At 65.8% G+C, this 46,244-nt stretch carries 40 protein-coding genes and 2 pseudogenes; 23 read left to right on the top strand and 19 right to left on the bottom strand.

Translation table 11 applies throughout. The features are described 5' to 3' along the window. The 11 genes from ABG80_RS23550 to ABG80_RS13935 all read left to right on the top strand — a co-directional run. Nucleotides 1-199, top strand: a 199-nt coding sequence (locus ABG80_RS23550) for a hypothetical protein (protein WP_235513863.1), incomplete at its 5' end; no start/stop codon positions are given. A 176-nt stretch (nt 200-375) separates the two neighbouring features. Further along, nucleotides 376-1,419, top strand: coding sequence for an SDR family oxidoreductase (locus ABG80_RS13980; protein WP_058088261.1), 1,044 nt, complete (start codon nt 376-378; stop codon nt 1,417-1,419). A 98-nt stretch (nt 1,420-1,517) separates the two neighbouring features. Next, a complete protein-coding gene (locus tag ABG80_RS13975; protein ID WP_152987634.1) occupies nt 1,518-3,038 on the top strand; it encodes a class I adenylate-forming enzyme family protein in 1,521 nt (506 codons plus the stop codon). Nucleotides 3,039-3,061: 23 nt separating this feature from the next. Next, nucleotides 3,062-3,667 (top strand): HAD family hydrolase, encoded by a 606-nt coding sequence (locus tag ABG80_RS13970; RefSeq protein ID WP_200964319.1) that lies wholly within the window; start codon nt 3,062-3,064, stop codon nt 3,665-3,667. 3 nt (nt 3,668-3,670) lie between these two features. Then, complete coding sequence (locus ABG80_RS13965) at nt 3,671-5,410, top strand: FAD-dependent monooxygenase (RefSeq protein WP_058088258.1); 1,740 nt, start codon at nt 3,671-3,673, stop codon at nt 5,408-5,410. Then, nucleotides 5,407-9,387 (top strand): SDR family NAD(P)-dependent oxidoreductase, encoded by a 3,981-nt coding sequence (locus ABG80_RS13960; RefSeq protein WP_058088257.1) that lies wholly within the window; start codon nt 5,407-5,409, stop codon nt 9,385-9,387. Before ABG80_RS13965 ends, ABG80_RS13960 begins: the two co-directional genes overlap by 4 nt. 15 nt (nt 9,388-9,402) lie before the next feature. Continuing rightward, nucleotides 9,403-12,873 carry a beta-ketoacyl synthase N-terminal-like domain-containing protein gene (locus ABG80_RS13955; protein ID WP_058088256.1) on the top strand — a complete coding sequence of 1,157 codons (3,471 nt, stop codon included), beginning with the start codon at nt 9,403-9,405 and terminating at the stop codon, nt 12,871-12,873. After that, nucleotides 12,870-13,697 carry a thioesterase II family protein gene (locus ABG80_RS13950; protein WP_083506109.1) on the top strand — a complete coding sequence of 276 codons (828 nt, stop codon included), beginning with the start codon at nt 12,870-12,872 and terminating at the stop codon, nt 13,695-13,697. The genes ABG80_RS13955 and ABG80_RS13950 overlap by 4 nt, the downstream gene beginning before the upstream one ends. Continuing rightward, entirely contained in the window at nt 13,681-14,064 is a 384-nt protein-coding gene (locus tag ABG80_RS13945; RefSeq protein ID WP_058088254.1) for an SRPBCC family protein, read from the top strand. Before ABG80_RS13950 ends, ABG80_RS13945 begins: the two co-directional genes overlap by 17 nt. Before the next feature lie 36 nt (nt 14,065-14,100). Next, on the top strand, nt 14,101-14,790 hold the full coding sequence (locus ABG80_RS13940; protein ID WP_058088253.1) for an outer membrane protein: 690 nt from the start codon (nt 14,101-14,103) through the stop codon (nt 14,788-14,790). A 41-nt stretch (nt 14,791-14,831) separates the two neighbouring features. Next, a complete protein-coding gene (locus ABG80_RS13935; RefSeq protein WP_058088252.1) occupies nt 14,832-15,851 on the top strand; it encodes an NAD-dependent epimerase/dehydratase family protein in 1,020 nt (339 codons plus the stop codon). Here ABG80_RS13935 and ABG80_RS13930 read toward each other — a convergent pair. Then, entirely contained in the window at nt 15,818-16,408 is a 591-nt protein-coding gene (locus ABG80_RS13930; RefSeq protein WP_058088251.1) for a TetR/AcrR family transcriptional regulator, read from the bottom strand. The genes ABG80_RS13935 and ABG80_RS13930 overlap by 34 nt on opposite strands. Further along, nucleotides 16,405-17,304, bottom strand: coding sequence for an alpha/beta hydrolase (locus tag ABG80_RS13925; protein WP_058088250.1), 900 nt, complete (start codon nt 17,302-17,304; stop codon nt 16,405-16,407). Before ABG80_RS13925 ends, ABG80_RS13930 begins: the two co-directional genes overlap by 4 nt. A gap of 155 nt (nt 17,305-17,459) precedes the next feature. Here ABG80_RS13925 and ABG80_RS13920 point away from each other — a divergent pair, with 155 nt between their 5' ends. Continuing rightward, on the top strand, nt 17,460-18,368 hold the full coding sequence (locus ABG80_RS13920; RefSeq protein WP_058088249.1) for an SMP-30/gluconolactonase/LRE family protein: 909 nt from the start codon (nt 17,460-17,462) through the stop codon (nt 18,366-18,368). A 9-nt stretch (nt 18,369-18,377) separates the two neighbouring features. On the opposite strand, the gene ABG80_RS13915 is transcribed toward ABG80_RS13920, so the two are convergent. The 3 genes from ABG80_RS13915 to ABG80_RS13905 all read right to left on the bottom strand — a co-directional run bounded on the left by ABG80_RS13915 (nt 18,378) and on the right by ABG80_RS13905 (nt 20,654). Continuing rightward, complete coding sequence (locus ABG80_RS13915; protein WP_235513862.1) at nt 18,378-18,788, bottom strand: hypothetical protein; 411 nt, start codon at nt 18,786-18,788, stop codon at nt 18,378-18,380. 71 nt (nt 18,789-18,859) lie between these two features. Further along, nucleotides 18,860-19,615: a LuxR family transcriptional regulator gene (locus ABG80_RS13910; protein WP_058088248.1), complete on the bottom strand. Its 756-nt coding sequence runs from the start codon at nt 19,613-19,615 to the stop codon at nt 18,860-18,862. Further along, complete coding sequence (locus tag ABG80_RS13905; RefSeq protein WP_152987633.1) at nt 19,584-20,654, bottom strand: PEP-CTERM sorting domain-containing protein; 1,071 nt, start codon at nt 20,652-20,654, stop codon at nt 19,584-19,586. The genes ABG80_RS13910 and ABG80_RS13905 overlap by 32 nt, the downstream gene beginning before the upstream one ends. Nucleotides 20,655-21,016: 362 nt before the next feature. Here ABG80_RS13905 and ABG80_RS13900 point away from each other — a divergent pair, with 362 nt between their 5' ends. The 3 genes and pseudogenes from ABG80_RS13900 to ABG80_RS13895 form a co-directional block, all read left to right on the top strand. Continuing rightward, nucleotides 21,017-21,808 (top strand): hypothetical protein, encoded by a 792-nt coding sequence (locus ABG80_RS13900; RefSeq protein ID WP_058088246.1) that lies wholly within the window; start codon nt 21,017-21,019, stop codon nt 21,806-21,808. 306 nt (nt 21,809-22,114) lie between these two features. Continuing rightward, a complete protein-coding gene (locus ABG80_RS22015; protein WP_160322543.1) occupies nt 22,115-22,510 on the top strand; it encodes a hypothetical protein in 396 nt (131 codons plus the stop codon). Nucleotides 22,511-22,548: 38 nt separating this feature from the next. Then, nucleotides 22,549-22,761: pseudogene (locus tag ABG80_RS13895) on the top strand (CNNM domain-containing protein); the annotation flags it as partial. A gap of 88 nt (nt 22,762-22,849) precedes the next feature. On the opposite strand, the gene ABG80_RS13890 reads toward ABG80_RS13895, so the two are convergent. The 3 genes from ABG80_RS13890 to cueR all read right to left on the bottom strand — a co-directional run bounded on the left by ABG80_RS13890 (nt 22,850) and on the right by cueR (nt 24,331). Next, entirely contained in the window at nt 22,850-23,317 is a 468-nt protein-coding gene (locus ABG80_RS13890; protein ID WP_058088244.1) for a DUF411 domain-containing protein, read from the bottom strand. Next, complete coding sequence (locus tag ABG80_RS13885) at nt 23,314-23,811, bottom strand: cupredoxin domain-containing protein (RefSeq protein ID WP_058088243.1); 498 nt, start codon at nt 23,809-23,811, stop codon at nt 23,314-23,316. Before ABG80_RS13885 ends, ABG80_RS13890 begins: the two co-directional genes overlap by 4 nt. A gap of 79 nt (nt 23,812-23,890) precedes the next feature. Next, nucleotides 23,891-24,331 carry a Cu(I)-responsive transcriptional regulator gene (gene cueR, locus ABG80_RS13880; protein ID WP_235513861.1) on the bottom strand — a complete coding sequence of 147 codons (441 nt, stop codon included), beginning with the start codon at nt 24,329-24,331 and terminating at the stop codon, nt 23,891-23,893. A 149-nt stretch (nt 24,332-24,480) separates the two neighbouring features. Between cueR and ABG80_RS23185 the strand changes: the two are divergent. The 5 genes and pseudogenes from ABG80_RS23185 to ABG80_RS13855 all read left to right on the top strand — a co-directional run. Further along, a pseudogene (locus ABG80_RS23185) lies at nt 24,481-24,663 on the top strand (heavy-metal-associated domain-containing protein); the annotation flags it as partial. Nucleotides 24,664-24,799: 136 nt separating this feature from the next. Then, a complete protein-coding gene (locus tag ABG80_RS22010) occupies nt 24,800-25,345 on the top strand; it encodes a hypothetical protein (RefSeq protein WP_058088240.1) in 546 nt (181 codons plus the stop codon). An 18-nt stretch (nt 25,346-25,363) separates the two neighbouring features. Continuing rightward, nucleotides 25,364-26,041, top strand: coding sequence for a methyltransferase family protein (locus ABG80_RS13865; RefSeq protein ID WP_058088239.1), 678 nt, complete (start codon nt 25,364-25,366; stop codon nt 26,039-26,041). 19 nt (nt 26,042-26,060) lie between these two features. Beyond that, nucleotides 26,061-26,312: a DUF2933 domain-containing protein gene (locus tag ABG80_RS13860; RefSeq protein WP_058088238.1), complete on the top strand. Its 252-nt coding sequence runs from the start codon at nt 26,061-26,063 to the stop codon at nt 26,310-26,312. Between the two features lie 51 nt (nt 26,313-26,363). Next, a complete protein-coding gene (locus tag ABG80_RS13855; RefSeq protein ID WP_152987631.1) occupies nt 26,364-28,580 on the top strand; it encodes a copper-transporting P-type ATPase in 2,217 nt (738 codons plus the stop codon). A gap of 23 nt (nt 28,581-28,603) precedes the next feature. Here the strand turns inward: ABG80_RS13855 and ABG80_RS13850 are convergent, their stop codons facing one another. The 9 genes from ABG80_RS13850 to ABG80_RS13810 form a co-directional block, all read right to left on the bottom strand. Continuing rightward, a complete protein-coding gene (locus ABG80_RS13850; protein WP_058088236.1) occupies nt 28,604-28,984 on the bottom strand; it encodes a hypothetical protein in 381 nt (126 codons plus the stop codon). A gap of 73 nt (nt 28,985-29,057) precedes the next feature. Further along, a complete protein-coding gene (locus tag ABG80_RS13845; protein WP_058088235.1) occupies nt 29,058-32,213 on the bottom strand; it encodes an efflux RND transporter permease subunit in 3,156 nt (1,051 codons plus the stop codon). A gap of 10 nt (nt 32,214-32,223) precedes the next feature. Beyond that, nucleotides 32,224-33,357, bottom strand: a complete 1,134-nt coding sequence (locus tag ABG80_RS13840; protein ID WP_058088234.1) for an efflux RND transporter periplasmic adaptor subunit — start codon at nt 33,355-33,357, stop codon at nt 32,224-32,226. Next, entirely contained in the window at nt 33,354-33,968 is a 615-nt protein-coding gene (locus ABG80_RS13835; protein ID WP_058088233.1) for a hypothetical protein, read from the bottom strand. The genes ABG80_RS13840 and ABG80_RS13835 overlap by 4 nt, the downstream gene beginning before the upstream one ends. Continuing rightward, entirely contained in the window at nt 33,965-35,242 is a 1,278-nt protein-coding gene (locus ABG80_RS13830) for a TolC family protein (protein ID WP_160322542.1), read from the bottom strand. Before ABG80_RS13830 ends, ABG80_RS13835 begins: the two co-directional genes overlap by 4 nt. 110 nt (nt 35,243-35,352) lie before the next feature. Then, nucleotides 35,353-35,706, bottom strand: coding sequence for a hypothetical protein (locus ABG80_RS13825; RefSeq protein WP_058088231.1), 354 nt, complete (start codon nt 35,704-35,706; stop codon nt 35,353-35,355). Between the two features lie 221 nt (nt 35,707-35,927). After that, entirely contained in the window at nt 35,928-36,059 is a 132-nt protein-coding gene (locus ABG80_RS23825; RefSeq protein ID WP_268760979.1) for a hypothetical protein, read from the bottom strand. Nucleotides 36,060-36,468: 409 nt separating this feature from the next. Next, nucleotides 36,469-37,701, bottom strand: a complete 1,233-nt coding sequence (locus ABG80_RS13815; RefSeq protein WP_200964318.1) for a PepSY-associated TM helix domain-containing protein — start codon at nt 37,699-37,701, stop codon at nt 36,469-36,471. An 86-nt stretch (nt 37,702-37,787) separates the two neighbouring features. After that, nucleotides 37,788-39,473, bottom strand: a complete 1,686-nt coding sequence (locus tag ABG80_RS13810) for a cyclic peptide export ABC transporter (protein ID WP_058088228.1) — start codon at nt 39,471-39,473, stop codon at nt 37,788-37,790. Between ABG80_RS13810 and fhuF the strand changes: the two genes are divergently transcribed. Beyond that, nucleotides 39,462-40,523, top strand: a complete 1,062-nt coding sequence (fhuF, locus tag ABG80_RS24080; RefSeq protein WP_083506110.1) for a siderophore-iron reductase FhuF — start codon at nt 39,462-39,464, stop codon at nt 40,521-40,523. The two genes, ABG80_RS13810 and fhuF, sit on opposite strands and share 12 nt — an antisense overlap. On the opposite strand, the gene ABG80_RS13805 is transcribed toward fhuF, so the two are convergent. Continuing rightward, nucleotides 40,411-41,292: a N(5)-hydroxyornithine transformylase PvdF gene (locus ABG80_RS13805; RefSeq protein WP_058088227.1), complete on the bottom strand. Its 882-nt coding sequence runs from the start codon at nt 41,290-41,292 to the stop codon at nt 40,411-40,413. The genes fhuF and ABG80_RS13805 overlap by 113 nt on opposite strands. A gap of 209 nt (nt 41,293-41,501) precedes the next feature. Between ABG80_RS13805 and ABG80_RS13795 the strand changes: the two genes are divergently transcribed. Together ABG80_RS13795 and ABG80_RS13790 are read left to right on the top strand one after the other, a co-directional pair. Next, nucleotides 41,502-42,803: a lysine N(6)-hydroxylase/L-ornithine N(5)-oxygenase family protein gene (locus ABG80_RS13795; RefSeq protein ID WP_058088225.1), complete on the top strand. Its 1,302-nt coding sequence runs from the start codon at nt 41,502-41,504 to the stop codon at nt 42,801-42,803. Nucleotides 42,804-42,848: 45 nt separating this feature from the next. Beyond that, complete coding sequence (locus ABG80_RS13790; RefSeq protein ID WP_058088224.1) at nt 42,849-45,068, top strand: TonB-dependent siderophore receptor; 2,220 nt, start codon at nt 42,849-42,851, stop codon at nt 45,066-45,068. 64 nt (nt 45,069-45,132) lie between these two features. Here the strand turns inward: ABG80_RS13790 and ABG80_RS13785 are convergent. Beyond that, nucleotides 45,133-46,244, bottom strand: a 1,112-nt coding sequence (locus ABG80_RS13785; RefSeq protein ID WP_235513860.1) for a thioesterase domain-containing protein, incomplete at its 5' end; no start/stop codon positions are given.

Genomic DNA, 46,244 nt, shown 5'->3' with positions numbered 1-46,244 from the left:
CCAATTGCGCCACTACAAAGCATTCATGCAGTTGCCACTACAAAACTTCCGCAAAAATGTGCATAAGTCGTTGATTCACATGGAAGCGGCTTCACCAAAAATGCGAAATCGGCATTTTGGTGTCGAACTCGGGGGGCACATGCCGCGCCTCCAAAGCCGCGCAACAGTTTCTGCCAGCGACCTCCGCTCTTGGGCGTGAAGCCCTTGCGCCCGCCACCTCGGCATCACAGGGTTCCCCCTAGGGTGTGGGATACGCTGACACCAGGATACACAAGACACACGAAGTCACTTGTATCCACCCGAACCCGCCCCCTACAGTCAGATACCGAACGATCTTCAAAGATCAATCGGTATCAACAAAGAGGGAGGACCCTGATGAAATCGGCATTCGTGACAGGCTCCACGGGACTGCTGGGCAACAACCTGGTGCGCGAGCTGCTGCGACAAGGCGTGCGCGTCAAAGGCCTGGCTCGCTCCAAAGACAAGGCCAGGCAACAGTTCGCTGATCTTCCAGTGGACATCGTCGAAGGAGACATGACCGACGTCGGGGGCTTTGCGGAGGCCCTCAAGGGCTGCGACGCCCTGTTCCACACAGCGGCGCATTTCCGGGACTGCTACAAGGGTGGTCAACACACCGAGAAGCTGCAAGCCACCAACGTGGAAGGCACCGCAGCTTTGCTCGACGCCGCACGCAAAAGCGGCATCCACGAGGTGGTTCACACCTCGTCGATCGCGGTGTTGGACGGCCCACCTGGTCAGCCCATCGACGAGACCATGGCGCGCGATCTGGCTCATGCCGATGACTACTACCGCAGCAAGATCCTGTCCGATCAAGCCGTGATGGCGTTCTGCCGGCGACACCCGGACACCCGCGTCGTGATGGTGCTTCCAGGCTGGATGTTCGGCCCCGGGGACATGGGCCCGACCAGCGCAGGCCAGTTGGTGCTGGACTTCGCTGCGCGCAAGCTGCCGGGTCGCATCCCAGGCACGTTCTCGGTCGTGGATGCGCGAGACGTCGCACAGATCCAGGTCAGCGCCCTGCGCAAAGGCCAAAGCGGCCATCGTTACCTGGCGGCAGGCAGGAACATGACCATGGACCAGCTCTTTCCCCTGCTGGCACAAGTCACGGGGGTGCCTGCGCCCACCCGCGCCATCCCCATCAGCCTGCTCAAGGTCATTGCCTGGGTCAACGAGACCCAATCCCGCCTGACCGGCGCACCCGCCCTGGTCAGTCGCGCGGCCGTCAGGCTGCTGGAGCGCGAGGCCGGGCGCACCCAGTTCAACCAGGAAAAGACCTTCTCGGTGCTGCAAGGCACCTTCCGCCCGCCCTTGGACACGCTCACGGACACCGTCAACTGGTACCGGCAGCAGGGCTGGCTCACATCAGGGGCCTCGCCCCGAATGGCCCTCAGCGGCTGACCCGCCTCCCACCTGCCCCGCCCCCCCGAAAACACCACCGTCATGCACGGTGGCGGGGACCACTTTTGCCCGCCATCCCCACGCAACAGGAGCCCAACATGCCAGCTCAACATCAGACAGACGGATTCATTCACCGGTTCATCGGCTTCGCCGAGAGCCACCCGCAGGCCACGGCCATCGACGCGCTGGACGAAGGTCGCTCGTGCACCTACGCCGAGTTGCACGAGATGGCAACCCGGCGCTGCGGAACCTTGCATGCCCTGAGCCAATCCTGCGGCACGCGCGTTCTGCTGTGCATGCCTTCGGGGATCGAGCTGGTCGCCAACTACCTGGCGATTGTCGGCGCAGGCCTGGTGCCCGTGCTGATCAACGACAAGCTCACCGCAGCGGAGTTGCGGGAACTGGCGCTGGCCAGCACGCCGTCGATGGTGGTCACCACGACGGCCCTGGCGGTGCGCCATCAGGGCACCTGGTCCATGTTGAACGAACTCTCTGCGCTCATCACGGTGGACGAAGGCCCTTGTGTGCCGCTGCCGCCCAACGTCAGGCACATTGCGCTGCCCACGCAACCCCTTGAGGCCCGGCCATTGCGCTTGCCACAGGCCGACGACGTGGTGACCATCCAGTTCACCTACAAGGGCCTGGGCGAGCCGCTGGGTGTGGCGCACCGCTACGGCGCGCTGAGCCTGTCGGCAGCAGGCTTGCTGAAGTCGATGCGCCCGATGGGCGTGGGAACGGTTCACCTGGTCGGCCTGCCGCTGTACGCGGTCTACGGCCTGGTGGTGCTGATGGTGATGCCGTTGAGCATCGGCTCCACGATGCTGATCACCTCGACGCTGTCCAGGCGAGACATCGCCGAGGTGCTGTCACAACACCAAGTTGCCTTTGCCTGCCTCGTGCCTGAGCTGGTTCGCATGCTCAACCACCAGCTCTCGGAAAGGGCGGCCCGGGGAGACGCAACACCACCTCTGCACCCAGACCTGATGCTGTACTCGGGCGGCAGCCGCCTGGCGCCCGACGCGGCACGAGAACTGTCGCAACGCTTGCCCGCCCACCAGGTGCTTCAGGGCTACGGCATGACCGAGTGCCTGCCTGTGATCGTGCAGAGCTATGTCGGCCCCTGCAAGCCAGACACCCTGGGTCGGGCCATCCCTGGCGTGCAACTGCGCGTGGTCGATGGCGAAGGGCAGGACGTGCCCGACGGCACGCTGGGAGAGCTCTGGATCGGCGGCCCAACCGTCTGCTCGGGCTACTTGAACAACGCCGAAGCAGACAGGCAGTTCTTCTGCGAAGGGTGGCTCAAGTCTGGCGACCTGGTTGTGCGAGACGAGGCTGGCCACGTGCACTTCATTGGCATGCGTTTGCGCATCACCAAAGTGCGCAGCCAGATGGTCGACCTCGCAGAGGTCGAACAAGCCGCACGCGAATGGCCCAACGTGCGCGCTGCACGGGCGCACGCGGAACGCGACGCACTGGGTCAGACCAGCCTGTCGCTGAGCGTGGTGTGCGATGCCATCGACCAGGAAGCGCTCCTCAAGCACCTCGGAGAGCGCCTGTCGGCGCACAAGCTGCCACGCAACATCGTCGTGGTCACCGAGGCCCTGGCCACCGCAGCATGAGCAAGCCAATGCCCCCATCTGCCATGAACGACCGCCCGGGCCTGGCCGTGTTCGATTTCGACGGGACGCTCTCCGATCGGCACACCTTCTGGCGTTACCTGAGGTTCATCGCCACGCCGCCGGTGTTCTGGACCAAGGTGCTGTGCTTCCTTTTGCCCGAGATCCTGGGCGTGTTGCTGGGGCGGCGCAAGCTCATGGATGCGCGCGCGGGGTTCATCGGCTTGTTCCTGTCAGGCATGTCGAACGACGTTGAAGCAGGCCATGCGCAGCGCTTCATACAAGGCCCGCTTCGCAACTGGATCCGGCCTCAGGCCCTGCGACGCCTGGCCTGGCATCAAGCCCAAGGCCACCTCACGGTGCTGGTGAGCAACGCGCCCGAGAACTACCTGGTGGACTGGGGCAAGTCCGTCGGCTTCGACCACGTTTGCGGCACCCGCTTGCGCACGGAGAAAGGCCACCTCACAGGCGAAGTGGACGGCGACAACTGCGTCAACGCCGAAAAGGTGCGCCGACTCACCCAGACCGTCGGTCGACTCGACCAGTGGTTCATCTATGCCTACGGCGACAGCGACGGCGACACCGAGCTGCTGGCTGCTGCCGACCGCCCCTTTTATCGCAACTGGTACTGACCCATGCAAGCGCATCGTTCACCCCAACCCAACGGCGTTGTGCTCATCGCCGGAGCCGGCCCGATCGGCATGACGCTGGCATTGCAGCTGCAACGCTTTGGCATCCCCTACCGGATCATCGAACGCAACGCCGGGCCATCGACCGAGACCAAGGCGCTGGCCCTGCACTCGCGCACGCTGGACATCTTCTGCGACCTCGGCATCGCGAAGGACGCGGTCGAGACGGGTCACGCGATCAAGTACTTCCGTGTGCAGTCACGCGGCAAAACCATCTTGCGCTACGACTTCACACTGCTCGATGCGGCGCACCCGCTGTTGCTGAGCCTGCCCCAACCCCAGACCGAGCGCTTGCTGATGAATCGATTGAGCGAGCTGGGCGGGCGCATCGAATGGCAGACAGAGCTGCTGGACATGCGCGACGAGGGCACGCACGTCATGGCGACACTGAAGAAGCCCTCGGGAGAGCGCGAGTCGATCAGGGTGTCATGGCTGATCGGCTCCGATGGCGCGCGCAGCACGGTCCGCAAGCAACTTGGCCTGAGCTTCGATGGCGAGCACTACATGCGGCACTTCATGCTGGCCGACATGGACATCCGCTGGAACGGCTGGCACGACGAAGGGGTGTTTTTCCTGGGGGAGCGCGAAGGCTACGTCGCCGTGGCGCCACTGGACGACCAGGGTCGCTACCGGCTGTTCGTCGAGATCCCACGCGAGCTGCCGCCTGAAGGCCAGCGCATGCCCTTGACCGTGGAGAGCTTTCAACAGCTGTGCGACGGCCGAGGTCAGCTGATGAAACTGTCTAACCCGTCGTCGGAAACCATGGCGGCATTCCAGCATCGGCGCACGAACACCCAGCGGGTCGGCCGCGTGTTCCTGGTGGGGGACGCCACCCACATCGGCAGCCCGATCGGCGGACAGTGGATGAACCTGGGCATCTCCGAGGCCTACAACCTGGCCTGGAAAATCGCCCACGTTCACGCGGGCAGCCTGCCCGAGCGGGTGCTCGACACCTATGACAGCGAGCGGCACCCGATTGCGCTCGAGGCCGAGAAGACCGCTCACACGCTCACCCGGCTGTTGACCCTGAGGTCGCGGTGGCTGGTCGGCCTGCGTGACACCTTGCTGCCGCTGATCAGCTCCTTGCCATCGGTGCAGGCCCGCCTGCCATGGATGATTTCAGGGCACCGCTATCACATCCGCAAAGCAGGCAGCGTCCAGCACATGCTGAGCCGACGCGACCGGCGCCCCAGCACCCGACGCCCCCGAGTGAAGTCGGCGTTCCCGCCGCCCAGAGCAGGTGAGCTGCTACCGGATGTGCCGCTTTGGACACCGCAGGGCGAGCGCCCCCGGCGGCTGCTGGAGCTGGTGCGCAGCGAGTTCATGGTGCTGCTGTTCACAGGCGCCGACGATCAAGGCGAGCAGACGGTGCAACAGGCCCAGCTGGCGCAAGACCTGCGAAACACCTACCCCGCCTTGAACACCTGGCTGGTCCTTGACGCGCTCGTTCCGCTGAACGGCCCTGTGGCCTCCATCCCCGACCCGACCTGGCAACTGCACGACCGGCTGGCGATGCCCGCAGGCGGCATCGTCCTGGTCAGGCCAGACGGCTACATCGCCTTCATGGGCAAGCGCCCGCAAGACCTGATGCATTTCGTCGAAATGAACCTGGGTTTGATGCCTGGCCACGTGGGCGTGAGTCCCCAAGACCTGCCATCCCAGGTCCTGGCGGCGGAGGTCGCATGACGCCGCCTCGTCACACCTTCTGCTGGCACCTGGATGCCGCCACCAGCCATCAGGGGCTGATTGATCAATTGTCCAACCCGCTGCCGGGCTCAGCCCCCTGCACGCGCCAGCCCGTTCCCGAAGCGCGGCATCGGCTGGCGGTGGTCGGCGCTGACACCGAAGCCTTGAACGCATCGCGAGCGCTGGCCCACCAGCAATTGCTCGCACGCGGTCGGATCGACGCCCACGAGGACATCTTTCACACCGATGCCCCGCTCGGCACGGCTGGTGTGGCACTGATGTTCCCAGGGCAAGGCTCTCAGCACGTCGGGATGCTGGCCGAGTGGTTGCCCGTGCCCGAGTTTTCAGCGAGCCTGCTCGAGCTCGATGAGGTCGCCCGTCAGGTTCACGGCCGCTCGCTGAAAACCTGGTTCTTCGACGCTCCAGATCGACCGGAGCACGCCATGGCAGGCACCCACGCCGTGCAGACCGGCCTGGGCTACGCGTGTTCGGCGCTGGCGCGCACGCTCACGCGCCTGGGGGTGCAGGCCGACTGGGCCGTTGGCCACAGCTATGGTGAGCTGGTCGCGCTGTGGCACGCAGGCGCCTACGACGATGCCACGCTGGCAAGGCTCACGCACGAGCGCGGTCAGGCCATGGCGCAAGCGGCCACCCAACTGCCAGGCGCGCTGGCCGCCGTCGGAGCGGATGGCGCCGCTGTGGCGGAATGCCTGAAAACCTGGCCTGAGCTGGAGATCGCCAACCTCAACGCCCCCGCACAAACCGTGGTGGGAGGCCCCAGTCAGGTGCTCAAGGACTTTGCACAGGCGTGCCAGCACAGAGGCTGGCGATGTGCGCTCATCCAAGGCGCCTCTGCAGCCTTTCACACCTCGCGGATGCAACCGGCGCTGACGGCTTGGCACGAGCACCTGCGGGGGTGCGCCCGTCGCCACGAGTTCCACGCCACGTCCCGGGCTCGGGTGATCGCCAACCTCACCGCCAGCCCCTACCCGATCGAAGAGGAAGGGGCCGCTGACCTCATCGCCAACAGCCTGCACCGCCAGGTCACCAGCCAGGTCCGGTGGGTCGAAACCTGCCAGGCCTTGTACACCGCCGGCGTGCGCCTGTTCATCGAGGTGGGCCCGGGGCAGGTTCTGAGCAAACTCGTCAAGCAGAACCTGGGCGACGCACCGCACCGCGTCATCACCTGCTCGCCCAAGGGCGACACCCCGATCTGGCAAAGGCTGGCACGCATCCAGGCAGAGCTCGCCCTCCACGGTGCGCTGTCGATGCCACACATCCAAGCCACGCAGCACCCCGCCCCGCCGCAAGACAACCCGCCCAAAGGTCTGGTCATGAAACGAGACACCCCGCTGATCGAAGCCTTCCTGCAAGAGAACACCCGGATCGTGGAACGCTACTTCGCGCTCATGGATCGCGTGCTGGACACCACTGCGCAACAGCCGGTGGCCGACTCGGTGCTCCAGCAGATGCTCAGCGACAGCACCCGGCTTGCACACGCCCACCTGCAGGTCCACGAGAGCCTGTTGGCCGGCTCGGCCATGGGCGCTGGTGCACCCGCCATGCCCTCGCCTCAATCGGCATCACCAGCGCTGTCACACCCGATCGCACACAGCCCTTCAGCGGTGGCGACCGCAGACCAGGACCTGCTCACCTGGCTGCAGCAGGAGGTGTCTCAACTGACTGGCTACGCCGCATCCAGCATCGACCCTCAAGCGCGCTTTGACGACCTGGGCGTGGACTCGCTGGCCTTCATGGACATCTACACCCGACTCAACCAGCGCACGGCGGTGTCGGAAGCCGCAGCCGAGCAGGTGCTGGGCGCCCGCTGCATCGCGGATGTCATCAAGGCGCTGAGCACCTCGCTGCCCGCACAGCCCACGCAGTCTGAACATGCCACGCCCGACATCTGCGAGTGGCTCAAAGGCCGCGTCGCCGAGGCAACCGGGTTCGCCAGCGCAGACATCGATGAATGCGCAGCCCTCGAAGACCTGGGCATCGACTCGCTGGCCCGCACCGACTTGTTCGAAGCCCTGGGACAAGCCTGGCCCCAAGCCCGCCAACATGCCAGCGCCCTGTTCGAGGCGCGCAGCATCCAGGACATCGTGCGGCTGCTCAGCCCGGTATCCACCGTCGCCAAGGCCAGTGTCAGCGCACCGGCTCACGTGACGCCAGCGCCCCCACAGGCGCAAGATCGCGAATGGCCGCCGCTGCTGCAAGACCTCAAGGCACAACTGCTGTCCAACCTCGGCCCCAACGCCAGGCAGGCGGGGGTGGCGCTGGACGAGTCGACCCCGTTCCAGGCCCTGTCGCTCAACAGCTTCGAACGCGCTCGGCTTTGGGGGCAAACCGCGCTGTGGCAGGCCCCGTTCAAGCTCGCAGGAGAAGCGCTGATCTCGGTGTCTTCGGTCAAGGAGGGGCTGGAGTTGCTGGCCCACCTCCCCTTGGCAGATGCCCCGAAAAAGCGAGAAGCTGCATCCAGGCCGGGAGACCGCCTTCAGCGCTACCGGCACATCGACGTGCCACGCCAGGTTCCCGACAGCCCTCGCATCGAACGCCTCTGGTTGGTCGGCGCAGACACCCCCGCAACGAACCGCCTGATCGCTTCACTGCGCGAAGCAGGCACCGTCGTGCAGCACCTTGTGTTCAGCGAGCACGGCTGGCAACGGCCCGGGGCAGACGCGATCGCTTTGGGCGATGTGGATGGCCTCACCAAGGCCATCGAGCCCTTGCTGACAGGGCTGGGTCCTTGCACCGCAGCCTTCGTGACACAAGCCAAAGGCAGCGACAACAACCGCCTGGGCGCCGATGCCTTGGATGCTCCGGCCCTCGCGCTGTTCACGCTGGCCAAGGCCCTGGGCAAGGCCTCCGGCCCGACCATCACCCGACTCGGCGTGCTGCTGGCCGGCCACCCGCTTTGCGATGCGGGGGCAAGAGGGGTGGCGCGCGCCCTCAGCCATGAGTGGCGCAATGCCGGCATCACCGTGAGCTCGGTGAGCCTTGACGATGCATCCGATCTGAACGCCGCGCTGGCCCTCGCTTGCGCGCACCCTGGCAAACACGACCTTCGGCTTCAAGGGGGCAAGGCCACAGAGCGCATCGCCGACCCACACCCCGAGATCGAACCCCCGGCGAACGCCAAACTCGACCTCGATCAAAACAGCGTGGTGCTGCTGTTCGGCGGAGGCGTCGGGATCGCTGCCGAGGTGGGCATCGACCTGGCTCACAGGTATGGCTCGCGCATCGTCGCGATCGGCCGCACTCCATGGGACGAAGCCGCCTCACGCGCCGAACCCAGTGACGACGGTCGCGCACAGCAGGCCCCAGGCACCCCTGTGCAGCTCGACGCAGACCCGCGTCAGCGAGCCCTGGCCCGCACGGCGCAGCGCGTGCGCGAAGCTGGCGGCCAGTTCCACTACCTGTCGGCAGACCTGACACAGCCCGATGCCGTCGAGGCGGTCATCGAGCAGGCATCGAGCCAGCTGGGGCGCATCGACATGGTGATTCACGCCGCTGGCGTGGTTGAAGACCGAGGGCTGGGCGCCAAGCCGGTCGACAGCTTCCTGCGTGTGTTCCGAACCAAGGCCCACAGCGCCCTGCACCTGCGCTCGGCACTGGCCCGGCAGGCGCCCAAGTACATCGTTTTCTTCAGCTCGCTGGTCTCGCACACCGGCAATGCCGGGCAGACGGACTACTGCGCCGGCAACGAGGTGCTCAACGCCATGGCAGGAGAGCTGGCCAGCGCATGCCCAGACAGCCGGGTGGTCTCGCTCCTGTGGTCGGTGTGGCACGAGACGGGCCTGGCCAACCGCGCCGTGCAGCAACGCATGGCGCAACTGGGCATGTCAGGCATCGGCAACGCAGACGGCACGCGCCGCTTTCACGCCGAACTCTCTCGCCCGACCGTGCCCGACTGGCTGCTCATCAGCTGTCCTCGCATGCTCGAAGTGATGCAGGGCAACGCCTCGGCCACCTGACCCCAGGAGAACACCATGTCGATCGATCTGGACCTGCTCTGCATCTCCGCGATGTCCGGCCAATTCGCCGGCCACGGCCTGCTCGAACACCTCTGGGCTGCCATCGTGCAGGCAATCCCCGCACCGCTGACCTCACTGCCCTCGCGTTGGGGCATCCCGGCCGACCGCTTCGTGAGCGCCACCCCGGGCACACGCAACCGCAGCTACCTGGACCGGGCGTTCTGCCTTGATCTGCCCAGTTCAGGGCACGGTGACTTCGCCTGGCGCCAGCAGCGCGACCTCACCGTGCGGGTGTGCGAATCGCTGTGGCAGGGCGCGGCCTTGCAGGGGGCATCGCCAGCTCCCCGGCAAGGCACGGCGCTGGTCATGGGCACATCCTGGTCGGACGACAGCCACTGCCGCGCAGACAGCCACCTGGCGATGCACCGCGGCTTCACCGCAGACTGGCTGGATCCGGGTGATCAGTTGGCGGACATCGCCGAGTCCCTGGCGATCGACGGCCCGAGGCTGAGCGTCGACACGGCCTGCAGCTCCTTCCCTTATGCACTGGCCACGGCACAAGCGCTGATCCACACCGGTCAGGCTCGCCGCGCCATCGTGGCTGGCGTCAACGTGTTCCTGCCGCCGCAACTCTTCCTGGGCTTTTCGCAACTCAAGGCCTTGTCGGCTGACGCCTGCCTGAAGGCCTTCGCACAAGATGCGAACGGCATCGTGCCGGGCGAAGGCGTGGCCGCGTTCATGGTCGAGCCCCTGGGCGAAGCCTTGCACGCGGGGCGCAGGCCTCTGGGCCTGGTGCGCAGCCTGGGCATTTCCTCCGATGGCGCAGAAGGCTCCGTCTTCGCACCAGGCCACCAGGCTCAGGTCTGCGCCTACCAACGCGCCTACCGCGACGTTGACCCCGCCAGCATCCAGTACGTGGAGGCGCACGGCACGGGCACACCCGTTGGCGATCACACGGAGATCGCCTCACTCAACAGTTTCTTCCAGCCCCACGTGCGCTCTGGACGCAAGATCCCGCTGGGCTCGATCAAACCGCTGGTGGGGCACACGCTCGCTGCGGCGGGCTCGGCCTCGCTCGCCAAGGCTTTGCTGATGCTCAAGCACCGCGTGGTGCCCCCGCACATCGACGTGCGCCCCCACGACGACCTTGCCAACAGCTGCTTCGAATTGCCCCGCCAGGCCGCCCCCTTGGAGGCGCAAGGCTCTCCCCTGCGGGTCGCCATCTCCAGCTTCGGCTTCGGTGGAGCCAACGCCCATGCCGTCATCGAGGAAGCCCCACCGGCCTTGGGCCGCACCGTCATCGCCATGCAGGCAGCAGGCACGCCCAGCCGCCCCAACCCGGTCAGGCTGCTGAACCTGGACGTCGTCGGACAGGATGCGAGCCTGGGCATCGGCCAGCACGCCGTGAACTGGCAACCAGCGCTCACGCAGGCGCATGAGTCCACGCCACGCCCCTTCCCGGCATCCAGGGCCAATGCCGCCGATGTCAAGGGCCTGAAGGGGCACTTCCTGCAAGGCGAGTGCACGCTCGACGTGTCGGGCTGGCGCATGGGACCGCGCCCGCTCTCCCATGTGGACGCTTTCAAACTGCTGGTCACGCACCGCACGCGCCGGCTGGTGGACCGACTGCCCGGATGGCGTGGCTCGGCCGACACCGCCATGGTCGTGTGCGCCAACCTGGGAGGCGAGCGCTTCCACAAGGGCTACCGCGACTGCGCAGCCCACTTCGAAGATGGCCAGCCCGCCGCACCAGACCTCGTGGTCGACGACGTGGCCACGATGCTGCCCACGATGCTGTCGGGCTACCCCGCACAGATCCTGGACCTGCGGGCCTTTCACCAGACCTTGTCCGGCCCGTCAGACAGCTTCTGGCACTCGCTGCTGGCCGCCCGCGACTGGCTGAGCGAGCGCTGCGAGCACCTGCTCCTGGGGGCCGGTCATTACATCAATTGCCCGGTCGAAGCCCAACGCGCCGGATCACAACCCTGGACATGGGGCGAGGGCTACGGCGTGCTGGCCCTGCAGCACGCCCCAGCAGACTCGAATCCACCCCCGCAGGCCATCGCGCGGCTGCACGCGGTCGTGCAAGCTGGTGACGATGTGCGGGACGCCCGCAGGGCTCGGGCCCTGCTGGGTTGCGCCGCCGACACCGGCCACACCGACTTCGTCGAGTTGTGCCCGGAGAAACAATCCGACCTGGGAGCCGCGCAGCAACGCGCAGGCTTCATGGGCGAAGCCTGCGGGATGGAGACCCTCCTGGCGGCCCTGAACTCGGGGCAAGACCATGCCTGGATCGAGTGGCGAAAGCGGGGCACGCCCGTGGCCTGGTTGTTCATCGATCGCATCCAGGTCCGCCCGCCCGTCGGCGAGCCCGCCGCACAACTGCCCTTGCGCGTGCGCTTCAGCGAGCCTGATGTCACCCACGTGCCAGAAACCGGTACAGCGACGCCCCCAGCGCAACCGGAACCCGCCATGCACCCAGCGGGCATGTCGAGCCAAGCCACCCCTCCATGGCCCCAGGCCCTGGCCGACAGCCTCCTGCATGCGCTGCGTCTGCGCACCCGCATCGTGGAGCGGCTCCAGCACACGCCGCCGGCTGCCCCCTGCCCGCATCCCGGTGCAGCGCTGATGGTCAACCGGCGCGACCCACGCAATGTGTTGCTCAAACAGATCGATCGCCAGCAGGGGTCCTGGCTCGCCACGGCCATCGTCGACGAGGGCCACCCCTACTACTTCGATCACCCGCTCGACCACGTGCCGGGCATCCTCCTGCTGGAGGCGGCCCTCCAACTCACCGAACTTGCCCTGGTCGACCTGGGCCAGGCATCGCAGCAGCCAAGCAGCCTGGGCGTTCGGTTCCGGCGCTACACCGAAAAACAGGCCCCGATTCGCCTGACGTGTCAGGCAGACGGCACCCAGCGCTTCGTCGTTCGCATCGAACAAGCGGGCCAGTGTGTCTGCGAGGTCGAAGTGGGCACCACCGAAGCCCCGCCCCGCGCCCCGGCCCCGGTCCCTCCAGCCACCACCGCCTTGCCCGAAGCGAAGTGGCTGCACAAAGCCCGCACCGAAAACCGACTGGTCCATGACCTGGAGATGCGCGAGGGCGCGCTGGGGGTGGTGACCGCCGAACTGCCCGAAGGGCACGCCTTGTCCGACGGCCCTCCAGGCAGCCTGTCGATGCTGTACTTCCTGGAGGTCGCGCGCCAGTGTTTCATGCTGGTGGCCCACGGCAAGTTGGCCGTGCCGCTGGGCACGCCCATGAACCTCGTGGACCTGCGCTTTTCTCTGAGTGCACCGATCGGGCGCCATGGCCGACTGTGGCTGAGCCCCAACTTCTCCCCGGTCGCGTGGACGGGCACGACGCGCACCAGCAAGGTCACCATGCAGCTGTGCGACAACCAGGGCGCGTTCGGCCAAGCCACCATCGTCTCGCAGGCCATCGCACCCGAGGTTTACGCGGCACAGCGCCAGGCGGAGCCCGCATGAACGCAGCCGGGGCCGCCCCCATGCACCTGGTCTGGTTTCACCATGCCGGAGGGCATGGCCAGAGCTACCGGGCGATGGCAGCGAGCCTGCCCGCGAGCTGGCGCGTCAGCCTGATCGAGTACCCAGGCAGGGGCGCGTTGGCCCACCTGCCGGCACTCGACAACCTGTGCGAACTGGCCGCGAGCGTGTTGCCTCAGGTAGAGCCGCTGGCGCAAGGGCCGCTCGCCTTCTTCGGTCACAGCATGGGTGCCATGGTGGCCCACGAGGTTGCGCGCCAGATGCTTGCTCGGCGATGCCCTGCCCCCTTGTGGCTGGGCGCATCCGGGCACCGAGCGCCGCAACACCCCAGGCCAGCAGGCGAGCGCCTGCACCAACTTCCCGACGCGCTCCTGGTCGAACGCCTGCAGCGCGTGGGAGCCCTGCCAGCCCAAGCGATCACGGCCAACTACCTCAACCTCATGCGCACGGACTTGCGTGCGTGCGAGACGCACCACGGCGCAGGTTCAGGGGCCATCGAAGCCTTGCCTTGCGCCTTGTCCACCTTTGCAGGCGACGCCGACCCCTTGGCCAGCCCACACGACATGCTCCCCTGGTCTCGGCAGGTCAGCGGCACCGTGCGCCACCACGTCCTGCCCGGTGGGCACTTCTTCCTGGCTGGCGTTCGACGCCGCCAGGTGATCGACCTGATCGTGCAGGACATCGAGCACGCGCGGCTCATCCATTCAGACACCCACTCCCCGCTCACTCACCATGCCACACGTACAAGTTCAAGCCACCACGCGCGCTTCAGCCACCGACATCTGGAAGATGTGGATCGACGTTGAGGGCTCGCCCGCCTGGGACACCGATGTCGAGTGGAGCCGCCTGGACGGTGCGTTCCGCCCCGGCGCCATCGGCGCTTTCAAGCTCAAAGGCGGCCCCGAGTTGCGCTTCGAACTCGAGCGCGTGGAGCTGCTTCGCTCCTACAGCAACACCGTTCGGCTGCCCGGTCTTCGGGTTCGCTTCACGCACGAGGTCGAGTCGATCGACAGCAGGCTGAACGTCGTGCGGCATGGCGCCGTGCTCAGTGGACCGCTCTCGTGGGTCCTGGCCCCCTTACTGGTGCGCAAGCTGCGCGCCGCTTTGCAGCTCGCCTTGCGAAACATGCTGACCCAAGCCGAACTCAAGGCCCATGTCGCAGCCGCTGCCTGACCTGCCCATTCACCTCAACCTCAAAACGGAACCACCATGTCTCGGAAGTTTCAAACCCTCGCCGCCCTGTCCCTGCTTTCGCTGGCCTGCACCCAACACGCCAACGCCCACTGGCTGGACGGGCACAACTACGCCGCCATCGAACTGGGATCGAACCGGGCCTCGCAGCAAAACCTCTATCAACAGGGCTTCAACTTCGTCAACATCGGGTTTGACAACGACTTCAAGTTCGCCAGTGCGCGCGCCATCTCGGTGGGCCGCGCGCTGGACATCGGTCCACGCATCGAGCTGAGCTACAGCCAGCGCAGCAACGACATCCAGAGCTTCGGCAACCGGCTCTATGACGGCGGCGGCGTGCTGGCCGGCGATGGCAAGGAGCAGCTCAAGAGCTGGGTGGTCAACCTCTGGTACGACTTCGACCTCAAACCCCTTGGCCTGCCCTTCAAGCCATACATCGGCGCCGGCCTGGGGCGAGGCAGCCTGGACGTCAAGGGTCTCGCTGCAGGTGGCGTGAGCTTTGGCGACGCTTCCGCCGACGTCGATGTGCGCCAGTGGGGTTTTGGCGTGAGCTGGGACGTCAGCGAGGCCATGACGCTCGATCTGGGCCACCGCCGCGTGCGCACCTCCACGGGCGGCTTCGGCAACATCCCCAACATCCCCCCAGGCAACGTCGAGGCCCGTTACCGCGCCTTCACGACGCAGCTCGGGCTGCGCCTGAAGTTCTGAGCGCCTTCCCACAAACCAACACACACGAGGAACACCACACCATGGGAAAGACCGCGTTCGTCACGGGAGGCGCAGGCTTCCTGGGCCGGCACCTTGTTCAGGAGCTGCTCAGCACCGGCTGGCACGTCACCGCCCTGGTCCGATCCGAGGTGCCCGCCTGGATGCATTCGCCGCACCTGAGCATCCGCAATGGTTCACTGGACGATGAGCGGCAGCTGCTCGCGGCCATGCCGGACAGGCCCGATGCGGTGTTCCACGTGGCCGGCGCGATCTCGATGTGGCACGGTGACATGGACGTCCTGATGCGAGACAACGTCACGGCCACCCGCAACCTGATCCTGACCGCGCTCAAACGCAGGGCCTCTCGCGTCGTGCTCACCTCGACCCTGGGCGTTTTTCAGGACGAAGGCGAGCCCATCTCGGAGCACAACAGCCTGCGATCGATGAGCAGCGAACGCAACCCTTACCTGCTGACCAAGTTGATGGCCGATGAGGAGCTGCAGAACGCCCACCGCGCAGGCATGTCCACCGTGAGCATGCACCCCTCGCACCTGCTGGGGCCACATGACCAGGCCGGCTGGATCAAGATGTTCGATGACGCCGTTGCCGGCAAACTCAAGGCCGCCCCCAAAGGGCGCGCCAACTTCTGCGCGGTCGAGGCGGTGGCGCGGGCCCATGTGGCGGCCGCGCTGCGCCCGGACGCCGCCCCTCGCTACGTGCTGGGTGGGCCCACCGTGTCTTACCTGGACATGTTCAACGCGATCGCCAGCCGCACGGGCGTCAAACCCGTGACCTCGACCGTTCCAGCGCCGGTGCTGAAAACCGTGGCCAGGCTGTCGGACTGGTGGTCTCGCGTCGATGGCAAGCGGCCCGAGCTGACACCAGGTCTGGCCGAGATCCTGTGCGGTGACATGCTGGCGAACGACCAGCTCGCCACCCGGGACCTGGGTTACCGCAGCGAATCACTCGCCAGCCTGCTGGACCGCGTTCACCACCACTGGAGCGAGCGCCTGGGCTCGCCAGCACGTCAAGCCCCCGCGGGCCTGAGCGCCCGGATGTGATCCGCCAGGGCCTGCAGGGTTTCGCTGCCGCTCACACCCAGGTCGGACAAGTCGCCACGCGCCAGCATCTCGCTCAAGGACTCGATCTGCAGCAGCGTGTGGGCCAGCGACTCGGGCGCGAGGTGGGCACACCAGGGGCCCAGGCGTGACATCAACGCGGCGCGCCCCTGCCCGCGCACGGCCCTGACCGCCGCGTCCTGCAGGGTCACCGAGCGCAGGTGCTGGCGGAACGTCAGGAAAGGCCGCATGTTCTCCACGCAGGCCTCGGCCAGCTGCAGCGGTGTCAGCTCATGCGGGCCCAGCAGGGACATGAACAGCGCGAACTCGGCCTCCTCCCACACGTGCAGCACCTCGGCGAACACCGCCGCCTTGTCCGAGAACCATCGGTAGAAAGTTTGCGGCGCAAAGCCCGCTCGCCGCGCGATGCGATTGGTGTCGGTGCCAGCGAAGCCGTGCTCGATGAACTCCCCCATCGCGGCCTCGATCAACCGCGTGCGGGTGGCCCCGACGACCTTGCCTGGATCGGCCCGGCCAGGCGCTTTGTCGCCACGGGTCATGGGAGTTCGCCTGGCTGGTCGGACACCGCCCACGGCTGCAGCCAGGACACGATCGCAGCGATGAGCTGCTCAGCACAGGGCTCGTGAAGCAGGTCGTGGGCCATGTCGGCAAAGGCCATCTCGTGCACCAGGTGGGCAGGCGCTTCGCGCACAAAGCGCCGGGCGGCCGAAGGCGCCACCAGCCGATCGGCACCCGCGTGGCAGATCAAAGCCGGGGTGCGCCAGTTCGGCAACTGCTCGAACACGCGCTGTGCCGAAGACAGCATGTGCTGCACCACGCGTGGGGTCATCGTGGTGTGGATGAGCGGGTCTCGCTTTTTGGCGGCCACCACCTCGGGCACGGACGAGCCCCAGCCCAGCATGTAAGACAGCGACACCGGCAGGTCCGGCACCATGCGGGACAGCACGGCGAGTGTGGCGCTTTGTGGTGGCGACAAGGCCGGGGCCAGCGCAGGGGCGATGAGCACCACCGCCTCCAACGGACGCACCCAAGGCTCCAGCTCGGCCTGACCTGACTGCGCCGCCGCGAACCTGGCCGCCAACAAACCGCCCAGGCTCGTGCCGATCATCACGCGAGGCAGGCGCCCATAGGCCAGGCTCAGCACATCGTGCAATTGCGCCTGATCGCGCAGCAAGTCGTCGCCATCGCGGACGACACCGCGCTCCCCCCCCGAGCGACCGTTGTGCCGGTGGTCGATGCCCGCCACGGCCCAGCCTGCGCGATTGAGCGCCTGCGCCAGGGGCTCGATGCGCCCTTGGTGCTCGCCAAAGCCATGCAGGGTCTGCACCACACCCCGCGGCCGCGTCACCGGCCAGTGACTCAGGTGCAAACGGGTGCCGTCAGGAGCAAGCAGGTGGTCCGGCAGGGTCGGCGAATCGGGCGGGAAAGATGGCATCGGCGCGAGTGTAGGTCACAGCTCAAGGCGCCCCGGCGATGGCTTTGACCGCGCGCGGCCACCCCGTGAAAGCCCCCAGGCGAACGCAGGAACACTTGGATACGATCGATGTGATATTTCTATCACACAAGATGCGACAATCACAGGAGAAACACATGAACAAACCCACAGGGAGGACCCCGATCCTCACCGCCGTGCTCTCGGTGGCGCTGTGCGCGCTGGCTCACAAACCGGTCAGCGCAGCGCCGCCAGACTGCCCTGGCGCGGGCCCGGCGCGCCAGCTCACCAGCGGCCGCGGCCCGCTCGAGTCCCTGGCTTTCGATCGCCAGGGGCGCTTGCTGTTCACCAGCATCACCAAAGGTGCCTTGTTCCGCCTGGAGGCCCCACAAGGCCAGGTCACCACCGTGACCACGGCCCTGAAGTCGCCAGGCGGCATCGCCGTGACCGGCGAACACGAGGCACACGTGGGCACGGGCAACAGCCTCAATGGGCTGCTGCCCTGGCTGGGCTCGGCCGGCATCTCCAAGGTGGACCTGGCCACCGGCGCCACCACGCCTGTGGTCAAGGGCCTGGCCATGGCCAATGGCCTGGTGCGCGCCGACGACGGCACCTTCTACGCCTCGGACGACCTGGCCAGGAGCCTCGATCGAGTCCTGCCCAACGGCACCGTGCAGCGCGGCTGGCTGGCGCTCAACAGCAACGGCCTGGCACTCAGCCAGGACCAGCGCACGCTCTACGTCAACCAGATGATCCCGCCCAAGGTCATGGCGGTGGACCGCGAATCGGGTCAGGTTCGGCTGGTGGCGCCAGCCCCCGAGGGGCGCGGCTGGACCTGGCTGGACGGCCTGGGCATCGACCGCCAGGGCCTGCTGTACGTGGCCTCGTACTGGAGCGGCGAGGTCTGGCGGCTGACGCCAGAGGGCAATTGGTGCACCCTGGCGCGAGGCTTGATGCTGCCCAGCGCGGTGACGCCGGGCTCCGACGGCGCCGGGTTTTCAACCACCAGCGTTTACGTGACGACGCACGGTGGCGGGTTGTTCGAGGTGCCTGGGGCAGTGCCATGAGGGCCGCGCTCAGCAACGACCTGCGGCCTTGAGCAGGGCATTGCAAGCGGGCGAGGCTTCCTTCTGCGTGGCCTTGCCGGGCTTGGCGCCACTTTTCTGGGTGCAGATGGCATCTGACGTGGTGGGCGCCATGCCAAAAGAGGTGATCTTGGCCAGCGGGGGCGCTTCGTAGATGTAGCACTGGTAGAGCGCGCCATCCTGGGTGGTGACGGTGTAGTTCATGCGACCACCTCCACCGCTTTCCATCGCCTGGTTCGAGATGGTGAAGGCCCCTGCATCCCGTCCGATGGCCATGCCCGTGCGTTGCTCGAGCTTGTCTTGTGGCACCTGTGTGGCGGCGCACCCGGCCAGCAAGGCCATGGCGCCAAGGAGCAAGCCGCGGGAAAGGCGGATGGGTGTCAAGCCTGTGATCGTCATCATGTCTGGTTTCCTGGTTGAGAGAAGAACGGCCGCCTGTCGCAGGCCGACGGCCCACCACCTCACAGGCTGACTCAGAATGGTTTGGGCTGGATCAGCCCGGTGGCAGCGGCTTTGACCACGGCGTGCTGCCGGTTGGCCACGTCGAGCTTGTGCACCGCGTTTTGCAAGTGGAAGTTCACGGTTCGCTCGGACATGCCCAGCAGCTGAGCAATTTCCGAGGAGGTCTTGCCATCGGCGGCCCAGCGCAGGCATTCCAGCTCCCTGGGGCTGAGGTCCGGTGTCGGCTGCTGCAGCAAGCCGCTGACGCGCCGCACCGCCTCGTGCAGGTGCCCCGCCAGCATGGCCACCCAGGGCAAGGCGGACACGGCCACCCGACGTGCCTCTTCCGGCGATGCATCGGAAGCCAGACTGAACACACCCAGCTCACCCTGCGGACTGTGCACCGGCGCCGTGACGCCATCAACCAGCCCGTGCGCCGCCGCATCGGCCATCATGTGGCGAGAAGGCCCTGACAGGGACTGCGTCAGGTCGCTCCAGCAAATGGGCACCACCTGGTTCGAGCAATACGCCATGACCGGATCGTGGTCGTGGTACGCGCAAGCGAAGTAGCGCTGCACCCACTCGGGCGGGTAGCCGTCAAGGATGATCAAGCGCGCATTGGCAAAGTTCGTGGGCACACGCAGGGCGTACACGAAGTGCCGAAAGCCCAGGTCGAGGCTGAGCTGACGGCAGACATCGGTCAGGGCGCCGATGCTGGGCGCCGTGGCAAACGCCTGTTGCGCCAACAGCAGGCGATCAAACAACTCGGCGGATGACTTGTCGGACACCGCGACGCCCCCCCAACGCGCACAAGCCCAGGGCCGCCATCCAGAGCGCATCGGGCTCGGGCACCGGCGCCGACTGCTGTAAGAAGGCGTAGCCGCTGGCCGACGTCACCTGCCCCACGCTGGGCTGCAAGGCGAGGTTGAACGAGTGCATGGCATCGACCTGCGCGCTGCACCCACGCGTGTCGGCGCAAGCCGAATGCACCGATGTCAACCACTCGAATTGAAGGTCGGTGTCACCGGGCACCCACACGTCAAAGGCGTGCGAGCCCTGCCAACGCGCATCGGGCAAAGACCCCGCAGGCGGCTCATCGAAGTAGATGGATCGCTCGGTGGTGCCCAGGTCTCCATGCACATCGACCTCGGTGAGTGCGGTGCTGTACCACTGGGTGCGGCCATCCCAGAAGGTCCACATGCGCCCCGTCAGGATGCGTTGTTCGGTGACCGTGGGCGACTCTTCGCCCGAAGAGCCAGGTGCACCATGCTGAGGGTTGGGGACCTCCCAGCTGACGCGGACCTTGAAGTCCGTGGTCGACTCTTTGCGGATCAGGTAGGACGCGACGTCGGCCGAGGCCACGGGACTCAGGTCGTGGGTGGCGTCGTATCCCACTTGCAGCCGCAAGCGCGACTGCTGCCCACCGGCCCCGGCAACGCGCAAAGTGTCGGACAAGCTGGCCGACGCGAACGACTCACCGCGCAAACGCTCGCCAGAAGGGATGACCGATTGCACTTGCGTCAGCAGCTTCATGCCGCCTTGCTGCACATCGATGTCGGCAATCGCCTGCCCCTGGATGCGACCGGCGTCGCTCGTTCCCTCGGGTGCGGCCACGGCGTGGTCGATCGACGCATCGAGGCGTTGACGCCCTTGCACATCGGTCAAAGTGCGCGCATCGCGAAGGATGTCCTGTCCTCCAGCGGACACGACCGCGGTGTTCGCCGTCAACTGGCTCGCGGCATGCGCCCCATGCGCCCCCCACCAACCCAGAACACAAATGAGCAAGGCCTGGACGAGGTTGGCTCGCCAGCGTGAAGAGTGGGTCATGCATGCCTCCTGTTGCACGTCGATCAATGCGGGGCCAACGACTCACTCGGGTCGTGGCCCCAACCTGGGCACGATTGGGCGCCTCTGGCGGCGCCTGTTCAACTGTCAGATCTGACATACCCCCCTAGGATCAGCACCCCCAGAAGAGCGCCCTGTCGCAGCCAGGCACCAAAACACCGAACACACATGCAACGGCCAGCGTTGCAGGCTCGCTCGCCCGGCCATGGACACAGTTCCACAGAACAAATGGCATCGAATTGAGCGAGCCACTCACCCTTGATCCAGGCTTGCCCGCATCGGCTGATCCGGGACACTCGGCCCGAGGCACGTGTGGACGTGCTGGACCGAACAGGAGGAGCGCGATGACCGTGTCGTTGTCGTCGGCAGCCTTGGCCCAGGCCAACGCCGCCCCAACCACCGCCACCGCCCAAGCAGCCGCCCAGGAGAACCCGACCACTGCGGCGCTCAACAAGATCTCGCCCGCGCTGGGCAAGGCGCACGAGCGGGTGCGCAACCAGCTGCAAAGCGACTCGACGTCGCTGTCGAAACTGGGCAAGTACAAGGCCACGGTGTCCGAACTGCAGGGTGCCGCTCAAGCCATGAGCCAGCTCGGCGCCACCACCAGCGTGGCCGACGCCGCTCAGACCGTCGAACGCTTCGTGGCCGCCTACAACCAGGCCATCCAGGCTTCCCGGCCCGATGAGTCAAGCTCGGCGAGCGGCACGCTGGCCGCCTCAAGGCGCACCCTCACGAACACCGACACCAGCCGATCTCAATTGGCCAAGCTGGGCCTCACACGGCAACCCGACGGCACGCTCAAGCTGGACACCGCGGAGCTGAAAAAAGCCCTGTCAGCGGCGTCCGGCAACGGAGCGCCCTCGGATGCCACGACCAGCGCTGGCACGGGCCTGTCCACGCTGTCGCAACTGGGCAAGGCCATCGGCAAGCGCGCCGACAGCGAGCTGTCGGACTCCAGCCGCCTGGCCTTCGCCACCAACCTGTTCTCGGGCAAGGCCACGCTGCTGAAAAAGCAGCAAACCAGCTTGCTCGAAGCCGCGACCCAAATGGCCTCTCAGGCCAACACCGGTGGCGGCATGGGGGTCAACACAGGCAACTGGTCGTCGCGGCAAGCGCTGCGTCAGTACACGGCTTGATGCGCGAGCCTGGGCCAGAGCCCACACGCAGGTCTCGACACCTCCGCTCAGACCACTGTGAAAGTCTCGCTCAGTGGGAGAAAAATCGGGCTGGTTGGGTTGATTTGTCTCGGAGTGGGAGAAAACAGTCTCGCACTGGAAGAAAAAGTGCCCGCGCATCAGTCGATCGCGCACAGTTCGGCGGGAGGGAATGTTCACTCGCTCAAACACGCAGTTTTACGCCGTGCCGTGCCGTGCGGGGCGATGGCCCCAATCTGTCGGGCAGCCGCCACCCTTTCAATTTTGCTGTTGCTCTTTGCATAGTTGATGAGCGTTGGCAAGGTGAGCGCACATGATCTGAAGGAGCCTCCTGTGCGCGTCGTCAACATCGGCGGTGGCGTTTCGCGGGAAGAACGCATCCTCGATGATCCGTGCCCAGAGATCTCCATGGATCCGCACTGCGTGTCCCTACTGGATCTCGGGATGAAACTCAGCTGGGCGTTCGCAACCCTGGTGCCAAGCACCCCTCCTCTCCTTGGCAGCTCGCTGCCTGTCGAGCACCAGGATCCTCGCCTGGAAGGCCTGCTACAACACAGCTACCTGCTCTGCGCCGCTGGCAACCTGATCTCGCGATCACGGAGGGCTGCTGCCTCGATCCCGTGGACATCTCTCGACCAAGCAGAGAAGACGCGCAATCAATCTCCTATGCATCCAACCTCATGAGACGAACTTGCGCCTCATGAAGTGGTTGAACATCCATCATGGAAATCGTTCTCCTGTTCATCCTCATCCTGATCATCGGACTGGTAGCCGCGCGACGGGCTCGTCTTCAAAAGTACATCGACGAGAGAAACAGCGCAGCCCTCGCCGCCATGAAACTCGGGGAAGACCCAACCCGCTTTCTATCCACCATCCAGATCGGCATCACTTCCATTGGCGTTCTCAACGGTATCGCTGGCGCGGCTGCGTTGGCCGGCCTCCACTGGATATGAAGTACGTTCGGTCGCAGAATGGACTTTGCCAGGCTGCAAAAAAGGCAGTCGACGATTTCACAAGCTGTTGTCAGGTTTGAGGGTGAGAAGCAAACACCTTCGCGCGTCCTCCAAGGTCCACGAGTAACACGTCGTAAGGATCCTTGCGTGCGCCGACCTCCATGCCGGGCGAGCCTGCCGGCATGCCCGGCACCGCCAGGCCGATCGCGGCGGGCTTGGCCTGCAGCAGGCGCTTGACGTCTTCGGCAGGCACATGCCCCTCCAGGGCATAACCGCCGACGAAAGCCGTGTGGCAGCTGGCCAAGCTGTCAGGCATCCGGGCGCGTTTGCGTGCCACCGAGGTGTCATCCACCAAGGTGACCTTGACCTGGAAGCCGGCCGCCTTCATGTGCTCGACCCACGCCCCACAGCAAGAACAGTGAGGGCTCTTGAACACCTCGACGAGCGGGAGCGTCCTCGCCGCACGGGCGGGCGTGGCCGGGAGGACCGAGAGGGCCACCCAGCCCAAGGCCATCGACATCACATGTCGCCGATTCATGGCACCACCACCTTTCCAACCATGCCCGCCTCGAAGTGCCCGGGGATCAGGCAGGCGAACTGAAACGCCCCGGGGTGCGTGAACTGCCAGACGATCTCGCCCTTGGCCCCAGGCCGCACATGCGTCATGTTCGCATCGGCGTGGGCCATGCCAGGGTGCTTGCGCATCATCTCGGCGTGGGCCTTGAGCTCTTCGGCCGTGCCCACGACCATTTCGTGCAACTGCGCGCCCGAATTCGTGACCACGAAGCGGACGGTCTCGCCTCGGCGGACGTTGACCAGATCGGGCACAAAACGCATCGTGTCACGCATGTCGATCTGGATCGTTCGGGAGACCTTCTTCGGGTCCCCCTCGCGACCCGATGCGTTCTGGTCCCGCTTCGCGGCGTTGTAGGTGTGCGGCTTCGTTGCGTGGCCTTCGTCGCCATGGGCGTGAAGGCCTGCAGAGCCGAGGGCCGCCATGGCGGCCAGCGTGATGTGGTGCAACGTTTTCATGGGCGTTCCTTGGGTCCTGGCCAGTCGACTGGCCACGTGTCCGTCTCAGGGGGAGATGTCTTCGTTCAAGGAGCGCTGCTCAGCTTCTCGAGCGCCTGGCGGCCCCTGCGCCAGACGTATCGCAAGCCAGCGATTCGAGGATGGGGCATTCAGGCCGTTCGTCGCCTTTGCAGCGCCGGATGAGGTGCTCCAGCGCGGCTTTCATGGCCAGCAGGTCTCGCGCCTTGTTGTCGAGCTCCTGGATGTGCTGCGTGGCCAGGGCCTTGACCTCGCGGCTGGGCCGCCCGCGGTCTTGCCACAAGCTGACCAGCTGGCCGATGACCTGCAGCGAAAAACCCAGGTCCCTGGCATGGCGGATGAACCGCAACGTCTGGACCTCGGTGTCACCGTACTGGCGGTATCCGGCATCGGAACGCCTGGCGGCAGGCAGCAGGCCCATCTCTTCGTAGTTGCGGATCATCTTGACAGACATGCCCGAGACGGCGGCGGCTTGACCAATGTTCATCGCGGTTGATTTCATGCTCTGCACCAAGCGTAAACCCTCCTGCAGGGGGAAGGTCAATGGATGGCGGTTTCATGACCCACGTCAAAAGAAGTTCAGGGGCACTTGACCCTCCCCCGGGGGGAAGGTTCACAGTGGCGCCATCGACTTCTTGAAAGGAGCTTGCGATGCTCGCGTACCAGGTCCAAGGCATGACGTGTGGTCACTGCGCCCGCGCCATCACCTAGGCGGTCCTCTCCCTGGATCCCGCCGCCCAGGTCAAGGTGAACCTCGACCGCCACAGCGTTCACATCGAATCCGAGACGGCCCAGGACGAGGCCCTGCGGCAAGCCATCCAGGCCGCCGGCTACGACGCCGTCCCCATCCAGACCAACGCAAGTCGCTTGCCGCCCCCGCCCGTCCAGCGCTCGGGCTGCTGCTGCGGCACCCGCGCGAGCCACTGCGCCAGCTGACACCCACCCCTTGTTTTCCTGAAAGGACACGACCATGCGCTCGACTCTCACCTTCGGCATCGCCGCCCTGTGCTCATCCTTCGCCTTGGCCCAGGCCACCCCGCCTGAGCAGGACCACGCCGCGCATCACCCCGCCGGGGCATCCGCCCCTGCGCCGGCCACCAAAGGCGCGGCCAAGCCCCCGGCCAAGCCTGCGCAGAAGCCAGCTCAAAAGCCCGATTCAAAGTCAGGCGCAGCGGTCAATGCCCCGTCTCCTGCGCAGCTTGACTCGACGATGCAGTCGATGCGGGACATGCACGACAAGGTGATGGCAGCCAAGACCCCTCAGGAGCGTCAGTCCCTCATGGCCGATCACATGAAAGCCATGAAGGACGGCATGGACATGATGGGCAAGATGAAGGCGGACCAGCCCCAGATGGGCATGGGCGGCATGGGAGGCATGGGGGCCAAAAGTGGCATGGACGGCATGAAGGGCATGCACGCCCACCACGACATGATGTCCAAGCGCATGGACATGATGGAAATGATGATGCAGATGATGATGGACCGCGAAGCAGCGCGCGCCATGCCCGCCCAATGACGACCGGAGAGCCCGATCATGAACAACATCGGCAACGACTACGGCCTGTGGGGCATGGTGCTGGTCAACGTGGCCATCTTCGTGGGCTTCGCCTACAGCTTCTTCAAACCCACCACCCTGCGTGACTGGCGCAGCTTCGGCGCCTACAGCGCTTTCGTCGTGGCCCTGTTCGCCGAGATGTACGGGTTCCCGCTGACCATCTACCTCCTGTCGGGATGGCTGGGCAGCCAGTTCCCGGGGGTGAACATTTACGGCCACGAGGCCGGCCACCTGTGGTGGGTCTTCACCGGCCAGCAGGGCGACCCGCACTTCGGCGTGCTGCACCTGTTGAGCTTCGTGTTCCTGGTGGCGGGCTTCACCTTGCTGTCGAAGTCCTGGCACGTGCTGTACCACGCGCAGCGACGCCACCAGCTCGCCACAGCGGGCCCCTACCAGGTGGTCCGCCACCCTCAGTACATCGGCTTCGTGGTCATCATGTTCGGCTTCTTGCTGCAATGGCCCACCCTGCTGACGCTGGCGATGTTCCCGGTGCTGGTGGTGATGTACGTGCGCCTGGCCATCGCCGAAGAGCGGGACTCGGACGCGGCATTCGGCCAGCGATGGCGCGAGTACGCAGCCGCCACACCCCGGTTCGTGCCCGGCCTCAAGAGGCTGGGCCTGAGCCTGGGCCTTGTCCGCCCCACGCAGAAACACTGAAACCCCATCCAGGCACACCATGCAACACGATCACACCCCTGCTTCCCGTTGGCGTTCGCCGCTGGGCATCTTCATGCTGGTGGCGGGTGCCCTCGGCACCTACTACCTCCTGACGGAACACCTCACGCACGTCACCCAGGCGATCCCGTACCTGGTTCTGCTGGCCTGCCCGTTGATGCACCTGTTCGGTCACCATCACGGCGGACATGGCGGGCATGGCAGACACGAGGACCATGGCCAGCACAAGGCCCCACCCGAGAAGCGAGACTGAGCTGTGACGTTGCGGCCCACCGCCGGGCCGGGCCCCATGCAGGAACACGCCATGCAAACATCCCACGCCGAGCACTGTGCCCATGGGCACCACCACGCCCACCCGAAGCCCGCACAAACGTCTGCACAAACGCCCGCAGGCGACCCCAGCGCGGTCGAGTACACCTGCCCCATGCACCCACAGGTTCGTCAGATGGGCCCGGGCCATTGCCCCATCTGCGGCATGGCGCTGGAGCCCGTCATGGCCACGGCCGAGCAAGGCGACAGCCCCGAGCTGAAGGACATGAGCCGGCGCTTCTGGGTCGGGAGTGCGCTGACCTTGCCGGTGTTCGCGCTCGAAATGGGGGGCCACCTGTTCAACATCCACCACCTCGTTGCACAGCAGACCTCGAACTGGGTTCAATTGGTGCTCGGCACGCCCGTGGTCCTGTGGGCGGGCTGGCCCTTCTTCACCCGCGCCGTCTCCTCGGTGAGGCACCGCAGCCTCAACATGTTCACCCTGATCGCGCTGGGCACGGGCGCGGCGTGGCTCTACAGCATCGTCGCCACGCTGGCACCCGCCCTGTTCCCGCCTGCCTTGCGCGACGACAGCGGCGCGGTGGCGGTGTATTTCGAAGCGGCCGCCGTCATCACGGTGCTGGTGCTGCTGGGTCAGGTGCTGGAGCTGCGTGCGCGCGAGAAGACATCAGGTGCCATCAAGGCGCTGCTGGGCCTGGCGCCCAAGACCGCGGTGAAGGTTCTGGCCGACGGCTCGGACGAGACTGTCCAGGTCGACAGCATCCAGGTGGGCGACCTGCTGCGCGTGCGCCCCGGTGAAAAGGTGCCGGTCGATGGTGAACTGGCCGAAGGCAAGGGCAACGTCGACGAGTCCATGGTCACGGGCGAGCCCATCCCTGTGGCCAAGTCCGTGGGCTCCAAGGTCACGGCGGGCACGCTCAACCAGACCGGGGGGTTCGTGATGCGCGCCGAAAAGGTGGGCGCGGACACCCTGCTCTCACAGATCGTCCACATGGTGGCCGCGGCCCAGCGCAGCCGCGCGCCGATCCAGCGCATGGCCGACCAGGTGGCAGGCTGGTTCGTGCCCGTGGTCATCCTGGTGGCGGCCCTGACCTTCGTGGCCTGGCTCGCCTGGGGCCCGTCGCCCGCCTTCAGCTTTGCGCTGGTGGCGGCGGTGGCCGTGCTCATCATCGCCTGCCCCTGTGCCCTGGGGCTGGCCACGCCCATGTCCATCATGGTGGGCGTGGGCCAGGGCGCGCAGCACGGGGTGCTCATCCGGGACGCCGAGGCGCTGGAGAAGATGGAGAAGGTCGACACCCTGGTCGTCGACAAGACGGGCACGCTGACCGAAGGGCGACCGAAGGTGGTGCACATCGAGGCGGCCGCCGGTTTCCGGGCCGACGACATCCTGCAAAAGCTCGCCAGCGTCGAGCGCTCCAGCGAGCACCCCTTGGCCATGGCCATCGTCATGGACGCCCAGGAACGCAAGCTGGCGCTGTCGGCGGTCACGGACTTCGACTCGCCCGTGGGCAAGGGCGTCGTCGGCCGCGTCGATGGCCAGCCCGTGGTGTCGGGCAGCGCGAAGTTCCTGAGCGAGCATGGCATCGACGCCAGCCCGCTGGCTGCTGCCGCCGAGGCACAGCGGCAGGAGGCTGCCACGGTCATCTTCGTGGGCATGGCGGGCCAGCTCGCCGGCTTCGTGGCGATCGCCGACCCGATCAAGCCCACCACACCGCAGGCCCTGCAAGCGCTCAAGGCGGCCGGCGTGCGCGTGGTCATGCTGACCGGCGACGGCAAGACGACGGCCGAGGCCGTGGGCCGGCAACTCGGCATCGACGAGGTCGTGGCGGACGTGTTCCCCGAGGACAAGGCCGAGGTGGTCAAGCGCCTGCAGGGCGAAGGCCGCGTCGTGGCGATGGCGGGTGACGGCGTCAACGACGCGCCCGCGCTGGCTCAGGCCACCGTGGGCATCGCCATGGGCACGGGCACCGACGTCGCGATGGAGAGCTCGGGCATCACCTTGCTCAAAGGCGACCTGATGGGCATCGTGCGGGCACGCACGCTGTCACGGGCCACGATGCGCAACATCCGCCAGAACCTGTTCCTCTCGTTCGCGTACAACGTGGCGGGCATCCCGCTGGCCGCAGGGGTGCTCTACCCCTTCTTCGGGCTGCTGCTGTCGCCCGTGGTGGCGGCGGCGGCCATGGCCCTGTCGTCGGTGAGCGTGATCGGCAACGCGCTGCGCCTGCGCGCGGCCAAAGTGAGCGACTGAGGCCGGCGCGGGCGCTCGGCGCCTCACTTCAAGGTGAAGCGCACCGTCACGGTCTTGCCTGCGACGTTGTTCAGCACGGCCACCACCTTGTCGCCTTTGCCCAGCTTGACGCCCTGGGCACGAAGCTGGTTGCCGCCAGCCTCCTTGAGCTCGGCCTCGGTCTTCTTGCCGCCCTGCAACACCGTGAGCTTGCCGGTGACGCCCTTGGCCGACTTCGGCGCATCGTGGTCCACCAGGTAAAGGGAGGCGCCATCGGCCTCGGCCACCAGCTCGAAGGCCAGGTCGTTGACGACCTGGACAACGCCGCCATGGTGCGGCTCGCCTGCGCCATGGGCCATCGCCGGGTTCAGGCTCAGCGCCCCCAGAGCCAAGGCTGCGATCTGGATGAGTTGTCTGGTACGCATGGTGTGTTCTCCGTTTGAAGTGGGGGTGCGCTTGAGGGCGGCACCACGCTGGCCCGGGTGGGTGACGCCCGCTTCAGAAAACGTCGCGGGTTTCGGCCAGGGACCCTGGCTCAGCGGATTCGGACTCGGCAGAGGCGCGCAACAGGCGCTCGGTGGGCTCGCGGCCCAGGCGCCAGAACAGCAAGGGCGTGAGCAGGGTGTCCAGCAGCGTGGAGCTGACCAGCCCACCGAAAATCACCACCGCCACCGGGTGCAGGATCTCCTTGCCGGGGGCGTCCCCCGCCAGGAGCAGCGGGGTCAGCGCGAAGGCCGCCACCAAGGCGGTCATCAGCACCGGGGTCAGGCGCTCCAGCGAGCCCCGCACGATCATGGCCTGGCTGAAGGACTCTCCTTCGAAGCGACACAGGTTGATGTAGTGGCTGATCTTGAGGATGCCGTTGCGGGTGGCGATGCCGGCCAGGGTGATGAAGCCCACCATGGCCGCGACCGACAGGCTCACCCCCGCCAACCACATGGCCACCACACTGCCGATCAGGGCCAGGGGGATGTTGGCCATGATGACCCCGGCCAGCACCGCCGACCGATAGCGCGAGTACAGCACCAGGAACATCATCGTCAGCGACACCAGGGACAGGCCCAGGATGAGCTGGGTGGCCTGCTCCTGCGCCTGGAACTGGCCTTCCAGGCTGATGAAGCTGCCCGCTGGCAACGCTGTGCGCCCGATGACCTGCCGGATCTCTGCGATGACCTGCCCCATGTCCGAACCATCGGTGTTGGCGTAGACCACGATGCGGCGACGGCCGTTCTCCCGACCGATCTGGTTGGGGCCATCGGCCTCTTCGACGCTGGCAAAGCTCGACACCGGCAAGCGGCCGGCGGGCGTGTCGATCAGCGTGCGCGCCAGGTCGACGGGGCCGCGTTGCGCGTCCGGCAGGCGCAAGACCAGGTCGTAGCGACGAGGCCCATCCACGATCTGGGCCCCGTGCGCCCCGTCGGTCAACGTTTGGAGGATGCGCACTGCCTCGCCCGGCGCCAGGCCGGTTTGCGCGAGCCGCTGCGGGTCGATGCGAACCATCACCTGGGGAATCAGGACCTGCTTCTCGACGGTCAGGTCGACCAGGCCATGAACCCCGGCCAGGCCTTGCCGAAGCTGCTCGGCCAGGCCGCGCAAGGTGTCGGTGTCGTCGCCGTAGACCTTGATGGCGATCTGGGCGCGCACGCCCGAGAGCAGGTGATCCAGCCGGTGCGAAATGGGCTGACCGATGGCCACCTGCGCGGGCAGGACCGACAACTGGGCACGGATCTGCGCCATCACCGCCTCGCGGTCCACGGGCGGCCCGTCGCGGCGCAGGTCCACGTCGATTTCCGCCGAATGCACGCCCTCGGCGTGCTCGTCCAGCTCGGCACGCCCGGTGCGCCGGCCGACCTGCGTGACACCTGGCACCTCGGTGATCAGCCGCTCGGCGATGGCGCCCATGCGGTTCGCCTCGGCCAGCGAGGTGCCGGGGGTGAACATCAGCGACAACACCAGCGAGCCTTCGTTGAAAGCCGGCAGGAAAGCGCGCGGGAAGAAGGGCACCGTGGCCGCAGCCGCAGCCACCGCCACCACCGCCCCACCCAGGAGCAGCCTGGCGTGCGGGAAGGACCAGTCGAGCAGGCGCCGGTCCCAAGCCTTGAGCCTGGCCACCAGCGGGCTGTCCCCATGGTCCAGCCGCTTCATGCGGCCGAGCAAGGCGCTGCACAGCACCGGCGTGACGGTCATGGACACCAGCATCGACGCCAGGATGGACACGATGTAGGCGATGCCCAGGGGCGCGAACAGGCGGCCCTCAATGCCGGGCAGCGCGAACAGCGGCACGAACACCAGCACGACGATCACCGTGGCGTAGACGATGCCCGAGCGGACCTCCACGCTGGCTTGGCGCACCACCTCCAGGATGGGCCTGGGCTGCGGCAGAAAGCGGTTCTCCTTGAGCCGGCGCAGGATGTTCTCCACGTCCACCACCGCATCGTCGACCAGCTCGCCGACCGCGATGGCCAGGCCACCCAGGGTCATCACGTTGATCGACTGGTCCAGCAGCCGGAACACGAGCGCCGTCACCGCCAGCGACAGCGGGATGGCCACCAGCGAGATCAGCGTGGTGCGAGCCGACAGCAGGAAGGCAAACAGCACGATGGCCACCATGATGGCGCCGTCCCGCAGCGCCTCGGTCACGTTGCCGATGGACGCCTGGATGAAGTCCGCCTGCCTGAAGAGCACCTGGGGAGCGGCCAGGCCTGGGGGCATGCCGGCCCGGAGCTCCTCCAGCGCGCGCTCGATGAGGGCGGTCACTTTCACCGTGTCCGCCGAGGGCTGCTTCTGCACGCTGACGATGACGGCCGGCTGGCCCTTGAAGCCAGCGTCACCCCGCTTGAGCCCTGGCGCGAACCTGACCTGGGCCACCTGGTTCAGCAACACCGGTCGCCCCTCTTTCCAGGCCACCGCCATGCCCTGCAGGTCCTCCACCTTGTTGGTGCGGCCGAGGTGGCGAATCAGGTACTCGCGGCTGTTGAGGTCCACGAAGCCGCCGCCCGCGTTGGTGGCAAAGCCACGCAAGGCCTGCTCGACCTGGCTCAGGGAGACCCCCAGCTGGGCCATGCGCGCGGGATCCGGCTCCACCCGCAGCTGCCGCACCTCGCCACCGATGGGGATCACCTGAGACACCCCGGGCACGGCCAGCAGGCGCGGCCGCAGCACGAAGTCCGCGTGCTCACGCGCCTGCATGGGCGAGGCGGCGTCCTTGCCATCGCCCAGCGGCAAGGCGATGAGCATGATCTCGCCCATGATGGACGAGACCGGCCCCATCACCGGGGTGATGGACTGGGGCAGTTGCGACCTCAATTGCCCCAGTCGCTCGGCCACCAGCTGGCGATTGCGGTAGACGTCGGTGCCCCAATCGAACTCCGCGTAGACGATGGACAAGCCCACCCCGGACGTCGAACGCACCCGGGTGACACCGGGCATGCCGTTGAGCGCCGTCTCGATGGGGAAGGTGACCAGTTGCTCGACCTCTTCCGGTGCCATGCCACCCGCCTCGGCCATCACCGTGACGACGGGCTTGTTGAGGTCCGGGAACACATCGACCGGCGTGCGCCAGGCCGTGATCGCCCCGCAGGCCATCAGCACGGTGGCGATGGCCAGCACGAAGAGCCGGTTGTGCAGGCTGTGCCTGACGATCCAGTTGAACATGCCAGCCCCTTCAGCGGATCTGCGCGACCAGCGCCGCGCCCTGGACCACGACCCGGTTGTCGGCCGACAGGCCCCGGGTCACCAGCACGGTGTGCGTGTCCAGCACCTGGACCTGCACGGGCTGCGGCACGAAGCGCTCTGCGCCCGACTTGATCCACACCACCGCCTCGTTCGACGGGCTGCGCACCACCGCCTCGGCGGGCAGCACGATGCCCTGGCGGCGCGCCTTGAGCGCCGCCGTCACCACGACCGGCTGCCCCACCGCCAGCATGGCGCCGTCGGACACCTGCACCCCGAAGGTCAGGGGCAAGACCCCGTCGCGCAGGGCCCGGGCCGCACCGATCAGCTTCAGCTTCACGCCCTCCACGCCGACCAGGCTGGCGGTGTCAACCTGCGCGCCCAGCTGGACATCCGGCGTCGAGGCCTCGACCAGCATGCGGGCAGGGTCGACGACCTCCACCAGCACCTCCCGGCTCTCGACGACCTGCCCCACCTGGATCGCCACCCGCGCGACGACACCAGAGACCGGTGCGCGCAAGGGTTCGCGGGCATCCAGGCTGGCGCCGATGTCGCGCTCGCGCTCCTGCAGCGACCGCGCTTCGACGCGGGCCGCCTCGATCTCCTTGCGGGGCACCGTGCCCTCCAGGGACGCCAGGCGCTGGAGGCGCTGCTCGGCCAGCTCCCGCGCCGCGCGCAACTCGGCGCGCTGCGATCGCTGGGCGGCCTGGGCATATGGCTCGGCATGGTGGCGCACCCAGGCCAGGACCTCGCCCTGGCGAACGACCTGACCGGCCACGGGCAGCCCTTTGGGGCCCGCCTCGATCCGACCGCCGTGGGCCGACTGCATCCACCCGCTGGCATTGGGGTCGGCGATCACGCGCCCGGGAAGCTGGACCGTCACGGCCGCCGCCGACTCGGCCGCGATCAGCGTGCGCAGGCCCATGCGCCGCTGGGCCAGCTTGGGCACCTGGACGCTGCCGTCGGGCAGGCGGGCCAGGCCCGCGGCGTTGGGGGCTGCCGCCAGGTCCAGGTGCTCGCCGTTGGGCCCGTGGGCCCCCGGCGACGCGTGGACCGGGGACAGCGCCAGGCTCAGCACCAGCGCGGCGCATGCAGGCCAGCGGTTTGCAAACAACTTGCGATTCATGCCTGACCTCCATCGACGTTGCGGGCCGCGACCCGACTGAGCTGGTGCCGCCGCCAACCCCAGGCGCTCGCCGCCACCACGGCGACGAGCGCGCCCAGGCCCCAGCGTGTCCACGCGCTGCCCGGGTGACCTTCGCTCCCCTGAGCCAGCGCGCCCGCCTCGACCCGCAGCACGGCATCGAGCAGGTCGCTGTCTTCGCCCGCCAGGATGGTGATCACCACCGGGTGCTCGCCTGGGGTCGCCAGCAGCTTCAACAGGGCTGGGTCATCGACCGCGTAGTCGCCGTGGTCTTCGTGGAACCGGGCCTTTGCCTTGAGCGGGCCCGACTCGATTTCGACATCGGCGCGGAGCACCGGCTCATTGGTGGCGAAGCGATCGATCAGCACCGACAACTCGCCCGAGCCCAGTTGACCGACCAGCTCGAACAACTCGGACTGGGCCTCCAGCCGGGGCGCGGTTGCGGCCGATGCAGAGACGTTTTGCGCCGGGGCGTCGAGGTGCTCACCGTTGGGGCCATGGGCCCCGGGGCCTGCCCACGCCGGGCCAGACAGCGCACAAAATGCCCAGGCCAGCACAGGCCTGAGGAGGGTTCGCTTGATCGTGTTCTTCATGGGAGTTGCCCCAACGCTTGGTGGAAACGGGCCTGGGCTTGGGCCACGGCCGCTTGTTGACGCACGGCATCCGACTCGGCCTGGCTGGCCGCGGCCAAGCCGCGAAGCACCTCGGGCAAGGCCGACTCGCCGGCCTGAAAGGCCTTCTGGAGCAGGCGCGCACGCTCGCTGAGCAGGGCCGCGCGCTCCTGGTGTGCTTCGGCCTGGGCCCGGGTGGCCGCGAGGTGGCTGCGGGCCAGGCTGAGCTCGGCTTCGAGCTGCAGGCGCAAGCGCTGCTGGGCGGCCTGCGCCGTGTCCTGCTCGGCCCAGGCCGCCGCCAGGCGAGGTTGGTTGTGGGCCTCGCTGCCAAGCGGCCAGCGCAGCGACAGCGCCACGCTCCTTTCAAGGGGCTGCCCCCATCCCGGCCGCTCCTGACGCAGGCCGATGGCCAGTTCAGGTGGCGCCCCCCACTGAGCCTGGGCCTGGGCCAGCCGCTGCCGTGCCCGTTGAACTGCCGCATCGGCCAGGCGGGCCTCCATGTGGTCGTCGACCAAGGCGCCTTGCTGGGCGTCGGGCTCCTCAGGGAACGCCTCCGGCTCGGGCGCGATCTGCCAGCCCGTCAGCAAGGCCCAGGCGCTGCGCTGCGCCTCGTGGGCTTGCTGCGCCTGCCGAGCCATCGCCCTCGCGGCCAGCATGTCCGCCCTGGCGGCCATGGCGTCGGCAGGCGCCAGGTCGCCCGCCTTGACGCGCCGCTCAACGTCCGCGCTCAGCGCTTCGAGCAGTTGGTGCTGCCGGTCCGCCTGCTGCGCCTGCGACTCGGCCGTCGTCAGCTGGGTGGCCGACTCGCGCACCTGAGCGGCCAGCTTCAGCCGGGCCACCTGTTCGGCCGCGCGGGCCCAGGCGACTTCGGCCTCGGCCGCATCGGCGCTCTGCTGACGCTGGCCCAGGCGCCACAAGGGCCAAGCCAGGCCGACGTCGGTTTCTCGGGCCCCATCGGCGGCCGCGCCACGGCCTTCTCGCTGCGACAGTTCCAGCGCGGGCGGGCCCGCCAGCCAGGTGGAGGCCACCCGCTGCTCGGCCTGGGCCTGCCGGTGTCGGCCACGTGATTCGGACGCTTCGACGGAGCGGGCCCAGGCCGCATCCAGGGCCTGCGCCAGCGTGGGGCGCTGTGCGGCCAAAGCGGAGGGGCTGGAAGGGGACGGGGCGGGGGCGGGCTGCGCCAACGCGGGGCAGCCCAGGGTGCCGCCTGCGATCACGCAGGCCAGGCACCACGGGGTGAGCCATGGGAGGGACATCACGGTCATCCTGACTGAAACGTGGGGCCCTCGCCGGCTTTCAGCACGGCTGACAGGCGCCCCGGTTCGAACCCGACACGCAGGGACTTGCCCCGCGCATCACGGCGGTGTCAGGTGAGTGATCGGGGCGGTCGCTCAAGCCCCATCAGGAAGGGCTGAGCTGGCTCGGTGGCGATGGCCGCGGCCGGCGGCTCTGCACGCAAGCTGAGCACGGGCAGAACGACTTCGGCCAGCAAAACCGGGGCGAACAGGCAAGCGTCGTTCATCACATGCTGCCGGGATGCCGCCGAGTCGTCGAGGTGAAAGCCATCACCATGGTCGTCATGGTGGTGCGACACCCCCTCGAAGTGGAGCATGGCGTGGACCATCTCCTTGCCTTCGGTCACCAACACGCCCAGCCCTGCACACGCCAGCGATTGCCAGAGCATGCAGAGGACGAGGAGGATGGAGAGCCTGCGGCGCATGGAGCGCAGTCTAGCAGGGGAGCCTGAGCGGCGCAGCCACTGTCCGGGTTCGGAGTGCGGGCACGATCGCGCTTCCCCGCACCTGGTGATTCGCATTTCTTGACCAGGGTCGAGGATGATGGCCAACAACGCTTTCTGTTGACGGGGCAACCCTCGTTCTCGCACGCAAAAGGGCCGCCAGGCGTGCCCGGCGGCCCTCTTTACTCAGCGGTCAGGCCGCTTCAGTTCAGGCAACAGGCCAAGTGCTCAAGGCAACAGGTCAGGTCACCACAACAGGCCTCCGTGGCCCAGACGACGGCGGTCAGCCCCATGAGGCCCAGGCCGGCGCCAGCCTTGATCAGCAAGTTCTTCATGTTGAAAGTTCCTTTGAAAAATGGGGAAATCGAATCAGGTGAAGCGATCCATCTTCCGAGGTGGCTTCCAGATGTCGCCGACCGGCTCCGGTGCCTGTCGCCACCCAAGGCGCTGGGGGCGGTCTTCTTCAGGCATCACCGGGAGCATTCGCAGGTCGGTTGCACTCAGCGCACTGCCGGCACATCCTGCACACGCCGTGCAAGCAACCGGCACACAGGCCATGACGGCGTCGCACGGGTCATCGCAACAGGGCTCGCTCAGGCGCACAGCCCCCAACACCTGCCAGGAAGCCAGGAGCAGGGAGAGTGTGACCAGCCAGCGCCGCATGGCGGCCTCAGCGCACTGTGAAAGTCTCGCTCAGTGGGAGAAAAATCGGGCTGACTGGGGCAATGAATGCTGCCCCCCGGATCACAAGCCCAAGCTTGAACCCCTTCGGGCGAGCTTGCGCCGCCCTGTCCGCTTCCTCCACCAGATCACCACCCCTGTCACCGACAAGGCGGCTACCGCCAAACCTGCGGCACAGACCACCAGTTGCATGGGCCAACCCCACACCCCGGCCATGTGCAGCGTGGTGAACCAGGTGCGGATGGTGTCGCCACTTGCCGAACCAGTGGGCAGCCAAACACCGATCAAAGCTCCCGTGTCCGCGTCAAAGCTCACCTGAGTAAGACCCCATCGTTCGGCTGCATCACGGGTGCTGCGCACCCGGTAGCTGTACACACCACTTCGCGGGTCATGACTCAATGCATCCTCGTCCAGCACCGCGAAACCGGCACGTTCAGCCTGGTGAGACATCAGCGCCCTGCCCCGTTGCCTTGCATCCTGCCAATCCAGTTTCGGCGACAAACGCGGCGCATCCAGATCAGAAGGCTTCACGTCCTGCTGATGGGCAAAGAAGACGTTCATGATCGGGTCATGCACCTCGCGCAGGTTGAAGGCCACGGCGCTCCAGGCCAACACAAACAGCATTGCCCAAGGCCACAAGCCCGCCACTCGGTGCGCATCGAGGTGGCGCCTGTAGCTGCTGCTGCCAAACCAGCGCAAGCTCCAGGAAATCCGCCATCGACTCAACCAAGCCCTGAAATGGGTCAAGCTCACGCGACGTCTGGATCGCCCCCTTGTCTGCCGAGCAGGGAGCGTCAGCCGGGCGCCAACGAAGCAATCCAGCGTCCACAGCAACGCGATCACCCCCATTGCAAAGCTGCCGATATCCCCAAGCAACAAAGAGTGATGGAGGCGGTAGATGAAGGGCATGAGGTTCTTCACGCCCTGAGAAAGGTCCCCCCATTTGCGCTGCCCAAGCACCTTCCCACTGTAGGGATCGACGAAAACTTCGTCATTTGCCAACTCTGGCGCCTCGCCTGTCGCGGGATCAGGCAGTGCGTACAGCCGAAGCACGACGGGCTCGTTCGGTTTTTTCGACAAAGGCACCCGCGCCACGAACGTACCCGGGTACAGAGCCTGGATCCGATCGCGAATCAGCAACGGGTCCATCCGGTCGGCATTGGGATGGGGTTGCTTGATGCGCCACAACTCCGGCGAGGACCATGCCTCCAGCTCATGGTTCCAGGCCAGAAGGCTCCCGGTGATCCCGGCCTGCAGCAGGAAGCCAGCGATCACCAAGCCGACGTAACGATGCAAACGCACCAGATCGGATCGCCCCACCCGCCAACGCCGAGCGAAGGAAGCGCCAGGTTCGTTTGCGTCAACGGAGGAACAACCGCCACTCATGCGGCCCCCGCCACCGCGCGCCAGGGGGCATCGACAATCATCGGATTCTGAGCGACCAGCGCCGCGGCTCCCCCATCCTCAACACCCGTCACCTGGCCGCTCTCCATGCGAATCAGGAGATCAGCCACATCAAAATAGCGGTCATCGTGTGAGATCACCAAAACGGTCTTGCCCATGGTCTTGAGCTCGGGGAGCAACTCTCGATAGAAGACGTCCTTGAACACCGGGTCCTGGTCTGCAGCCCACTCGTCGAACACCAGGAAAGGCCTGTCTTCCAGGTAAGCCACCACCAAAGCAAGCCTCTTGCGCTGCCCTTGAGAAAGCGCTCGCGTCGTGAAAGCGCCTTGCCGCACCTGCACCTTGTGCTGCAGGTGCAGCTTGCCCAGCAACGCATTGCCCCGCTCGTCCAGATCTGCGCCAGGGGCATCAAGCAAACGTTCAAACAGGTGGAAGTCAGAAAAGATGGCCGAAAAATTCTGCCGATGTGCATCGCGCTCCTCGTCGCGCACCGTTTGACCATTGAGGCGGATGACACCCGCATCCGGCCGATACAGGCCCACGAGCAGCTTGGCCAAAGAAGTCTTGCCGCTGCCATTCCCCCCAACCAGAAAGTAGATGCGACCGGGCTCGAAATCCAGGCTCACAGGGCCCAACGTGAACAGCTCATCAGCAGATTCGTGAAAGTACCGGTGTGTCACCCCTTCCAGGCGCAGACCGGTGAAGGGCGCGCGCACTTGCTGCGAGCAAGCATCGGCCTCTTCATGCGAGAGTTCTCGGGTGATGTCCTCGATGCGCTGAGCCGATGCCTTCGCTAGGTTGGCCCGAGGCAAGGTCAGCAGCAGGTTCTCCAGCGGCAACACCATGTACACGAAGATCAACGCGAACCCCGTCATCACACGAGCCCGGTCCGGCACGTCGCCAACCAGCAAGAAGAGCACCAGCCCGATGAATGCGTAGATGAGGAAATGGCCCCACGCCGCCGAAACCAGGAACAGCGACATGCCAAAGGCCCGTTTGCGGCGCACTGTTTCAATCGATCGATGGAGCATCTCTTGTGAAAACCACTGGCGCTTGGCCGCGTTCATGCGCAGCTCCTTTGCCCCATCGACCAAGGACCGGAAGTGCTCAAACAGGTGGTCCTGCTCCTTCGCCGCCACGTCGATGTGTTCAATGGCGCGCAGGTGTGCCAGGTGATAGCCCAGCGAGCCCAGACCGATGACCAGCGCAGCGGCCAGAAAGACCTGCCAGGAAAGCCATGCCATGTAGACCAGGCAACCGCCCACGATGATGGCGTTGACGAGGATGGCAGGCAGGTTGACAAAGAACTCCGCCACATTGGCGCAGTGCTCGGACAAGGCAGAGTTGACGCGCGGGCCTCCGATCTCCTCCATGCGCCGGTAGCCGGCTTTCATGACGCGCATGGAGATGTGGCGCCTGAGTTCGGCCTGCGCCCATTGGCTCAGGTGCTCAAAGAGCACGGAGGCGAGCATGCGTGACAGCATCGCCAGCACCGCCACCCCAGCAAACTGCCAGGCCAAGCGAATTCGATCTGCGTCATCAGGCGTTGTCAAGGCGTTGTTGATCTGCGCAACCAGGAGGACGCCGCAGACGCCTGACACGACGCTGGCGAGGGAGGCCGCCGCGAGCAGCGCCCCGGATTGTCGGATGAGATGAGCCAGCAAGGTGCACCGCCAGAGTGTGAATGGATCAACTCGTGTATGACGATGGGTGAGCTGGTTTGTTTAGGGGCCCAGCGCATTGGCCTAAACATCCAGATGCGTTCTTCGTCTCCAAGGCATGAAAGCTCAAACAGCAGATCACCTTTGATCCCGATCCTTGCGCCGCTGTTTCAAGGTGAGTGGTCCCATCATGGGCAGGGAGTGAGTTGCCCGCCTCATCCTCCACCGCCACCAGGTGGATCGCGTCATGCGCTGTCCATGTGGACGAGCCAGCACGGCATGCTGCTCGAGACCTTGACCCTGCACGCCAGGCACATGGGCGAACGCACACAGGATCTGAGGGCTGCGACCTCGATGTGGAGCCTCGACTACCTGTGGTTGCTACTGCCCCCCGCGACGGCTGGAGCCATCCTCCTGAGACACGGATTGCCGCTGGACCCCTCATCCTGCCACTTGGACATTGACGTTCGCGGCGCACCCGTTCAATTGCAAATGCCCAACTCGGGCCGCGCACTGCAAGGCGATGCAAGCATCCAGGCTCACCTGGAATTTCTGACGCGCCAACACCTATCGCCCTTGTTCTCGGCCTTGCACTCTTGCGCCGGACTGCCGATCAAGATCCTGTGGGGCAACGCCGCCCGCATCTTTTCGGACATCCTCAAAGCCATGGTGGATACCGCCAGCGCCCATGGCGACGCGACGACCTTGTCCGACGTCGCTCGACACGGACATGCCCTGCTGACAGCGCCCGTCTGGCCGGACCTCGCCCCCAACCCGTTGTGGGAGCACGGCGGACGTCCGGATTCTTTTGAGGCGATTCAAGCGCCATCTTCCCTTTATGCGCAATGCTGCCTGCGACACAGACTGGCAGGTCAAGTTCACTGCAGCAAATGCCCGCTTGAGCCAGTCTCCCTTTGCACCAAACACGCGAAAAGGCGAGTCAGCAAGGAAGCAACGCCCGACTCACCGTCTGCTGCGCACCCTCAGCGTTCATCAACAAGTTTTGCATGTGACGCAAACCGCCTTCCATTGCGGGAAACAGGCTCTGATTGAAGTTGTTCCAACGCAGCTCCAAGATGGTGTCCTGCGGTTCAATGCAGGTGTTGAGCACGTCCACGATCACTTCGCCCGAATCAATGCCGTTGTCAACGTAGTGAAAAGATGCCCCCGTCTTGTCCACCACAGGAACATCGATCGCCTCCATGGTCTGCCAGTTAACCACCTTCTTGCCTCGGGCGCCGTACAAGGCATCCAGGGTCGCGTGAGCGCCGCGCCGCTCATGCGGCGATTCGATGCGGGTGATGCCCGGATGGATGTTGACCACTTTGCGGCAATAAGGTGCCCCCGGCCGGATCAGCTCATCGAGGATGACCAGCAGGCCGTCGAGCAACACCAGATCAGCCCCCAACTCGCCCAACGTGAGCTGAAGCTGCCGCTCGAAGGCCGACTTGCCAGCGATCCGCTCTGACTTGGCACCCATCGGCAGACGCCGGTAGGTGGACGGCACCGCGCACAGCAAATCGTTCATGGCACGGCCTTGAACACGCAGCTCGGGCGGATAGAACCACTGCCGCCCTCGCTGCCACGTGCAGCCGTATTCGGCCAACTTGCGCTGGTCTGCCGGGGATCCTTCGTCGTCGTCACGGATCACGGCTTCAAGGCTGTAGGCATCCCCCAGATCGGTGTGATTCAGCAAGTGCGCCAAATGCTCCAGCGGCGACTTCATGTAGCGCAAACCACCCTTGTAGGCGATGTGCTGGCCGGCCTTGTCCGCCGCCGCGTTGCGCAGCGACCAGATGTATGTGAGTTTGATCTTAGGCATGGTTTGACAGGGAAAGTTGGGCGCGCCCGATCCGATAGACCAGAGCGCCATGCAACAGGGAAGCCAAGCTGAAGACGTTCAAGCTGCGCATCTGTTTACCGGCGCTAAACAAAGTCGCCCCTGCCTCGTCTGAACAGGCTGCCATCTGCATTCGGCCCTCGGGCTCCACGTGGACTGGCCTCAACCATTCGATCAGCAAGGAGCACTTGATGACAGCCCACGACCTCATTGGCATCGGATTCGGACCGTCCAACATCGCCTTGGCCATCGCGCTGGAGGAAAAGCGCGATGCAACCCGCCGCATGGATGCCCTGTTCATCGAGAAGCAACCCGGCTTCGCCTGGCACCAGGATATGTTGCTGGAGCAGGCCCACATGCAGATCTCCTTCCTGAAGGACCTGGCCACCCTGCGCAACCCCACCAGCCGCTTCACGTTCGTCAACTACCTGCATGAAAAGCGCCGCCTGCAGGACTTCATCAACCTCAAAACCTTCTTCCCAAGCCGACACGAGTTCAGCGACTACTTTGCCTGGGCCGCTGGGCAGTTTGCGAGCCAATGCGCGTACGGCGAAGAAGTGCTGGAGGTGTTGCCGCAAGAGAGCGGCCGGGAGGTCCATCTGTTGCGCGTTCGCTCAAAGGATGCGCAAGGCCATATCCGCCAGCGCTTGGCGCGCAACTTGGTGGTGAGCGTGGGAGGCAGCGCACATGTCCCCGATGTCTTCCGCCCTCTGGCCAACGACGCTCGCGTTGTCCACTCCAGCCGCTACTTGAGGGGCATCGGCGAGAACGGGCAGGCCAAACGCATCGCCGTGGTGGGAGCGGGCCAGAGTGCGGCAGAGATCTTCATGGACATGCATGGCCGGCCCCATGCCCCGCAGGTCGACCTGATCATGCGGGCACGCACCATCAAACCCTCTGACGACAGCCCGTTTGTCAACGAGATCTTCAACGTCGATGCCGTTGACGACATTTTCAGCCGGGAGCCTGGGGAACGCAGCGACATGCTCAGGGAGTTCCGGCACACCAACTATGCCTGCCCTGACATGGCGCTGATCGAAAACATCTTCCAGGTCTTCTACCTGCAAAAGGTCAAGGACGAATGCCGTCACCGATTCCTGAGGCGGACCGAGATCAAAGCCGCCAGCGCCGCAGCAGATGGCGTCCGGCTCACGCTGCACGACGCCAACACCGGTACCGAGAGCTCTGTTCGATACGACGCCGTGATCCTGGCCACGGGCTACGAACGCAAGCTACACCGCGAGATGCTGGCCCCCATCGCGCAACACCTGCAGGACTTCGAAGTGGACCGGCAATACCGCCTGAAAACCCACCCTGACTTCCGCCCCGCCATTTTCCTTCAGGGCGCCAACGAGGCCACCCACGGCCTCAGCGACACGCTCTTGTCCGTGACAGCGGTGCGCACAGGCGAAATCGGCGAGGCCCTCACATCGAGCGGCTCACTGAACACCGTTTCACAGCTGCGCCCCAACCTGCACGCGATCAGGGCCTGACGCCCTGAACCCCTTTCGTCAACCTCCACAGAAAAGAGTTTTTCCATGGCTTGCGCCAGTCGTACCCCATTCATCTTCTCGCCCGCACGCTCGCAGATCAGCCTGGCCACCCGAATGCTGTTACTGGCCTCGACGCTGACAGCAGCGGCCGCTCACGCCACCGAGAATGCACCCACGGGGCAAGCAACCGCATCCTCACCGGCACCTGTCCTGCCTGAGGTGTCGGTGACCCGCAAACGCACGAAATCCACCACCGAAGGCTCGAATGCCTACACCACCGACGTCACCCGTGCGGCCACCGGGCTGAGCCTGTCGCTTCGCAACACACCCCAATCGGTCACGGTGGTGACCCGTGAGCGCATCGACGACCAGAACATGATCTCGCTGGCCGATGTGATCCAGAACGCCCCGGGTGTCTCGGCCAAACCCATTGACTCCGTGCGGCAAACTTTCTACTCACGCGGACTGCCCATCAGCAGCGTGCAGATCGATGGCTTGCCGATGACGTGGAACACCGCTGAATCTCCAGGCGAGGTCAACGCCAACCTGGCACTCTACGATCGCGTGGAAATCGTGCGAGGCGCCACGGGGCTGTTGAGCGGAACGGGTAACCCGTCGGCCTCCATCAACCTGGTTCGCAAGCACGCAGACAGCAAGGTGTTCAAGGGATCGGTGGGCGCTGTTGTCGGGTCATGGGATCGCGTGGGCGCCGACTTCGACATCACCACCCCGCTGAACCAGAGCGGCTCGGTGCGGGCACGCCTGGTCGTTGACGCCAGCCAGCAAGCATCGTTCGTCGACCTTGAGAAAAGCCAGCAAAGCGTGGTCTACGGTGTGGTGGATGCAGACCTGACCTCCAGCACGCGCCTGAGCATTGGGCTGAGCGAACAGCGCGATGACCGACAAGGCAATGCCTGGTCGGGGTTGCCCATTTGGCACGCCGATGGCAGCCGAACCGATTTCGACCGCTCCAAGACAACCGCCGCCGACTGGAACCTGTGGGACTCGCAGCAAAAGAGCGTGTTCGCGACCTTGACACATCAGTTGGACAACAAGTGGTCGTTGCAAACAACGGCGGCCCAACGTCGCAACACACACCAGCAAAAGGTGCTGTGGTTGTACGGCAACCCAGAGCGTTCAACGGGCCTGGGCATGGACGGATTCGGCGTGAACTGGGACATCGACCACAAACAGAACGAAATCGGTATCCACGTTTCAGGCCCGGTTGGACGAGGTCACGAACTGAGCTTCGGTCTGAACCACAGCAAACAGGAGCTGACTTACGCAACACGGGAACAAAATTCCCTGCTGGCGAGCACTGGCAACTTCAACCATTGGGACGGCTCCATCGCGGAGCCTGAGTGGACAGACAGTTTGCCCATGCAACGAACCCAGATCACGGAAAGCGGCCTGCATGGTGCCGGCCGCATGCAACTGACCGAGACCACCAAACTCATCGGCGGGGTTCGGGCCATTCGCTGGCGCGTGGACAACGATGAAACCCTCTTCAACGCGGCCTATCAGAGCAGCAAGAACCATTTGACGCCCTACCTGGGTCTCGTTCAGGACCTGGGCGAGCAGGTGTCCATCTACGCAAGCTACGCCGACATCTTTGGACCGCAGCTTCGTCGAGACCGCAATGCCAAATTCCTGGATCCGATGACAGGCAAGAACGCCGAGATCGGGATCAAAGCCGAATGGCTTGATGGCCGACTGCAAGGGTCCTTGGCCATTTTCCGCGCCAAGCAGGACAACCTGGCACAACGTGATGGCAGCCTGTTCGTGCCGGGCAGCGATGGCCGCGAACGTGCCTACTTCGCAGCCCAGGACGCCACCACCAAAGGCCACGAACTGACGCTGACAGGGTCTCTGACATCCAACTGGCTCATCGACGTTGGCTGGAGCCAGTTCTCCATCAGCGATGGCACAGGACAAGACCTCAACACCGATCAGCCGCGCCGCATGTTGAAGGTTTTCACGCGTTACAAAGTCGATGGATGGACCTTGGGTGGCGGCGTCAACTGGGAAAGCAAAAGCCACTCGATCGGGACGAACCCATCCGGCGCCGATGAAAAGGTCAGCCAGGGCGCCCATGCCGTCGCCAACCTGATGGTGCGCTACGAATTCAGCAAGCAGGTGTCTGCTCAACTCAACATCAACAACGTCTTCGACAAGAAGTACTACGCCAACCAGATCGGCCGCTTCGGCAACCTGTTCTATGGCGAGCCGCGAAACGCCCAGCTCGCGGTCAAGTACACCTTCTGATCCTCTGTGCTCTTGAAGGCGCCATCGGTCTGGCATCGATGGCGCCTTTTCATTTGCTTCAGCATCAAACCAAGCTTGTGCGCATGGCCTGTTGCATCGACTTGATCAGGACAGGGTCTTTCACGATTCTTAGGTGATCGGCATCGACCCATTGGTTCCGCACATCGCGCAGGCGCATCCATTGAGCAAAGCGATCGACCTCAACCTTTTGACGCTCAGCGGACCACCAGACATGGAGCGGTGCACACAGCGAAGAGGCCGGTCCGTCATGACGCAGCGAACACAGCGTCAGCGCCCGAGCGGTCATGAACAGGCTCGCCAGCTCTTCGTCGGTCAGGGCGGCGTAGTCATGCAAGGCTGAGCGATCGACCCGCTCCATCACCAGCCCGAGCAGGTGGCCGATGGCCACTTCGGGATCGATCAACTGTTCAAGGCAGCTCGTGATCCGGTCGTCCGACAACAGCTCGGCATGCAGCCGATCTGGCACCAGGATGGCGAAGAATGCTTTCAGCTGGTCTGCCACTTTTTCGCTGGGACGCGGCCCGGCACCTTGGACATAGGGGTCGATCGAGGCGACCAGGGCCACCTGCCGGCCCCGCGCTTCGAGCACACCCGCAACCCATGGCGCCAGAGCGCCACCCAGCGACCAGCCGCACAGCCGCAACGCGCCAGCGGGCTGCAACTGCTCCACGGTGTTGGCGTGCGCGTTGGCCAGGTCCATCAGGAGCGGCTCGCCGTGTGCAGTCAGGCGACCGAGGTCTGCGGCCGTGCACGGCAGGCCGATCACCCGACACTGGCCAGACAGGGAGCGGGCCAAGACGGTGTGATCCAGCACGCTGCCCCAGCCATCGTGAAGGGTAAAAAGAATCGGCAAAGCTGGGTCTGCAGCATTCAGGGCGATGGTCTGATTGCCAACGGCTTGGTGCTCAGCCAGTTGTGCGAGTGTGGGTGCAGCGAACACATCTCGCACGGTCAAACGCGGCAGGCTCGCAGACCGCCTGGCGTGGTCGATGACTTGCAGGACCAGCAAGGAATGCCCGCCGATTTCAAAGAAGTTGTCATGCCGCCCGATGCGCTCTGGCGCCAGGCCCAACACCCGCGCCCAGATCTGCGCCAGCGCCTGCTCGACCTCGCCTTGCGGCGCCTGTGTGGCTGGCCTCTGCCCGGCTTGCCCCG

The organism is Aquabacterium parvum (genome assembly GCF_001447195.1).
Classification (GTDB): Bacteria; Pseudomonadota; Gammaproteobacteria; order Burkholderiales; family Burkholderiaceae_C; genus Aquabacterium; species Aquabacterium parvum.
Note: the sequence above shows the minus strand (reverse complement) of the source record. Positions and strands in the feature narration are given on the sequence as shown.

Coding starts and splice junctions, on each gene's coding strand:
- ABG80_RS13865 (WP_058088239.1), top strand. CDS start 25,364: ATGAACAACATCGGCAACGACTACGGCCTGTGGGGCATGGTGCTGGTC.
- ABG80_RS13825 (WP_058088231.1), bottom strand. CDS start 35,706: ATGCGCCGCAGGCTCTCCATCCTCCTCGTCCTCTGCATGCTCTGGCAA.
- ABG80_RS13935 (WP_058088252.1), top strand. CDS start 14,832: ATGGGAAAGACCGCGTTCGTCACGGGAGGCGCAGGCTTCCTGGGCCGG.
- ABG80_RS23825 (WP_268760979.1), bottom strand. CDS start 36,059: ATGAAGAACTTGCTGATCAAGGCTGGCGCCGGCCTGGGCCTCATGGGG.
- ABG80_RS13850 (WP_058088236.1), bottom strand. CDS start 28,984: ATGCGTACCAGACAACTCATCCAGATCGCAGCCTTGGCTCTGGGGGCG.
- ABG80_RS13945 (WP_058088254.1), top strand. CDS start 13,681: ATGTGGATCGACGTTGAGGGCTCGCCCGCCTGGGACACCGATGTCGAG.
- ABG80_RS13930 (WP_058088251.1), bottom strand. CDS start 16,408: ATGACCCGTGGCGACAAAGCGCCTGGCCGGGCCGATCCAGGCAAGGTC.
- ABG80_RS13980 (WP_058088261.1), top strand. CDS start 376: ATGAAATCGGCATTCGTGACAGGCTCCACGGGACTGCTGGGCAACAAC.
- ABG80_RS13885 (WP_058088243.1), bottom strand. CDS start 23,811: ATGAAAACGTTGCACCACATCACGCTGGCCGCCATGGCGGCCCTCGGC.
- ABG80_RS13940 (WP_058088253.1), top strand. CDS start 14,101: ATGTCTCGGAAGTTTCAAACCCTCGCCGCCCTGTCCCTGCTTTCGCTG.
- ABG80_RS22015 (WP_160322543.1), top strand. CDS start 22,115: ATGAGCGTTGGCAAGGTGAGCGCACATGATCTGAAGGAGCCTCCTGTG.
- ABG80_RS13830 (WP_160322542.1), bottom strand. CDS start 35,242: ATGTCCCTCCCATGGCTCACCCCGTGGTGCCTGGCCTGCGTGATCGCA.
- ABG80_RS13845 (WP_058088235.1), bottom strand. CDS start 32,213: ATGTTCAACTGGATCGTCAGGCACAGCCTGCACAACCGGCTCTTCGTG.
- ABG80_RS13965 (WP_058088258.1), top strand. CDS start 3,671: ATGCAAGCGCATCGTTCACCCCAACCCAACGGCGTTGTGCTCATCGCC.
- ABG80_RS13805 (WP_058088227.1), bottom strand. CDS start 41,292: ATGCCTAAGATCAAACTCACATACATCTGGTCGCTGCGCAACGCGGCG.
- ABG80_RS13970 (WP_200964319.1), top strand. CDS start 3,062: ATGAACGACCGCCCGGGCCTGGCCGTGTTCGATTTCGACGGGACGCTC.
- fhuF (WP_083506110.1), top strand. CDS start 39,462: ATGAGCCAGCAAGGTGCACCGCCAGAGTGTGAATGGATCAACTCGTGT.
- ABG80_RS13790 (WP_058088224.1), top strand. CDS start 42,849: ATGGCTTGCGCCAGTCGTACCCCATTCATCTTCTCGCCCGCACGCTCG.
- ABG80_RS13925 (WP_058088250.1), bottom strand. CDS start 17,304: ATGCCATCTTTCCCGCCCGATTCGCCGACCCTGCCGGACCACCTGCTT.
- ABG80_RS13960 (WP_058088257.1), top strand. CDS start 5,407: ATGACGCCGCCTCGTCACACCTTCTGCTGGCACCTGGATGCCGCCACC.
- ABG80_RS13795 (WP_058088225.1), top strand. CDS start 41,502: ATGACAGCCCACGACCTCATTGGCATCGGATTCGGACCGTCCAACATC.
- ABG80_RS13975 (WP_152987634.1), top strand. CDS start 1,518: ATGCCAGCTCAACATCAGACAGACGGATTCATTCACCGGTTCATCGGC.
- ABG80_RS13955 (WP_058088256.1), top strand. CDS start 9,403: ATGTCGATCGATCTGGACCTGCTCTGCATCTCCGCGATGTCCGGCCAA.
- ABG80_RS13840 (WP_058088234.1), bottom strand. CDS start 33,357: ATGAATCGCAAGTTGTTTGCAAACCGCTGGCCTGCATGCGCCGCGCTG.
- ABG80_RS13855 (WP_152987631.1), top strand. CDS start 26,364: ATGCAAACATCCCACGCCGAGCACTGTGCCCATGGGCACCACCACGCC.
- ABG80_RS22010 (WP_058088240.1), top strand. CDS start 24,800: ATGCGCTCGACTCTCACCTTCGGCATCGCCGCCCTGTGCTCATCCTTC.
- ABG80_RS13890 (WP_058088244.1), bottom strand. CDS start 23,317: ATGAATCGGCGACATGTGATGTCGATGGCCTTGGGCTGGGTGGCCCTC.
- ABG80_RS13835 (WP_058088233.1), bottom strand. CDS start 33,968: ATGAAGAACACGATCAAGCGAACCCTCCTCAGGCCTGTGCTGGCCTGG.
- ABG80_RS13905 (WP_152987633.1), bottom strand. CDS start 20,654: ATGACCCACTCTTCACGCTGGCGAGCCAACCTCGTCCAGGCCTTGCTC.
- ABG80_RS13950 (WP_083506109.1), top strand. CDS start 12,870: ATGAACGCAGCCGGGGCCGCCCCCATGCACCTGGTCTGGTTTCACCAT.
- ABG80_RS13860 (WP_058088238.1), top strand. CDS start 26,061: ATGCAACACGATCACACCCCTGCTTCCCGTTGGCGTTCGCCGCTGGGC.
- ABG80_RS13920 (WP_058088249.1), top strand. CDS start 17,460: ATGAACAAACCCACAGGGAGGACCCCGATCCTCACCGCCGTGCTCTCG.
- ABG80_RS13915 (WP_235513862.1), bottom strand. CDS start 18,788: ATGATGACGATCACAGGCTTGACACCCATCCGCCTTTCCCGCGGCTTG.
- ABG80_RS13900 (WP_058088246.1), top strand. CDS start 21,017: ATGACCGTGTCGTTGTCGTCGGCAGCCTTGGCCCAGGCCAACGCCGCC.
- cueR (WP_235513861.1), bottom strand. CDS start 24,331: ATGAAATCAACCGCGATGAACATTGGTCAAGCCGCCGCCGTCTCGGGC.